This window comes from Rhizobium sp. WYJ-E13, from assembly GCF_018987265.1.
GTDB lineage: Bacteria > Pseudomonadota > Alphaproteobacteria > Rhizobiales > Rhizobiaceae > Rhizobium.
Genome location: NZ_CP076854.1, coordinates 57,672 through 114,248, shown reverse-complemented (window position 1 = coordinate 114,248; position 56,577 = coordinate 57,672). Strand labels below are relative to the sequence as shown.

Here is a 56,577-nt window from a genome sequence, read left to right as displayed (position 1 = left end):
AACAACTTTCCGGACTGCTCGAACATGTGCCATGAGGCGACAAGCGTGGGATTGCCGCAGTCGATCGGGGTCGGAAAGGGAACGGTGACGCTGGAAGACTTCGATCATGCCGATGCGATCTTCAGTTTCGGGCACAATCCCGGCACTAACCATCCCCGGATGATGACAACGCTTCACGACGCGGCGCGGCGCGGAACGCCGATCATCGTCTTCAATCCGCTGAAGGAACGGGCGCTCGAGCGTTTTGCCGCGCCGCAGAACCCGATCGAGATGGCGACCTTCTCATCGACAGACATCGCATCCGCCTACCATCAGGTCAGAGCCGGAGGGGATCTCGCCGTCCTGAAGGGCATGATGAAATCGATCTTCGAACGAGATGCCGCCGACATTGGCTCGGGGGGCACGGGGGTCCTTGATCGTGCCTTCATCGCCGAACACACCGCTGGCTTCGACGAACTCCGACGCAATATCGAAACGACCTCGTGGGAGACCATCCTGACGGTATCCGGCCTGACGAGAGAAGCCATCGAGAGTGCGGTGGATGTCTATCTGAAAGCGAAAAACGTCATTGCATGCTACGGGATGGGCCTGACACAGCATCTCAACGGGACCGGCAACGTCCAGCAACTCGCCAACCTGCTTCTGCTCAGGGGCAACATGGGCCGGCAGGGCGCAGGCATTGCTCCGATCCGCGGGCATTCGAACGTCCAGGGTGATCGGACGGTCGGCATAACGGAAATCCCGAACCAGGCGCTCCTCGACGGAATCGAGCGTGCCTTCGGATTCCGGCCGCCAGCGGCCAAGGGCCACAATGCCGTGGAGACCATGCAGGCCATCATCGCGGGACGCTCGAAGGCACTCATTTGCCTCGGAGGCAATTTCGCGGTTGCGATGGCAGATCCGGACGCCACCTATCCCGCGATCCGGAAGCTCGATCTCGCCGTCCATCTCGCGACCAAGCTCAATCGAACCCATCTCCTGACCGCGAAGACGACGATCGTGCTGCCTGTCCTCGGCAGGACCGATATCGATATCCAGGCTGGAGGGCCGCAATCGACCACGGTCGAGGACTCGATGTCCATGGTTCACGCCTCTCGCGGCTTCCTTCGGCCGCCAAGTCCCCAGCTCCGCTCGGAACCGTCGATCATTGCGGGTATTGCGAAGGCTACCCTGGGTGACCGATACGGCATCGACTGGGACGGACTGGTCGCCAATTACGACGCGATCCGCGACAAAATCGAGATTGTCTTTCCCGAGTTTCAAGATTTCAATCGACGGGTCCGTGCGAAAGGTGGCTTCCGTCTCACCGTCGCCGCCTCGGAGCGTCTTTGGAACACGGCCAATGGAAGGGCAAATTTTATCGTGTCATCCGGTCTGGATGAGGATCCGGCTTTGAACCACCCCGGCGCTCTCGTACTCATGACGATCCGGAGTCACGATCAGTATAACACGACCGTCTATAGCCTTGATGACCGATATCGTGGCGTCTTCGGGCGCCGAGATATCATCTTCATGAACCGCATCGATCTCATGGCGAGAGGTCTGAAAGAAGGCGACAGAGTCGATGTGGTTGGTGCGGGCAACGCCGGTTTCGGAAAAGGAAATGTGCGGGCCGCGCGAAGGCTTACCGCGGTAGAATACAACATTCCTGTCGGATCGATCGCGGGGTATTATCCCGAACTTAACGTCGTCGTGTCGCTTGATCACCATGACAGGAAATCTGGCACTCCATCATACAAGGGCGTGCATGTAGACGTGCGGAGAAGCGCCGATGACTAAACGTTATTGGCATGTCGAAAACCGACATAATCCCATCGCCTGAGACCGCTTTGGAGCGAACGGGAATAAATAGTACTTTTCAAAATATTACCTTATTTTGTAATCGAGAACACGCTGGGGGCCATTACGATGAAGTTTAACCCGCACGCCAAAATGAGACACGCCACCAGCGACGGCGTTCGTCGTTTGTCGTCACAGGACGAAGCGCTACCGCTGCTGAGTATCGACGATATTCTCCATCGCCGCCCTTACAAGCCTGTCATTACAACACGCGACCGAGGCTGGGGCGGCGTCACCCTGGACGTGCATAGCCCACATTTCAACATCTCCGAGAGCTATGCAGGACTCGACCATCACATGATAACCTTCTGCCCTTCCGGGTCGTCCAAGTTGACGCAAATTCGGGAAGGCAAAGTGCATCGAGGGGTCATGTCGACAGGAATGTCGCTGCTTATGCCGGCGGGATACGACTCAACCTGGGAAGGGGACACGGGCCAGTCGGCACGCCTCAGAATTCCCATTTCGTTGGTCGCCAACGCGGCGGAGGAATGCGATTGGCGGGGACCTTTACCGGTAGAACTCCGCAACGTCTTCGAAGCACGGGACGCGACGATCATGCATCTCGGGCTGACCTTGTTGTTAGAGGCGCAAAAAAGCCCTCACGCGACCCAGAGGTTGATGGTTGACACTCTATCGGCTGCATTGGCTATCCACCTTCTGCGAACGTACAATACTTTCGAGGCAGTCGAGCGCAGTGGCGAGGCTCGCCTTGGCAAACATGAGATCACGCGGCTGACGGAATATATCGAAGACAATCTCGATCGTTCCATTGGGCTCGCGGAACTCGCAGGGGTTGTCAACGTGAGCCGGTTTCATTTCATCCGCCTGTTCAAGCGTAGCACAGGGATGACGCCAATCGATTTCGTTGAGCAAAGTAGGATCGAGCGGGCGCGGTCACTCATCACCGATACGAATATACCGCTTGCAGAGATCGCTTTGATGACGGGGTTCGCCGACCAGAGCCACTTTACCAGGCGCTTCCGCGATCGTGTAGGATGTACACCCGCGGCATATTCAAGGGATCATGGCCGCAGACGTACGTTACGGAGTAGGAGTTGACGCAGGCCACTGAATGCAGAATAGGTTCCTGAGCCGTGAGCGTACCCGCTGTTGGTATTCAATCGCTTTTCACGAGACGAGCAGCGCCACTCCGAGACCCAAGCCTGCTACGTAAGTCCCCGTTACAGCGAGAGCTCTTAGCGGATCGAAAATCTCCAGGCTGCGGCATCTCAATATGGCGAAGACGAACAGCAGACGAGCCAGCAATGCCAACACCATCAACCCGGTCACAATATTGGATCTCGTCCCGCCTCCAAGCGACAGGATCAGGACGGCGAGTAAGCCGACATATTCCGCTGTGTTCCCGTGCGCCCGCACCAGCTTCGTCAAAAGGCTGGTTGGATCGGCGGGGGCGCCGAAGAAAAGCACCTTGGTGCGAAGACGCACGAAGGTGATGGCCAAGCTTAGACAGAAGAACAGCAGCGTTAGCGACGCCACGCAGATTTTCGGGACCAGATCAACGCGCGAGAGAGCAGGCAGAAATTCTGCGAACATGAATATTTCTCCGATGGCGCACTCACGTCCGCCATTAAAACTGAACGATGATTCCCCATATCTTGGGGCTCTGACTGCGCCTTAATCTTGGGGCCTCTGCTTAGATCATTAAGGCTGGATCATGTGATCCATAGGCATAAGATTGCCGTTCAGGTTGGACATAATCCACAGCGATCCGACGACGATCAGGAAGACGATCAGAATTCCAAATGCCAGCGCCAGCGCGTTGTTCGTGTTGTCCGGGCCTGTCGTGATATGGAGAAAGAAAACAAGATGGATGCCGATTTGGGCGATCGCCAGCACCGCCAGGCCCACGGGTATTCCGGACATCCAAAGAAAGTCGCTGCGTGCTATCCAGAAGGATAACGCCGTCAGCAGCAGTGCCAGAAACAATCCGACGACATTGGTCGTCAGTCCCGACAGAAAGCTGTCATGCTCGTCGCCGGGCGCCAGATCGTTCGGTGTCGTGGTTTGGTCATGCTCGGTCATGGAAGCACTCCGTAAAGATAGACAAGGGTGAATACCGCGACCCAGATGATATCCAGGGCATGCCAGAACAGGCTGAAGCACATCAGCCGGCGGCCTACCTCGGGGCGGAAACCTCGCACCCGGATCTGCATCAGCATGACCGCCAGCCAGATCAGGCCGGCCAGCACATGGAGACCGTGGCATCCGACGAGGGTGAAGAACGCCGACAGGAAAGCGGAACGATCCGGCCCGGCCCCGATCGCAAGGAGATGACTGAACTCCCTGACCTCGAGAACGAGAAAGATGAGACCGAGAATGCCGGTGACCACGAGAGACAGCTGTGCGACAGCGATCGACTTGTGCTTTGCCGCCAATGACGCGACGCCGCAAGTGAAACTCGAAAATACGAGCACCACCGTCTCGATGCCGACGTTGCGCATGTCAAGCAATTGCGAGGCTGCCGGCCCTCCTGCCGTCGCATTCTTGAGGACGGCGTATGTGGCAAACAACGCCGAGAACATGATGATGTCCGAAAGAAGGAACAGCCAGAAGCCGAAGCCAGCGACGATATGCTTGCTGGCAGGTCCGGACGCCGAGGGCGAGATCGGGGCAGCGTCGCCGTCGGCGCTCTTTCTATGTCCCAGGCGGTGCGGATCCTGGTCGCCCCTCTGGAAGGCGGCTTCCGCGATACGCTGAGGCGGCATACTGCCCAAAGCGGCCGCGAGCAATGTGCGACGCTCTCGGTCAGAGCGCGCGATATCGCCGGCCGGGATTATCGTTTCGGACTCGCGACGCCAGGCGAAGGCGACAAACGCAGCGAAAGTTCCGGCCGTGCCCATGATCGCCAGCCACCAGATATGCCAGATCAGGGCAAAGCCGACAAAACTTCCGAAGAAGGCGATGGTAAACCCGAGCGGACTATTGCGTGGCAGCTCGATGTTCTCATAGGCCGGCTCTTCCGCAAGGCGCTGTTGAGCGATGGCCCGCTGCTTCATTCCCCAGTAAGCCTCCTCGCCCTTTACGTTGGGCAGAACAGCGAAATTGAACGCGGGCGGCGGTGAGGTCGTTGCCCATTCGAGCGACCGGCCATCCCATGGGTCGCCCAGCGTATCCTTCAGGCTGTGGCGCTGGAGAATGGACACGATCAGCTGTACTGTCTGGCAGACGACGCCGATAAGAATACAAATTGCTCCGATGAACGCGACAATGTTGTAGGGCTGCCACCCGAGATCTTCGTAGTGCTGCATCCGGCGCGTCGCGCCCATTAGACCGAGAACGTAGAGCGGCATGAACGCGATATAGAAGCCGACGATCCAGAACCAGAACGCAGCTCTGCCCCATCCGTCATGAAGCCTGAACCCGAATGCCTTCGGAAACCAGTAGGTGTAGCCGGCAAAGATGCCGAAGACGACGCCGCCGATGATCACATTGTGGAAATGGGCGACGAGGAACAGTGAATTGTGAAGCTGGAAATCGACGGGTGGGATAGCAAGCAGCACGCCCGTCATCCCGCCAATCACGAAGGTGACCATGAAGCCGATGGACCACAGCATCGGCACGGTGAAGCGGACGCGTCCGCCATACATCGTGAAGAGCCAGTTGAAGATCTTGGCGCCGGTCGGAACCGCGATGATCATCGTCATGATCCCGAAGAAGCCGTTGACGTCCGCACTCGCTCCCATCGTGAAGAAATGATGGAGCCAAACCATGCAGGAGAGAACGCAGATCGCCATCGTGGCGATCACCATAGTGCGATATCCGAACAGAGGCTTGCTGGAGAATGTCGAGACGACCTCCGAGTATACGCCGAATGCAGGCAGCACCAGAATGTAGACTTCCGGATGCCCCCAGATCCAGATCAGGTTCACGAACATCATGGCGCTTCCGCCTCCGTCGTTCGTGAAGAAGTGGAAACCGAGATACCGATCGAGCGTCAGCATCGCCAGCGTCGCGGTCAGCACCGGAAATACGGCCAGCATGACCAGATTGGAGGCCAGCGCGGTCCAGCAGAAAACCGTCATTCTGCCGTAGCTCATTCCGGGTGCCCGCAGCTTCAATATCGTCGTGACGAGATTGACCGCAGAAAGCAGTGTTCCGACCCCGGATATCTGAACGGCCCACAGGTAGTAGTCCACCCCGACGTCAGGCGAGAATTGCAGCTCGCTCAACGGCGGGTAGACGAGCCACCCGGTCCGCGCGAAGTTACCGACGAACAGGCTGAGATTGATCAGCAGGGCTCCCGACGCACTCAGCCAGAAGCTCACGGAATTGAGCGTGGGGAACGCGACATCCCTCACCCCAAGCTGGAGCGGCACGACGAAATTCATCAGGCCGATGACAAGTGGCATCGCGACGAAGAAGATCATGATCGCGCCGTGGGCCGTGAAAATCTGGTTGTAGTGATCGGGGGGAAGATACCCCTGCCCCTCGCCCGCCGCGAACGCGAGATGTGAGCGCATCAATATCGCGTCGGAGAAACCGCGAAGCAGCATGACCAGGCCGAGGATGCTATACATGATGCCGATCCGCTTGTGATCGACCGACGTGATCCACTCGCGCCAAAGGTAAGGCCAGAGACCTTTAATCGATATGACGCCCAGGATTGCCGCAATGGCGATTATGACAACGAGGGAAGTAACAAGGGGAATTGGCTCATTAAAAGGAATTGCGTCCCATGTCAGTCTGCCGAGCAGCATCCTATAGCCTTTCGTTGGAAATCGAGCTGACACCGCGGCAAATGCCCAAGGCAGCGTCTTCCTGGGTCATGGTCGTCGTCGTATGAATGATGTTGTCGAACAGACCGCTGGCGACGTTTCCGAATGTCACCGGCTGGACATTAGGACTCGGTCTGGCCAGTTCGGCATAGCCGGCGGCGTCGAGAGCGCGCCCGCCCTGCCGGACGCTCGAAATCCACCCGTCGAACTCGGCAGTTTCGACGGCATCGACATTGAATCGCATTCCCGAAAAGCCGTCGCCGCTAAATTGCGCCGATAGTCCCTGGAACTGTCCCTGCCGGTTGGCGAGCATGTGGAGTCGGGTGGTCATGCCGGACATCGCATAGATCTGACCCGCAAGCTGCGGGACGAAGAAGCTATTCATCACCGTCGCCGACGTGATCTTGAGCGAGACAGGCCTGCCAACGGGTACGACTAGCCGGTTGACGCTCGCCAATCCCTGGTCGGGATAGATGAAAAGCCATTTCCAATCGAGCGCCACCACCTCGACGTTCAGCGGCGTCTTGCGGGAGTCCAGCGCACGTGCAGGGTCCAGCTCGTGACTTCCGATCCATGCGATGCCGCCGAGCAGCATGATGACCATCGCAGGAATGCCCCAGATGACGATCTCGACCTTTCCGGAATAGGTCCATTCGGGACGGTAGCAGGCCTGGCGATTTCCCTCGCGATACCACCACGCGACCAGAAGCGTGGCAGCGATAACAGGTACGATGATGCAAAGCATGATCACGACGGAATTCAGAAGGATCTGGCGTTCGGCTGCCGTTGTCGGGCCGTGCGGATCCATAATCCCTCCGGAGCACCCCGACAGAACATCAAGGAAGAGCAGCGTGAGGATAACGTTCGCAATCGGTTTCGCGGCCGTCGCTCCTAGATATTTTTCAAATGGGCGCGGTCGAAGTCGTGTCGATACGGTTGACACTTTGGCAAAGGATTGAGAGATCAGTACCCGAGACAACTTTGTCACCCCCCCGCAAACAGCGTTGGCTATGCGCCGCGCGGCTGTCCGCGGACGTGGCTGAGATCGTTATTGATCCTCGGAATACCTACGAAGTTACGGGGCGCCGAGATAGGATGCTATTGCCGCCATTGGTCAGCGGTTGCTTCGTCGAAGCTGAGCAGCGCAAGAAATTCATTCAGTTCGATATTCAGTTTCACAGGATGACGGCAAGTCTGATTGAATGCTCTTGAGGGATCTGGACCGCCGACCTCGCCATTACACGATCTTGATACGATCTTGCAGTCGAACCAATTCGAACCGCCGCTTTCGCATGCGCGTTGACCAAGTCATCGGTAAATTTGCTGATCGCCGCATGAGTTGCGCGGCAACATAAACGACACAATCTGAACTTGTGCACTCCGCGAAAACCACTGCTGTTTGGGCAGGCGAATCCCGCTCCCCTCAGAATTCCACTTCCAGCTCGACGATTTCGTCCGGTTCGGCAATCGCGCCGTCCGTCCATTCGATCATGAGCGGCCAGGACAAGACGGTCTCGGCATAAGCTGCCAGTTGCGGTTCGAGTTCCACGGCATAGGTGCGGAAACGCGTGCAGACAGGCGCGTACATGGCGTCGGCAACGGTCGGAGCACCACCGAAGAGCCAGGGGCCGCCGCTGGCATCCAGGCATTCGGTCCAGATCGTCTTGACGCGCTCGACATCCGGCCGCGCGCCCGAGAAGATCTTGAAGCTCTCGTGCTTGACTTCAAGTTCATCGGCAGTGCCGAACGCAGATTGTGGAAGCCCGAATGCATCTCGCCGGAGACGGATCGGCAGCGGGCACGTATTGCCTGCGCGGCGGGCCAGAGGCCAGCCTTGGGAGCGATCTCGTGCAGATATTCGGCAATCGCCAACGTATCCCACACAGTGACATCGTCGTGGGTCAGCCTTGGGACGAGCACCGAAGGCGAAAGCAACAGAAGCTCCTGGCGGGCATTGTCATCCAGTTCGACGAGCACTTCGGTGAAATCTAGCCCCGCCATCCGGCACAGGAGCCAGCCGCGCAGCGACCACGAGGAATAGTTCTTCGAGGAAATCGTCAATGTCGCTTGCGTCATCCTACCCACATCCTTCGAACAACATTGCTTTCGCAGACAATCTTCTCGCATCGCAAGAAATATTGCACTAGCATTTTTGCATCGCGAAATTCTGTTGCGATGCAGGAGATGCGTCATGCTCTACCAAGCCTATCAGTTCCAGGAAGACCTCTTCGCCCCGATGCGCGACTGGGCGCGACGCCTCGAGATGTTTTCCTCGAGCTTCTGGAGCGGTGACCTGAGCCGCTACTTCGAGGCGGCGATGGAGATGATCTCCCGGTTCCAGCTAACCCACGAACGTCCGGATTTCGCCATAACATCGGTAACGATCGGCAATCGCGATGTGCCGATCACCCTGGAGACAGCCCTCGATCTGCCTTTCGGCAAGCTGCTGCATTTTTCCGCGGATGTCGATACGAGACGGCCACGGGTGCTCGTCATCGCCCCGCTCTCCGGCCATTTCTCGACACTTCTAAGGGGTACGGTGCAGACGCTGCTGCGCGACCACGACGTCTATATCACCGACTGGGCCAACGCCCGCGACGTCCCGCTTTCCGCCGGACGCTTCGGCATGGACGATTACGTGGACTATATCATCCGCTTCCTGGAGGAGATCGGCCCCGGCGGACATATCCTTGCCATCTGCCAGCCCTGCGTTCAGGCGCTCGTGGCGGTTGCCTTGATGTCGGAAGCTAGGCATCCCGCCACGCCAAGAACAATGACGCTGATGGCCGGTCCGGTGGACCCGCGCGAGAGCCCCACGAAGGTCAACGAACTCGCCGTCTCGAAATCGCTCGCATGGTTCGAGAATTCGCTGATCAGCTACGTTCCGTTGCGCTTTGCCGGCGGCGGGCGGCGGGTCTATCCGGGCGTCGTCCAGCTCAGCGCCTTCATGAGCATGAACATCGAGCGCCACCAGACCGCCCATCGCAAGCTCTTCGAGCATCTGGCAAAGGGCGAGACGGCGGAAGCCGGGAAGATCAAGACCTTTTACAACGAATATTTCGCAGTGCTCGACCTTACGGAAGAATTCTATCTCGAGACGATCGACCGCGTCTTCCAGAAGGCCGAACTGGCGATGGGCGAGTATACCCATCGCGGGCGCAAGGTCGATCCTGGCCTGATCCGCAACACGGCACTCCTGACGGTCGAGGGCGGGCGCGACGACATCTGCGCTCTGGGCCAGACTTCCGCCGCCCACGACCTCTGTCGTTCGCTGCGCCCTCACCTGAAGCGCCACCACCTGCAGGCCAACGTCGGACATTACGGCGTCTTCAACGGCCGCCGCTGGGAGAAGGAGATCTACCCTGTCGTGCGCAACATGATCCTGGCGATGGAGTAGGAGACCCGTCCGACCGTCTGAAGGCCTGCGTCCCTGCAACCACTTTCAACCAGATTCCAGATACGCAAACGCCCGCTGTGCTACACTGGGCGATTTCTGCAATCCGCCGGCAATCAGCGCCGGTGAATAAAGCGGCCACAGCCTTTGGGAAATGTCGCTTGTACAGGCCGGCTATGCCCAAGAAGATGCCGATCCGCCTACCTAAGCTCTTGATGGGATGTGAACCTTCGATCCCTGCGGCCAGCCACGTCCCTCACCCCTAAACCTCTCAATAATTACGAATGCACGGAGCGCCCTCACTCTGCCGCTGCTTGCTCCCCCGCCTTACGCCCTTCCCACTCCTGAGGGGTCAGCGTCTTGATGTCGAACTGGTCGCGCGTTCGGGCATAGGTGTGACCGCCCATACGGCCGACGGCGTCCATCAGGTGCTGGTCGATATGCAGATTCGATGCGTTGACCGCATCGCTGCGAACGAAGACACCGACGACCTCGCCGAGGATGATCTCGCGGGCCGGGCCGACCTGCAGAGTCGTGTGGCGCCGGCATTCAAGTGCGGCCGGGGCCGCGAGGATGCGGGGGCTTCGCACCATCCGGCCGGGCACAGTCGCAAGACCCGCCTCGTCCATCTCGTTCACCTCGGCGGCGAACTTGATGGCGCAGACCTCCATCTGATCCACCAGCGCATCATCGCAGATGTGGACGGTGAACTCGCCGGTCTCGCGGATGTTGCGGGCGGTATCGTTGAAGCGCATGTCGGCGTAGTTCTCGACGCCGATCGCGACGATAGCCGGATCGTGGGTCAGGACGTTGAAGAAGCTGAAGGGGCCGGCATTCGGCTGGCCGGCCTTGCTGACGGTCGTCACCAGCGCGATCGGGCGCGGGATCACGGTGCCGATCAGGATCTTGTAGCGCTCGCGCTCGTTGAGCCTTGAGAAGTCGAAATGGGTATGATCGTACATATCAGGCCTCGGCAGCAATGCGATGGGTTTCAAGCGGAGTGTGACGGGACAGGTTTTCGAAGCCATCCCTGGTGACGACATACATGTCGCCGACATTGCAGCCGGCCGACAGCGGCTCGAGCCATTGCGTGTGGAGCACAAAGACCATGCCCTCTTCCATCAGGTCGTAATTGTGGGAGGAGATGTTGAAGCTGTTCTGACCGCCGGCCATGCCAACCGAGTGGCCGAGGTTGGGATTATGCGGCCCGTGGGTCGCTGGGTAGACGTGCATCAACTTGCGCCCTTGGGCCTCCCAGTCGATGTTCTTAAGGTACTGGTGCGGGATAAGGCGGGCGCTGCCGTCATCCATCGGAGCCCAGTTGTAGGGCATGGTGCGCGCCTCGGGCGAAGCCAGCATGCCACGCTCGATGATCGGCTCGAAGGCGGCGTTGTTGACGTCGCGCATCAGGGCGCCGGGCCGGATCAGCTTTTCGGCCCGCTTGACGCCCTCGGTGCAGGCGGCGAGCACCTCTTCCTGCCGCTTGGTGATCGCGCCGACCGCGATCATGCGGGCGGTCTGGGCCGTGTAGCCGCGATAGGTGATGTTGGAGACGTAGAGATTGATCAGGTCGCCCGGCCGCACGACATGGCCGTAGGGCTTGCCGCAATGGGTGCCGAACTCGTTGATGCCGATCTGGTAGCCGTCGCCGGTCTCCCCGCCATAAGTGAGCTGCGCCTGGGTGAAGGCGGCGTAGATCTCATGGTCGGTCACGCCCGGCTTCGCCACATGAAAGGCCGCCTGGGTGGCGATGCTGATAAGCTGGGCTGCGGCGCGGAACATGGTGATCTCGCGTGGCGAGCGGACCTTCTGCATCCGGTCGAGAATGGCGTTGTCGGCGACGAATTTGGTCTTCGGCATTAATTCATCGAGTGCCGCCCAGAAGGTCAGCGACGTCCGGTCGCCGATTCGGCCGATCTGGGCTTTGCCGAGCCCCATGCCGGCGATGAGTTCGGCGCATTTCTCCGCCGTCTTGACGACGCTGTCGCCCGGACGGTCGGCATATTCGCGGCCGATCGGGCCGATCTGCCAGATATCCTCGACCAGAACAGGTTCACCGCCCGGCGGCAGCAGCACCGACTGGGTGAAGAAGGACAGAAGCGTCAGCGGCTTGTCGCTGTCTGTGGGTATGATCAGAACGCCTTCGCGCATCCAGTCGCAGATATAGCGCAGATAGTGGTTGGAGGCATGGAACCAGCCGACGCTGCCGGTGTGGACGATCAACGCATCATGCCCGGCTTCCACGGCCTGACGGCGGATGCGGCGCAAGCGATCCTCGAACTCCTCGACCGGTAGCGGCAGAGGCGCATCGAAATCGAAGTCCGGCTGGAAATCGGCGAGCAGCGATCCGACGCGGTAGGAGCCTGACTTGTTTGCGCTAGGGGTCATGGGTGTTTCCTTCCAGATTATTGTCGAGTTGGTAAGGCCTGCCGCGGCGCGAGAACGCGCCTTGCGACAAGCATGACGATCAGGGTGAGGCCGATGAGGATACCCGAGATCGCGGCGACGCGAACGTCGAGCGATTCCTCGATCAACGCGAACATGCGCAGCGGCAGGACGGTGGTTTCGGCATCGGCGAGGAAGAGCGAGATCGAGACGTTGTCCAGCGACTGGATAAAGACCAGGAACGCGCCGGCGAGAATGCCCGGCATCAGCAGCGGCAGCGTCACCCGGCGAAGCGTGGTGAACCAGGACGCGCCCATGACGGTCGATGCCTCGGCGAGCGAAGGATTGAGTCCTTGCGCGACGACAGAGGCGGCGCGGTACATTAGCGGCCCGAAGACGACGACATGGCCGGCGACTGTCAGCCAGAGCGAGGGTTGTACCCCGACGAAGTTGGCGACGATCAACGCCGCCAGACCGTAGACGAGGCTTGGCAGCACCAGCGGCGACAGAAGCAGCGGTTCGATGGCGCCGACGGTGCCCTTCCGCATCCGGCTCATGCCGATGGTGGCGGGCACGGCAAAGAGCAGCGAGCCGAGAACCGCAAGGCCGGCGATCTTCAGCGAGTTGAAGGCCGCAGCATGTTCCGTTGCCGAGCGGACGGGATCGAGCAGCGCCTCGTACCAGCGGAGTGAGCAGCCCTCGGGCGGGTATTTCAGGGTCTGGCCCGAGGTGAAGGACATGGTGAGCGCAATGACGATCGGCGCCACCAGATAGATCACGGCAAAAGTGCCGAAACCGAAGACGAAGAGCTTGTAGAGCAGACCTGGGATCGGGTTTTCGCTTCTATCAGCCATGGCCGACAAGCCTCCTGTGACGGGAAATCATGGTCATTGCGACGAGCAGGCAGCCGGTGGAGAGCAGCAGGACGACGGCAATCGCCGAGGCCAGAGGCCAGTCGAACAGCGTGCCGACCTCGCGGTAGATGAGCTGCGGAACATAGACATTGCGCGCACCGCCGATGACGGCCTGCGTGACGAAGGAACTGCTGGTGCTGGCAAAGACGAGAATCCAGCCGGCCAACAACCCCGGCAGCATGAGCGGGATGAGCACGGTCACGAAGATGCGCCACGGGCCGGCACCGGAGACCTGCGCCGCTTCGGTATATTGAACCGGCGTGCGCGACAGAATGGCGACGAGCGGCAGGATGATCAACGGCAGGTCGATCTGGCACATGGCCATGACTAGACCGAGTTCTGTGAACATCAGGCTGATCGGGCTGCCGGTCAGGCCGAGCCCCATAAGCGCCTGGCTGATCGGCCCTTGCCGCCCAAGGATGATGATCCAGGCAAAGGTCCGCACCACATTGCTGGTCAGCATTGGGATGAGCGTCAGGAAGATGATCACCTGCCGTGCGGTCTTGCCACTGTGCCAGTAGAGAAGCGCGATCGGCACGCCGAGCAGCGTCGTGGCGAGAACTGTCTCCAGCCCCAGCCGTGCGGTATTGATGAGGACGCGAAAATTGAACGCGTCCCCGAAGAACCTGATATAATTGGCTAGCGTTGCCCCTTCAGGACCTGTGAAGCTGAAACCAACGAGAACGGCGAGCGGCGTCGCAAAGAACGCCACCGAGAGCAACAGCATCGGTACAACGTATGGAAAACCGCCCGCCTTCATCGTCTACTCCTCAGCCTGCCACGAGTGCGTCGAACTGGCGGATCCAGTCGGCGCGGTTCTTGTTGATGGCGACCCAGTCTGGATAGACCATGTTGCCGAGTTGCTCGCGGGTCACATAGGCCTCGATCTCAGGGGTGAGCGCGACGTCCTTGTTGGTCGGAAACATCTCGGTCGGCGGCAGCTTCAGCTTGTCCTGCGCAGCCTTGGAGATGGCGGCGTCCATATAGGCATAGGCCGCATCGAGGTTCTTTGCTCCCTTGGTGAGGTGGATGTTGACAGGCGCTGCCGGAGCGCCGGTTTCCGGAGCGACATATTCGGCCTTGAGGCCCATCGACTTCAGGCGGGCGACATTGCCGGTCGAGCACATGAAGACCGCGATTTCGCCCTGCTGGAACAGCGTCATCTGGTGGTTGGTGCTGTCGACGACGCCCTTCAGATGTTCAGGATGGTCCTTGAACAGCTTGAAGACGGCATCCATGTCGTTCGGACCCGAGCCGAAGATCTTCGCCATTTCCGTATAAGCCATGACGGCCGTGTTCGAGCCGAAACCGGTCCAGGAGACGAGGCCGCTATAGGCCTTGTTCTCGAACAGGTCGCGATAGCCCCTCGGGCGCGGCACGAGGTCGGGATTGTAGGCAATGCCGTTGACTTCGATGGTCACGGTCGGGCCGTATTCACCCTGGAACGCCGGATCGAGCATCGACCAGTTCTTCAGGCGGCTCGGATCGATCTTCTGGATGATGTCGTTCTCGATGGCGACGGCCATCTGGCCGGGCGACATCAGCAGCGTGTCGTAGGGCGGGTTGCCGGGGCTCGCCATGACCTTGGCAAGCTGGTCCTGCGCCATCGAGGGGGCGATGGTCAGGCTGTAGCCGGCTTCCTTGACGAGTGGGCTGAGAACGCTGCGATAGCCGTCTTCCCAGTTGCCCGGAAAGGTCGCGGCGATCGCGGTTTCGCCTGCTGCTGCACGGGCAGCGAAGGGCATTGCGGAGGCTGCGGCAACGCCGGCAGCGAGAAGGCCGAAATGGCGGCGGGTCATTTTGAAGTCGTTCATGCTGTCACCTCTGTTGGTTGTCGTTGTTCATTCTCTGGGCATTCAAAGGGGGTATTCACTGGATGCTTTCCGGTTCGGCCGGAAATGCGTGACACCTGCGGGTGTCGATCTCTGCGAAAAGTTGGGCACCGATATCGGGAATGGCCGTGCCGGGACCGCGAACCTCGGAGGCGCGCAGGCTAGTACCGTCATCGAGCACGAGGTCGTGGATCAGCGTCGGGCCGAGCGGCACGGAAACGGTGACACGCACGGCGGGCGCATTCACGCCCGGCTGCGTCATCAGGCGGACCTCTTCGGGCCGGAAGGTGATGGTGACATCCGAGCCCGTGGTGAAGCTCAGGCGGCGCGGCAGGACGAGGTTTCCGCCGCTCTTCAGAGCGATGACCGTGCTGCCTTCGCCGAGTTCGGCAACAGTGCCCTGGAGAACGTTGGTCTGGCCGATGAAGGTGTTGACGAACAGGGTCTTCGGCCGGTCGTAGACGGCCATCGGCGTGTCGATCTGCTCGACATTGCCCTTGTTCATCAGCACCAGACGGCTGGCGAGGCTCTGGGCCTCCTCCTGGTCGTGGGTGACGATCAGCGTGGTGATGCCGAGCGTCTTCTGCAGATGAAGGAGTTCGACCTCCAGGTCGAAGCGCAGCGCCCGGTCGAGAGCGCCGAAGGGTTCGTCGAGAAGCAGCAGCGACGGACGACCGGCGATGGCGCGGGCGACGGCGACACGCTGCTGCTGGCCTCCGGAGAGCTCGCGCGGCAGGCGGTTGCCATAACCATCGAGGCGGACGAGCGAGAGCATCTCCTCGACCCGAGCGTTTCGTTCCGCGCGCGACACCTTTTGGCAGGCGAGCGGATAGGCGATGTTTTCCGCGACGGTCAGATGCGGGAACAGGGCATAGTTCTGGAAGACCATGCCGATGCCGCGTGCACGGGCAGAGACATTGGCAAGGTCGTCGTCGCCCAGCACGATCCTGCCTGCCTTCGGCTGAATGAGGCCGGCGATCGCCCTCAGCACCGTCGACTTGCCGCAGCCGCTCGGCCCCAGAAGCGCAACGATCTCGCCGGCCTCGATATCGAAGGATATGTCGCTGACGGCATTCTGCCCGCCATAGCTATGGGTGACGCCCCGAACACTGAGCCGCTTGCGATCGTTAGTCTTTGCGATGTCCAGCATGTCGCTTCCCTGATCCTGCGTGGTGGCAATGAGCGCTCCGACGCCGGAGCATGTTCATGAAAAGGGAATTGCAAGGGCCGTGCCAGATTCGGAGTCCGTTGATCGAGACAAACTCAAGTCACTGATTAAAAGTTGCTTTTTATGATTTATAAAGTTTCGAAACTTTCTTATCATGAACTTCCGGCATTTATTGCGGAAGATTATTTGTCTAAAGTTTTGCCATTAAGGTTCGATGTCGTGCAGAATTCTGCACATTTATCGGCCGGATATCTCCAGCGTCTGGCGAGAAACAGGCAATTTCCCCGGCCACCAGCATCGTGAGAAGAATGGGGATGAGGGAAAAGGCGAGACTTGAGGCAGTTTTCGCCCAGAAAATCGACGCAAGGGCGATTTTTTAATCATTGTTATTTCGAACAAGTATGCGAAATAATATGCGAAACTTTATTCGGACAAACGATGAGGAAGATTTATTCGTTCATATTCAATCGCTTGATGCCGCGAAGGTGAAACTGGCACAGTGATTGCTTGGAAGATCCCAGAGAATTCATGCATGGCAAAATCGAAAAAGGGGATCCCATGAAGAACGTGCAGACAATCCTGAAGGCCGGCATCGCCACCGCGCTCGTCACTCTCATGGCGCTCTCCGGCCACGCCGCAGAGAGCGCGGCCGAGAAGATGGAAGCGACTGACGTTGCAAAGCTCCCCGGAGTGGTGCTGACACCGAAGCTGGTAGACGGCCTTCCCGCGTCGATCAAGGCATCCGGCACGCTGAAGGTGGCAACGGATCTGACCCCGCCGATCAGTTTCCATGACGATGACGGCAAGCTCGTGGGCATCGACGCCGATATCGCCGCGGCCCTCGGTGTTATCCTCGGCCTCGACGTCCAGATGACGGATGTCGGCGCCGGCGCCGCCATCGTTCCCGCAATCCTGTCCAAGCGGTTCGACATGACGATCTCTGGCATCAACGACGACGTCGAACTGGAAAAGCAGGTAGATGTCATCGACTATATGTATGACGCCACGACGATCATGACGATCAAGGACAACCCGCTCGGCATCAAAAGCATGGAAGACCTCTGCGGCAAGAAGGTTGCCGTTCCGGTCGGTACCTTCCAGGGCAAGATGGTCGAGGCCGCTTCGGCGAAGTGCAAGACGCCGATTGACATCATGGCGATCCCGAAGATGCCGGACGTGCTGCAGGCCGTGCGCACCGGTCGCGCCGATGCCACCGTCAACGGCTATGCGACCAGCGTCTATACGACCGAGCACCAGACCGGCAACGGCAAGGGCCTGCAGGCGCTTCCCGAAATCCGCCTCGCTGTCGGCTATCTCGGTATGCTGATATCGAAGGACAATCCGGAACTCCGCGACACCGTCGCCGCCGCCCTGCAGCAGATGGTCGACAGCGGCGCCTACGAGACGATCATGAAGAAGTGGAGCCTCGGCCCGCTCGCGGTGAAGACCGTCAAGGTCAACGACGCCGCCAGCATGCCTGCGGAGTAAACCTCATGACACTGTTCTCCGCACAGACAACGACAATGAGCCTGCCGCCACCGGCCATGCGGTCGATCAAGTGGGGACAGTTCGCAACTGGTGCCAGCGCGATCCTCGCGCTGGTGCTCCTCGGCAGCGTCGTCGCGCAAAGCCAGAGCGTGCAATGGTCCGAAATCCCTCGCTATCTCGTGCACCCCCAGATCCTGCGCGGCGTGCTGCTGACGCTGGAACTGACGGCCGGCGCCATGATCTTCGGCATCGGCCTCGGCTGCCCGCTCGCCGTCATGGCAACGTCGACGAACATCGTTCTGAAGGCGATTGCCGCAGGCTTCGTCTGGTGGTTTCGCGGCGTGCCGCTGATCGTCCAGATCTTCCTCTGGTTCAATATCGCGCTCTTCATTCCGCAGGTCGGGGTGGGCCACTACAGCATCTCGATCAACGATCTCGTCACACCGGCGCTGGCGGGCTTCCTGGCCCTCGGGCTGCACGAGGCCGCCAACATGTCTGAAATCATCCGCAGTGGCCTGCTTGCCATCGACCGTGGACAGCGGGAGGCGGCGACAGCACTCGGACTGAAGCCCCGGCAAACATTCCGCACCGTCATCCTGCCGCAGGCGGCGCGCCTTATCGTGCCCCCGACCGGCAACCAGGCGATCGGCATGCTGAAGGCCAGCGCCATCGTCTCCGTCATCGGCATGCAGGACTTGCTGACGCAGGCGCAGGTTATCTACGCCCGCAACTTCCTGGTGATCGAACTGCTGTTCGTCGCCTCCATCTGGTACCTCGCGATTACGACGATCGCGTCGATCGGCCAGCACTATCTCGAAAAGAGCCTCCAGCCGAAATACCGCAGCGGCGCCGACAGATCCCGCACGGCGAAACGCGGTTGAGGATAGATCAACAATAAAGGGCGTCGCCAGAGCAGCGGCGCCTGTCAGGAAACGACAAGGAGCACACAATGAAGCTTGGCATCGACAACATCAAACTGCCGGAATCGAAGAAGCGCGGCCCGCTCGGTAGCCTCGACCACGTCAAGGAACTGGGCCTTTCAGGCATCTTCTTCTCCACCGCGCTGGACATGAGCCCGACGCTCGACTTGGGTGAGCTGCGTGACATCAGGGCGAAGGCAGATGAGCTCGGCCTTTACCTCGAAAGCGGGGTTGGCAAGATCAACCCTTACTGCAGCGCCGAGGAACCCGCCCTGAGAGCGGCCGGTAACGGGGACATTATTGCCGGATTCACGCGGATGATCGAGGCGAGCGCCGCTATCGGCTGCTTCGAGCTCTGGGTCGCGCCCGGCAACTTCAAGTCCGAATATTGCGGCCGTCTCGCCAATGACCGCTTCCGCACCGACATCACCTGGGAAGACCAGTTGATCGGCATCGAGAAGGTGCTGCAGAAGCTTGCGCCCGTTGCCCGTGCGCATGGCGCGCATCTGAATATCGAGACCCATGACGAGATCACCTCCTTCGAAATCCTGCGGCTGATCGAGAAGGTCGGCGCCGATTGCGTCGGCGCCGTCTTCGACACGGCCAATGGCCTGCAGCGGGCCGAGCATCCGGTCTTTGCGGCGAAACGCCTCGCGCCTTTCGTTCGCCAGACGCACATAAAGGACGCCTACGTCGGCCGCGCGCCCGGCGGCCTCGATTTCCAGACCCGCCCGGTCGGCGGCGGCATCGTCGATTTCGAGACGATCTTGCCGATCCTCGCCGAGGCAAACCCCGCGCTCAACCTCTCGCTGGAGGTCGCAGCCTCCGTCGCCGACAAGCCGCGCAAGGCCAACCCACGCCAGTGCATCCAGATCGACGATCCGATCTGGCGCGCCGGCCATCCCGATCTCACGGCCGAAGAACTCGACGCCTACATGGCGCTGGTCGATGGCTACGAAAAGCGCGTCGCGTCCGGCGCGGTTCCGGACTGGGAGACCTACGAAGCCAGCCAGTACGGCTATCCGACCTACGAGCACCAGTCCTACGGCTTCGACGAGGCGATCGTCTTTATTAAGCAGTCGGCACGGCACATCGAGACCATCTGCAAGGACCAAGGCATCGCACTGAATTCGGCAGTGTCGGAGCGAAGGGCGGCCTAACGGGCCGAATAACGGCGGCTTCGGCCGCCCGATCTCGCCAGCCCACGGTGGAAACATCGAGTTGCGTACAAACTTTCTTATGGAAAAAATTACAGCGTGCAGATATCGGATATCTCGCGGCGTCCGGTCTGACGCAGAGGCTGTTGCCGAGCCTGGAGAGAAATGATGAAGAAGATGCGCCGTCAAAGCCTGAAACCGTCCACGACCGCCAATGGCACGGCGGACACCGTCGACAATGACGACGTATCCGAACGCATCCGCAACACGCTGGCAGCGGCGATCGGCGAAGGCGCGCTCAAGCCAGGCACCAAGATCCTTGAAGAGGCGATCGCCGAGCATTTCGGCGTAAGCCGCACCGTCGTCCGCGGCGCACTCGGCGTGCTTGAGAGCGACCATCTGCTGGAACGCAAGCGCAACCGCGGCACCTTCGTCGCCGAACCGAGCATCGAGCAGGCCAAGAACCTCTTCGAGGCGCGCCGGAAGCTGGAACGGATGCTGCTCGAACTCGTCATCCTCCGCGCAACGACAGACCAGCTCGACGCATTGCAGAAGCTGACGGACGAGGAAGAACACATCCATCATCACGGCGACGAGAAATCGAAGACGGTCCTGTCGGGTAAATTCCACATCGTGCTGGCCGATCTCGCTGGCAACCCGGTGCTGACCGAAATGCTCTCCAAGATCGTCGCACGCCTCTCGCTCGTTATGTCGCTCTACGAGGAGGATCGCAAGGACGACTGCGGCGCGGATCACCACCGCATGATCGTTACGGCACTGAAGGCGAAGGACCTCAGCAAGGCGCAGGACTTGATGGATCATCACCTCGCGGACATCGAAGGCCGGGTGCGGCTGACTGAGGGACAGGGCGACCGACATACGTTTATGGCGGTGCTGGAGAACTTTTCGTAGCACTCCGAACTTGGCCCTTGCGTGAAACAGCTCATACTTTCCATTACCGTTCGGCGATGATTTAAGCTCTTGAACGGATTCGAACCTACGACGCTCGAATCTTGAATTTGCTAAACCTTGAAATTCATTCATTTATCGTCATGACCGGCTGTGGGCTCGACAGCCGAATCAAACAGCTCTGAAGTAACCACAAGTCGCAGGCTTGCAGACCCCAGCATTATGGGGAGCATAAGGATTTGTGGGGTGGGCCGGAACGGAGTATGTCGTCGCCATTGAATTTCGACGGAACTGGTGAGCGTGAAGAGGGCAAGACGAACAACGAGAGCTCGCGGGGACACGGCGACCTCTGAGGATGAAGTTTTCGGCCTGCAATTCCGTATCTGGTTGAAAGACGTAAGCCCGATGGTGTGGCGCAGGGTCCAGGTTCTCTCGACAATCAGCCTGCGCGAATTTCATGGCGTCCTTCAGGTCGTAATGGGATGGGAAGGCATCCACCTTTATCAGTTCATCATTCACGCCGCGCGGTACGGCTCGTGGGAGACGGGAGCCCGGTCCCCGCCAAGACGCTTGGCGAATTGAAGCTGCGCAAAGGCAGCCGGTTCCTTTACGAGTACGACCTCAACATTCTATGGGAGCACGAGATCCGGCTGGAGGAGCGCCAGCCAGTCAAACCGGGTGCTCACTATCCGGCATGCATGGGAGGCGGCTGCGACTGTCCGAAGGAAGACTGCGGCGGACCCGAGGCTTGGATGTGGCGGCACGACAACGCCTTCGGCTATGAGACGATGCACGACCTGGAGATCACGACGGAGTTTTTGCAGGAGGCTGCCGAAACGAAATCCCTTGCTGCGCTGGACGATCCCGGCCGCTCGGAGGAACTGCGCGGGGCACTGGATAGACTGAGGGAGCGCGCAAGTTGGCTGGGAGAGCGCTTCGAACACCGGAAGACGAATGAACGCCTGCAACAGGGCGAATATCTGATACTCATGCACCAGCAGATGTAACCGGTCTGTTGTTGCGATCCGTCGAAGAAGATCAGCCGCCAGGAGAGCTGCATCATCACCGCGATCGCGCCGGATGCCCGAAAGCAGAGCGCGAGCGGCCGGATCCGGTGACCTGATCGAATTTCCGGCGCAGGGTCGCCACGGTTGTTTCGAAGATAGTCGATACCCTCCCAAATGAGAATGTTGGCGACGGCATTGGCGGCACGCTCGATCGAAGTCATGGCGGTTTACCAGATGATTTTCGGATTGCTAACCCGTATTCGATATCACTGTTTCCGGCACGAAGAGCGGAAACGGCTGTTTTGCAAGCATCCGATTTTCCACTCCGGCCATTCTGGAAAACTCGATGCGGGAAGACGACATGCGGGCGCGGTTGGTATTGCAGATGATGGATGGTGACGGCGAGACGATCGCGACCGAGACCGTTGCGGATTTGGCGAAGGTGACGAAAGGCGCCGAGGATCTCGGACTGTCATTGTCGGAGGCGAAGACCCTGCTAGCCAAGTTGCAGCAGGCGATGGTGGAGACGCAGGTGGAATTGTGGCTCAGGGAAAACCGCGATCTGGATGGTTGCCGTCTGCGCAGCAAGGGAAGTTATCCCGTCACCTTCCATACGCTGTTCGGCGACATCCGGCTGAAGAGCCCGCGCTATTGCTTGCCACGGACGGCCGGAGGGAACGGCCCAGCAACGATCTCACCTCTACGGAAACTGATCCCTGACCACATTGCACCTGAACGCCTTTATCTGGAGACCCGGTGGGCCTCACTCGTGCCCTACGCCGCCGCGGCCGAACTACTGGCCGACGTGCTGCCGATTGATTGCGGCGCCAACGCCACCACAGTCCGGCAGCATGCGCTGCGCACCGCGTGCCGGATCGAGCGGGAACTGACGGAAGAGCGGGTGTCCTTCATGCAGGATGCCTGCCCGCGCGACTGGATGAACCTGCCCATTCCGGATGGCCGCATCGTCATCGGCCTGGATGGCGGATACATCCGCGACCGCAACGACCGGAAGAAGAATTTCGAGCTGATTGTCGGCCGTTCGCTGCCCGAAGACGGCGATCCGCGATACATCGGTTTCGTCCATGGCTATGACCGCAGGCCGCAGCGGCGCATCCTCGATCACCTCAAGAAGCAGGGTGTTCAGGCCAATTAGGATATCACCTTCATCACCGACGGTGGCGAAGAAGTGCGCTCGCTCGCCGAGATGATCGCACCGGCGAGCGAGCATGTCCTCGACTGGTTCCATATCACCGTGCGCATCACGGTCCTTCGCCAGTTCGCCCAGGGGCTCGAAAACCACAACGAGCAGGCTGGACAGGCTATGCTCGAAACTCTGCGCAAGATCAAATGGTATCTGTGGCATGGCAATAGCTATCGTGCCCGGGATGAAATTGCCGACCTGCAATTCGATGCGGAAGGAACCGAGACGGACTATCCGAACATGCGCAAGTTCCTGACGGCGATCGGAGAGTTCCAGGCCTACATTGCCTCCAACAGCGCGAGCCTGATCAATTACGGCGAGCGCTATCGCTCTGGAGAGCGCATCTCCTCGGCCTTCGTTGAGGCGACCGTCAACGCCGTTATCTCCAAGCGTTTTGCCAAGAAGCAACAGATGCAATGGAGCAGGACCGGTGCGCATCTTCTGCTGCAAACCCGAACACAGACCCTCGACGGCTCACTGCACTCGACCTTCCGGCAGTGGTATCCAGGCCTGGCCAACGACAATCATGAGAACGACGAAACACCCCGCGCCGCGTGATCGCCCCACAAATCCTCATGCTCCCCTGTTCCTGGGGTCAGAACAAGATCAGTGCGAAATCGTACGCTAACAGAATTCGTGCAGATTTTCCGTAACTTACGGCCTGTGCTGAAACATGACCTTTTAGGGTGAAATCCTATTTAGCGCGCATTTTAGGAAACGAATGTCGGTCTCCAGCATCACTTTCCCGCCTAAGCGTACGATTTCGCACTGATCTTGTTCTGACCCCTGTAGGCGGACGTAATATCGTCCGGATTGCCCGAACGCCCGCACGCGCGACACCACTTGTTTGCTTTTTCTGGCCGGATGACAAATGCCTTAGGATTTTCACCAGCTGACATTGTCTGGAACAATCTCAGTTGCAATCTCCATGTGTTGGGCGGAGATCTTCATCGACTTGGCGGCTTGCAATCAGTTTTGTCTTAAACGTCGATACTGATCAGGCGTCATCCCCATCAATTCTTTGAATGCTGTCCCGAAAGAGCTTTGGCCAGAGTAGCCGACATCCTGCGCGATGCTTGTGAGTGTTGATTGGTTCCTGGCCAGGAGTTCACAAGCGCGCTCGATCCGCTTTTCCAAATGCCACCTCAGAGGAGGCCTGCCTGTAGTCAGATGGAACGCGCGACAGAGATGTTCCTTGGAGATCCCGATCAATTCCGCCAATTCCGTAAGCCGGACCGTACGATCAAGGTTCGCTTCAAGATGGTTGCACACCCGCCGTAATTGCCATGGCGCCAGATTGCTTTCGCTTTGGGACGAAGAAAGCGGTTCCATTGATTTATATCGCAGCAATCTTAAAGCGATCAGATTAGCACGACTTTCCATTTCGAGCTTCGACGGTGGATCGCTGCGCTGAAACGCTCGATGGACATACGCGTCGAGCTGGCTACTCATTTCGGCATCAAGGTACATCACCCTGTCACTGCGAACGAGAGCAGCGTCTGGTGAGCCGGAAGTCGTTGTTTTACCGTATATATCCTGAAGAAAAGCCTGGCTTACGTAAAGATGCGCAAACCGTATCGCGGACGAAGCCACAAACCTGAGTTCGCGCCCTGCTGGGTGAACCGAAAACCCTCGTGGCCGCAAGCGCTCGGACTTAAAGGCGTCGGGACGCACCCGCTCGACAAGCGCACCGGACAAACGCACGGCAATGACGTGGCAAGGCTGATGGTCGGGGCGAGTGCAGGTGTTGAAGCCTTTCGGGGCGTCCCAAATTGCCACCGGCATAGGCCAAGAGCCATCGACTCCCGCCCAGTCCAAAAGCTCCACGCCCTCTCTCTTCGGCAGCTCCTCACGCGATATCATGTTGCCCCCGCCAGAAAATCCGACGTCGGAGAGGATATCACGTCGTCCAGAGACGGCAAGATCGCTTCGCCGTCGCTGCATAACGAGGTCGAACGAGCGTCGCGTTGGTAAAGGCCCTACTTTTTTACCAATGGGCAGGCGCTTTCTGCGAGCGGTCGTACGGTATCTTGTGCCGGTATGGTGGAGAGGACCTTGTAATAGTCCCAGGGATAGCGGACCTCGTCAGGCTTCTTCACCTCGACCAGGTACATGTCGTGAACCAAGCGGCCATCTTCTCGAATGAAGCCGTCCTTCGTGAAGACGTCGTTCACTTTCGTCTTGCGCATCTGTTCTGCGACCTTGACCGGATCGTCGTCCTTCAAGGCCTCCACGGCCCGCAGGTAGTGGGTAACGGCCGAATAGACTCCCGCCTGGGCCATAGTCGGCATGGATCCGTGTTTCTCGAAAAAGCGCTTGGACCAGGCGCGCGTCTCGTCGGTTCGATCCCAATAGAAGCCTGTGGTCAGCCGCATCCCCTGGGCGCTTTCGAGACCGATACCGTGGATGTCCGAGATAAAGACCGCAAGACCCGCAAGCTTGACACCGCTGGAAGTGCCGCCGAACTCGGCGAACTGCTTGACCGTATTGATTGTATCCGCGCCCCCATTCGCAAGCGCGATCACGTCTGGACTCGCTCCTTGTGCCTGCAGAATGAAAGAGGACAAATCCGGAGAATTAAGCGGGTGCTTCACCGTGCCGACGATTTTTCCTCCACGGCCTTCGACGATCTTGGTAATGTCGGACGTCATCGTCTGCCCAAACGCATAGTCGGCGGCGATGATGTACCAGTTCTTAAGGCCCTCATCCAGCATCGCGCGACCAGTGGAAATGGCTACAGAGTAGGTGTCCCATACCCATTGGAATCCCGTCGGCATGCACGCCTTTCCGGTCAGATCCGCAGTACCGGCGCCAGCATAAATCACCAGCTTATGGCGCTCGTTGGCGATCGATTGTACGGCGAGTGCCACCGAAGAGTTTGGCACGTCCATGACAAGGTCGACGCCTTCTTCATCATACCAGCGCCTGACGAGCGCCGAACCAAGGTCCGCCTTGTTTTGATGGTCGGCGGAAATGACTTCGATCGGTGCGCCTGCGACTTTACTACCGTAATCCTCGACTGCCATCCGCGCAGCAATTTCGCCGCCCGGCCCGGACAGGCCCGCGAACATGCCGGTATAATCGGTCAGCACGCCAATCCGGACCGTGTTCTTCGATATTTCTGCGAATGCATTCGTGCAGCTCAAAGCCGTGAATGCCAACAAAGCTGTAGCAAGCTTACGCATGGGAACCCCTCTTTTTTATTTGATCCTTCGATGAAGGCAGGGGAACGGCGGCAGTGCAACGGCCTTTCCAAAATTTCAGGCCGCTTGCCGCACTTCATATCAATTCAGCAACAAGTGGATCAATCCGGCGCAAAATCTCGGCTGTCATCTCAATACCATCATGGGGATCCGGCGCGGCAGACCGGAAAAACCGAAGAGGAGAACAGAGATGATTGATGAAACAGACCTTCCCACGGGCAAACACAAACCGGAACTGATCCGGCACCTCGAACAGCTTATCAGCTTCATTGGAGAGAGTGCACTCGACCAGGAACTTGAGGCCCGCCTGAATGACGTATTCGGTCCTCATACCGAGAGTTTTCAGGAGATGAAGCGGCTTCTTCGGACCGGAATTGACGAGCAATGGGCCTGCTACAAGATCATTGACGGTCCCGACTATTGCCGCGGGCGCCTTGGTGTCGTTGCCGACGGACACCACGACTTCGTCGTCGAGAGCGCAAAGCTGAAAAATGTGAAGGGCAACTTCCACACCCATCCGCTCGGCGAGATCAACATGATCCAGCCCGTCGATCCTGAGGGGCAGTTCTGCGGGAAGGGAGAGGGCTGGAAAGTGTTTGCGCCCGGTACCAGCCACTACCCGACCGTAACCGGCGGCGCTTGCACCTTCATTTTCCTGTTGCCGAAGGGAGCGATCGAATATCATGACGAACATTGAGACGATCACCGGTAGAGCACCGGCTGATGGGGCACTCGCGCGCGTATTGGCCTTTTCTGGCAGCACCCGGGCGGGATCGTGGAATTCAGTCCTTCTCGGAATTGCAGCTGAGGCGCTCAGGTCACAAGGCGTGGACGTGCGGGAAATCAATCTGCGCGACTATCCGTTTCCGATCTATGACGGTGATCTTGAGAGCAAAGATGGCGTTCCCTCACAGGTGCTTTCGCTACGGCGCATCATCAAGGAGCATGATGGCCTCCTGTTCGCCTGCCCGGAGTACAATGGATCCGTCACTCCTTTGCTGAAGAACACATTGGATTGGTGCTCTCGGCCTGGCGACGGAATGGCACCTCTTGAACCGTTCAGGCTCAAGCCATCGCTGATCGTCGGAACGTCGATCGGTCCTTTTGGCGGAATTCGCGCGATTGGGCACTTACGGGCGATCCTGAGCAAGATGGGGGCTACGGTTTTTCCTGAGGATCTGGCGATCCCGAATGCTCAAAGAGCTTTCGCGAATGGCGAGCTAGTCGGGGGTGCCAATACTGACTTCCTTCACCGGCTTGCCGGCGTTTTTGCCCAGCAACTGGCAAACTTCCGCGAGGCTGTCAGATGACTCATGTCTCTCTTCGCGATCTCACGACGCGGCAGCGCTATTGGTTGATTACCGGAAGCGTCGGTCCGCGTCCCATCGGTCTGGTAACCAGTCTGCGCGAAGACGGTCATTGTAATGCTGCTCCGTTCAGTGCCTTTAATTATCTAAGTGAAGAACCGGCACTTCTGATGATTGGGGTCGATCTCTATGGCGACGAGAGCCACCGTCCAGGAGAGCGCAAGGACACATTAGCCAATATCGAGGCTCGCGGTGAGTTCGTGGTGAACATGGTCGACGAACCCATACTCGAGCGAGCGGTTCGCTGCGGTACGGATCATCCATCGCACGTCTGTGAGGCCGACGAGGTCGGGCTGCGACTTGCTCCTTCCGACCAGATATCGGTGCCCCGGATCGAGGAGGCACCGATCGCTTGGGAGTGCCGGCTTTTCAAGGTGCTGGAATACGCAAAATTCCGTTCGATCATCCTTGGAGAGATCGTCGGCATGTATTTCCGTGATGACCTCCTGGACGAGCAAAAGATGCGCGTGCGTGTCGAGCGTTACCAGCCGATCGGGCGCTTGGGTGGACCGAACTACTGTCGCTCGTCCGACCGGCTCGTCGTTCCGGTTCCTCCTTACGACACCAAGGGGACGCCGAGGGAGTAGATGTCATGCCGGGAACCGTTGCACGCCACTCTAATCTGTTCTCGGCGTTAAAAGTGTGCTCAGTCCGGCACAATCTGCCTGGTATGTCGTTTAACGATGCCTTCGAAGCTCGCGAGGGCAGGGGACATCGATCGTCCACTGGGGCGTATCATGATGATGTCTCGAGAGATTGGCTCGAGGAGCGGCCTGACGACGATCTTCGGATTTGCAACAGTTCGAGCGTATGTCGGAAGCACGGCGACCCCCAGGCCGGCCGTCACCAGCGCAAGCGCTGTCGTGATTTGGGTGACCTCATACGCTGGGTTGAGTTCGATTTGGGCGTTCTCGAAACCAACCTCGACGAGAAGTCGGATGGCGCTCTCTCGGGAGAGCGTGACAATCTGCTGATTTGCCAACTGGCTCCAGGTCACAGTGTCTTGTCTCGCGAACGGGCTTTCTGCCGGGCAGAACAACAGCAGCTGATCGCGCGCCAACGAGGAACGCTCAATATTGCCTTCGAGCGCCGAAAACGTGCCGATGCCGCAATCGACCTGTCCGTTGCGGACAGCTTCGATGATGATGTCGTTGCGGGCGTCCATGATACTGACCGTCAGTCCAGGATAGCTTCTTTGAAGCTCGGCGATCGCCGAAGGCAAAAGAACCGCAGCCAGCAGCGGCGGTGCTGCAACGATGATCCGCCCACGCCGACGCTCGGCCAGCTGCCCAGCGTTTTCAACCGCAAGATCCAGATCCTCCCTGATTTTGCTTGCTGCCCCCTGAAACTCCCGCCCGGCCTCGGTGAGTTCGACGCGCCGGGTCGTTCTGTCGAGGAGCCGCACTCCAAGTTCGGCTTCAAGCTCCCGAACAAGCTGAGAGAGCGCGGGTTGGGCGACCCGCAGCATTTCTGCTGCTTTCGTAAATGTCCCCTGTGCCGCAACTGCCAGAAACGCATCGATCTGTCGAAGGGTAATCGCCATAAGTGACTCTATTTATATGGAAATCATCTTAATTAATAACAATACCCTGCATTGTTGTATAGGCCGCTCCCTGTCATCATCCTTGCAACAGATCGGAGATGGAGGCTCACACCCGCTATGACAGTTGAGCCAACCGAACGGTCAGTCACCTCGCATAAGGTAAACCAACATTCCGAAACCAGTCCGACCGGCCCTGAAGGCCGCCGTGACTGCGCAGAATGTGGCCGGACATGCCCGATTGCGTTGTGCAGCAAGAGCCATGTCTTCCTCGAGGAACAAGAGGTTGGACAGCCTATAAGGGACCAGAATTCATGAAGTACGCTAAGAAGGACGCAAAGGCATACGCGCGCCAGCATATGAAGGGTATCTGGGCTGCGGCCCTCATGCCTTTTACGGAAGAGCTCGAGGTTGACGAAGACGGCTTCCGCAAAAACATTCAGCACTGGATTGACGATCTGAAGATCGATGGCTTCTTCATTGCCGGCAAGCAGGGTGAGTTCTTTTCGATGTCGCTCGATGAGCGCAAACGAAACTTCGAGCTTGCGGTCAAGGCGGCGGGCGACCGGGCTTCAACAATCATGTCATGCTCTGATCAGAACATGGACGTCGTAATCGATTTGGCGAAGCACGCACAAAAGATCGGTGCTGATTACATCGTCGTTCACGCGCCAGTGCTTCACTTCTTCAAGGAGCAGGAACAGACGGTTTATGAATATTACAAGGCGATCGCTGACAAGGTCGATATCGGTATCGCTCTCTGGAGCCATCCGGACAGTGGATACCTGCTTTCGCCGGAGCTTTGCAATCGTCTCGCCGATATCGAGAACGTGGTCGCGATCAAGTATAGCGTGCCAAGGCCCATGTATGCGGAACTGACGAGACTCGCGTCGGACCGTATCCTGATCAGCACGGCTTCCGAGGAAGAATGGTTGGACAACATTCTCGAACTTGGATGGCAGCTCTATCTTTGCTCGTCGCCGCCTTACCTTATCCAAACCGCGAACGATTTGCGAATGCGCGAATACACAGATCTCGCCTTCGCGGGCGAAGCTGAAAAGGCCCGTACGGTCCGCGACAGCCTGCAGCCGGTGCGCGACGCCCTGCGTAAGACGCGGCCTGCCGAGAAGCCGCACTCGCACCAGAAATACTGGCAGCAACTTCTTGGCCAGGTCGGAGGGCGCGTGCGGCCTCCCATGCTCGAACTCACCGAAGCAGAAAAAGCAAACACTCGCGCGGCGTTTGATGCGAGCGGGCTGAAGCTTTGAACTGGCAATCCTGAAATCCGCGTGAAGCGGAGACAACAAATGAGGTGGAACAATGTCTATACAAGGTCGTCTGAAGGCATTCAACTTTGCCAAGTGGATCGAAGAGCATCAGCATCTCCTGAAGCCGCCCGTCGGTAACCAGCAGATCTGGACAGATTCCGATCTCATGGTCACGGTTGTCGGGGGCCCGAACCAGCGCACCGATTACCATGATGACCCTGTCGAGGAGTTTTTCTACCAGCTCAAGGGCGATATGGTTCTCAAGGTCGTCGATGACGGCGTTCATTATGACGTGCCCATCCGTGAAGGCGAGATCTTTCTGTTGCCACCTCATGTCCGGCACTCCCCGCAACGTCCGCAGGAAGGTTCGATCGGTCTGGTTGTCGAACCAAAGCGGCCGGACGGCTGGCTTGACGCCTTCGAGTGGTATTGCTTCGAGTGCTCGAACCTCGTGCATCGTGTCGAAGTCGACCTCGTGAGCATCGTCGATGACCTTCCTCCGCTCTATAAGGCGTTTTACGGGAACGAGGAGGCGAAGACCTGCAAGCACTGCGGCACCCTTCATCCCGGCAAACAGCCGCCGGCTGGCTGGGTGTGCCTCTAAACCCGACGAACGTGCTCCCCGTGAGCCTTCGAATGTTCGGCAGCTTGTTCACAAGAGCTCACCCATATTGTCAGGATCAAGAGAACGATGACCCATCTTCATAGACCCCTACGGATTGGCTTCATCGGCTGGGGAGCCATCAATCAGCGAGTTGCCGAGCTAGTTCGCCAACGCCGCGGCGAGCAAATCACCTTCGCAGTGATCTGTCTGAAGGACCCTGCAGACGCTCAGAATGTGCCTGCGGGCACCGCTGTTGTCACCGATCCCGCACACCTTGAGAACCTGGCACTTGATCTTCTCGTAGAGGCTGCTGGCCGCGGTGCTGTCAGCGAATGGGGCGAAGCCGCACTAAAGCATGCCAAGGCGGTCATAATCGCATCCGCCAGTGCATTTTGTGACGACGAGTTGCTCTCGCGCCTTGTCTCGACGGCAGCTACGAATGGAAGTCAGCTCTTGGTCCCGCCTGGAGCACTGGCGGGAGTGGACGCGGTCGCGGCTGCCTCGGTTCTCGCGCTTGATGAGGTTATCCATCGTATCGTCAAGCCACCGACTGCATGGCAAGGAACAGAAGCGGAGAGGCTGATACACCTCGATGATATCAGAGTTTCCGAAACCTTCTTCTCGGGGACTGCGCGAGACGCCGCAGCCCGGTTCCCGCAGAACGCCAATGTGGCGGCAATCATTGCTCTTTCCGGCCTCGGCCTCGACAAGACCCAAGTCGAGCTGGTGGCAGATCCGGGCGCGAGGGGCAATCGTCACGAGCTTTTCGCCCGCGGAGATTTCGGCACGATGAACGTATCGATCGAGAACCGCCCGCTGGCGACAAACCCGAAATCATCCGAGCTTGCCGCGCTTTCACTGGTGCGCCTGGTCGAGAGCAGGTTCCTCCCGTTCGTCCTGTAAGGCTTTCTCGCTTCCGAGTTAGCAGCAGACCCGCATATCCGCCCGACGCTCGCGTCGGGTCCGTTTCTTGCACCCATGATCCGGTGCTCAAACAACTCTAGGAGCCGAAATGAAAGCGTATGCTTATCCCGACCTTCACCTCTACATCGATGGTGGTTGGCGCAAGACGGCCGACACTGTGCCGGTGCTCAATCCCGCCGACGAGGCGGTCCTTGGAGCGCTACCGGTCGCCGCCAAGGCTGATCTGGATGACGCCCTTCATGCCGCAGACCACGGCTTCAAGGTCTGGAGCCGAACCGCCCCCCGGCACAGGGCTCAAATCATGATGAAGGCGGCCGCCTTGATGCGGGAACGTATCGAAGAGATCGCCGCAGCCATCACCATGGAGCAAGGTAAGCCGCTTTCCGAGTCTCGCCTCGAAGTCATTCGCGGCTGCGAGTTTTTCGAATGGGACGCCGGAGAGGCCCAGCGTACCTACGGCCGGGTGATTCCGAGCGAACCCGGAATTCGCTACATCGTCGTTCATGAGCCCGTCGGTATGGTTGCGGCATTCTCGCCCTGGAATTTCCCGATGAGCCAGCCGTCACGGAAAATCGCCGGCGCTCTCGCGGCCGGGTGCTCGATCATCATCAAGGCAGCAGAGGAAACGCCGGCCGGAGCCTACCATATCGCCAGGGCATTACACGATGCCGGGCTGCCCCGAGGCGTTTTCAACCTTGTCTTCGGCGTCCCCGCCGAAGTATCACAATACCTCATTCCTCAGAAGCAGACCGGCCTTATCGCCTTTACGGGCTCGACATCTGTCGGCAAGCATCTGACCGAACTTGCCGCACGTAATCTCAAACCCGTGCTCATGGAACTTGGTGGGCACGCTCCCGTCATCGTTTGCGACGACGTCGATCCGGTGGCAGCGGCCAACCTTTCAGCAATGCGCAAGGCAAGAAACGCTGGCCAGGTTTGCACCTCACCGACGCGGTTCTTCGTTCAGGAACGCCTGTACGAGGCCTTTGCCGCTGCTTTCGCGGAGCGCGCGCGCGCAGTGACGATTGGGAATGGCTTCGATCCCAACACGCAGATGGGACCTGTCGCAAACCACCGCCGAATTGATGCGCTGACGGCGCTCGTGGAGGACGCGCGGTCAAAAGGCGCGAAGGTTCTCGCCGGTGGCGAGAAATCGTCCAATCGGGGATACTTCTTCCCCGTGACGGTTCTTGCGGACGTACCCCCCGACGCACGGGTGCTGTCAGAAGAACCCTTTGGGCCTCTGGCCGTGATCAATCCTGTCGGATCGATTGACGAAGCAATCGAGAAAGCGAATTCTCTTCCTTTCGGTCTTGCAGCATATGGGTTCACGCACTCCGCAGCCAATGTCGATCGCCTTGCGAGCGGTATCGAGGCAGGCAATGTATCGATCAATACGTTGGAGGCCTCTGTCGCGGAAACCCCGTTCGGTGGCGTAAAGGACAGTGGATACGGGCGGGAAGGCGGAGCCGAGGGGCTTTCACACTATACGCATGTCAAGACCGTCTCACATCGGATGGCGCTGTAGTTGCTGGCCGGCGGAAAAGCGAAGGGGGGGTCGACGTTTCGATCCCGCATTGCGGGAAGAGCTGTTTTGAAATCAGAGCCGACGAGGCGGGAGTGTGATCCGTGAGCGACATAATATTATCCACCTCGGGCCTCACGAAGGAGTTTGCCGGCTTCTCCGCGGTCAAAGGTGTCAATCTGGAAGTTCGGCGTGGTTCCTTACACGCCCTGATCGGTCCGAACGGCGCAGGCAAGACAACATGCTTCAACCTGCTGACAAAGTTCTACACGCCAACAAGCGGCTCGATCACTTATAATGGCAAGGACGTAACCGGCAGGAAGCCTGCGGAGGTCGCAAGGCTTGGACTCGTCCGTTCGTTTCAGATTTCCGCGGTGTTTCCCAAATTGTCGGCACGCGAGAACGTGCGCGTGGCCCTGCAACGCAAACGCGGCGACTCCTTCTACTTCTGGCGCTCCGAGAAAACACTGGAGGAGCTCGATGACGAAGCCCTGCGGCTGATCGAGGCAGTCGGTCTTACCTCCTACGCCGAAGTTCCGGCTGGAGAGCTGTCCTATGGGCGCAAACGCGCCCTTGAGATCGCCACGACGCTCGCGCTTGATCCGGAAATGCTCCTGCTGGATGAGCCTATGGCGGGGCTTGGCCGGGAGGATATTCAGAGGATCGAAGCGCTCATCAAACGTGTTGCCGCCAATCGGACAGTGTTGATGGTCGAGCACAATCTCTCCGTCGTTGCATCGCTCTCCGATCGTATCACCGTCCTTGCGCGGGGCCAGATCCTCGCAGAAGGCGATTATGCGACCGTCTCGAAAGATCCAAGAGTGATCGAGGCTTATATCGGTTCGGGAGGCGGCCATGTCCACTGACAACACCTCGGTTTTAAACGGTTCGCAAAAATCCAGTCTTGCCCCTCTGCTCAAGGTTAGCGGCCTCCAGGGCTGGTATGGCGAGAGCCACGTTCTCCACGGGATGAATTTTGAAGTCTTGCCCGGCGAAGTCGTAACCCTCCTCGGAAGAAACGGCGCCGGCAAGAGCACAACGTTGAAAGCTATCATGGGGATGTTGGGTCGACGACGCGGCTCCATCCTGTTCGAAGGACAGCAGACCATCAGCCTCCCATCCCGTCGAATTGCAAGACTGGGGATCGGCTATGTTCCTGAGGATCGGGGTATCTACGCTTCATTGTCGGTGGAAGAGAACCTTCTCCTGCCGCCGCAGGTCAAACCTGGCGGGATGAGCACGGAACGCGTCTTCGCAATGTTTCCAAACCTCAAGGAGCGGATCAACAGTCACGGGAAGAAGCTTTCAGGCGGCGAGCAGCAAATGCTTGCCATAGGACGAATTCTTCGTACTGGCGCCCGGCTCTTGCTGCTCGACGAACCGACCGAAGGGCTGGCCCCTGTGATCATCGATCAAATTGGAAGAACGATCACAGAGCTTAAGAACGAAGGCTACACCATCGTTCTCGTCGAGCAGAATTTCCATTTTGCGGCAACACTGGCGGATCGACACTACGTGGTCGAGGAGGGGCATGTGGTTGACATGATCCCGAACGCCGAGCTTGCCGTCAATGTCAACAAGCTTCACAGCTATCTCGGAGTGTAGGCGATGCAGGATCTTCTCGGTATTCCGCCTCAAGTTCTTCTCGGGCAGCTCCTCCTGGGTCTGATCAACGGTTCCTTCTATGCAACTCTCAGTCTCGGGCTCGCTATCATTTTTGGCTTGCTCAACATTATCAATTTCGCTCACGGCGCGCTCTATATGATGGGAGCATTCGTCGCCTGGATTTGTTTGAATTACCTGGGTATCAACTACTGGGCGGCTCTCGTAATCGCGCCACTCGTTGTCGGGGCCTTTGGCATTCTGATTCAGCGTCTGCTGATCGCCCGGATCGCTCATATCGATCACCTCTACGGGTTGTTGCTGACGTTCGGTGTTGCGTTGATCGTTCAGGGTCTTTTCCGGAATGAGTTCGGTTCTACGGGGCTTCCGTACCAAATTCCACGTGCGTTACAGGGAGCCTGGAACCTCGGCTTCATGATCCTGCCGATCTACCGCGGATGGGTTGTCGCAATCTCGCTTGTTGTCTGCCTGGCAACCTGGTTCATGATCGAAAAGACAAAACTCGGAGCCAATCTGCGAGCGGCCACGGAGGATCCGGCGTTGACCCAGGCATTCGGCATTAATGTGCCTCTGCTTGTAACGTTAACCTACGGGTTTGGCGTGGCTCTCGCTGCATTTGCCGGCGTACTCGCAGCGCCGATCTATTCCGTCAATCCGAACATGGGTGGAGATCTCATCATCGTCGTGTTCGCGGTCGTCGTCATTGGTGGAATGGGATCCATCATGGGCGCTATCGTGACTGGCTTTGGCCTGGGTGTGGTCGAAGGGCTTACCAAGGTCTTCTATCCCGAGGGATCTGCAACGGTGATCTTCACCATCATGGTCATCGTCTTGCTTGCGAAGCCGGCCGGTCTGTTCGGGCGCGTCGCATGAGCGGCGCCACATTACAAAAAAAGGGGAACATCATGGCAGACACCAGCGCGCCGGCAGCATTCGTGCCGATAACTTCCGCACGCGACGAGGAAAGAAAGACCGCTCGTCTTCACCGTGGCGTCATCCTTGGATTGGCGATCGTGCTGGCACTTGCGCCGTTCGTCGCGTATCCGATTTTCATCATGAAAGTCCTTTGTTTTGCGCTCTTCGCACTGGCTTTCAATCTACTCCTGGGTTTTGGCGGGTTGCTATCTTTCGGTCACGCGGCCTTTTTTGGGGTCGCCAGCTACGTGAGCGCATACTCCGCGAAAGCCTGGCACCTTCCTCCCGAACTGGCAATTCTAGCGGGGACCATGGTAGCGGCAGCTATTGGGCTTGTCTTTGGCGCGATCGCCATTCGGCGGCAGGGGATTTACTTTGCGATGATCACGCTGGCGCTTGCCCAGATGCTCTATTTCTTCGCGCTGCAGACCCCTGGTTTTACCGGAGGCGAGGACGGGATACAGTCGGTGCCTCGCGGCCGCCTGTTCAATATTTTCGATCTGGGTAACGATCGGGTTCTCTATATCGCGGTGGTTGTCATTTTTCTTGCCGGCCTGTGTGTCGTCTATCGTATCGTGCACTCGCCTTTCGGCCAGTTGTGCAAGGCTATTCGAGATAACGAGCCGCGCTGTATTTCCCTCGGTTATGACGTCGACCGGTACAAACTTTTGATGTTCGCTCTCTCTGCTACACTCGCCGGATTGGCTGGTGCGACGAAAGCCATCGTTTTTCAACTGGCGTCACTGACCGATATTCATTGGTCTACCTCGGGGGAGGTGGTGTTGATGACCCTAGTCGGAGGCCTGGGTACGATTTTCGGACCTGTAGCCGGAGCTTTGGTTGTGGTCGCAATGCAGAACTACCTGGCACCTTTGGGCGCATGGGTGACGGTCGTGCAGGGTGTCGTATTCGTTGGCTGCGTGCTTTCATTCCGCGAAGGGTTGGTGGGGTTGATTTCGAAGTTTATACGGCGCCCACTCTAGTAATGGTAGTGATCCATGTGTTGCGATGCATGGAATTTTACAGCTGCAGCTTGGAGCCGCAAAAACGCTAAGATCCAGCGGCGGCAATGAGTGATTTGTCCGGCCGGTATCATAGTCGCACGGAGAAACGCCACGTCGTCAAGAGACGTGATGGACGCGGTACGAGGTCAGCACAATGAACTCCCCCCTCCAACGCGCGACTCCATGGGGTCAGAACAAGAGCAGTGCGAAATCGTACGCTAAGGTCGAACGAAACCGGAACGATGCCTTAGATCGGATGTGCAACATCCGATCTCTGTGGATTGCCATCGACATGCGCCAGTTTTGATTTCTCTGTTCGGCCCGACTCGACAACGCTTCACGCAGATTGGTCATGAATGGAGTCGGGCGATGGCAAAGCGCAAGCTTCTCAAAGATCAAGATCGACGGAAGCTTGTCGATATCCCAGTCGACGAGGACAGCTTGATCCGCCACTATTCGTTGTCATTAGCGGATCGCCTGGAGATCGAACTGCGGAGACGTAATCACAATCGGCTCGGCTTTGCCATCCAGCTATGTCTAATGCGATACCCGGGTCGAGTGCTTGGAGCAGAAGAAACTCCGCCTGGCGCGATGCTGAGATATGTTGCTGATCAGATCGGCGCCGCCCCAGACGAATTTGCCCTCTATGCACGCCGTGAAGAAACCCGTCGGGATCATATGGCGCGGCTAATGGTGTATCTCGATACGAGAAGCGCGACGGTGCAAGATCGCCGCGCCGCGCTATTGGCGGCAATTCAAGCGGCGACCATGTCCGACGACGGTGCTGTGATAGCCAGTTCGCTTGTCGCAACGTTTCGCGAACGCGGAGCTCTTTTGCCGGCGATCGACACGATCGAACGCATCGGCCTTGCCGGCCGTGCCATAGCCCGGCGCCGGGCAGAAAAAACCCTGATTGAAGACATCCCACTCGATAGGCTTCAATCACTGGATAGGCTGTTAGAGGTTGACCCGTCGATCGGCCAGACGCGATTTCATTGGCTGCGTTCGGCGCCAGAAGCGCCGGCTGCGGCGAACCTCGTCGGGCTGACCGAGCGGATAGCTTTTCTGCGTCGGCTGGAGATCGATCCGGAACTGCAGGCGCGCGTGTCATCCGGACGGTGGGACCAGATGATCCGGGAGGGCAACGCAACGCCGGCCTGGCTTGCCAACGACTTCAACGCCAGCCGCCGCCACGCTCTGATCGTGGCTCAGGTCATCAAGCTCTGCCAGAAGCTCACGGACGATGCGGTAACGATGTTCATCAAACTGATGGGCAAGTTGTTCTCGCAAGCCAACAATCGAAAGAAGCAGCGACAGATGGACTGCAGAGCGAATATCGCCAAAGCGCTGCGCATGTTTTTAGATACGATCACCGCACTGCAATCCGCCAACGACTATGTCGGAACGCATTGGATGTTCTCGACCAAAGAGTTGGCTGGGACCGGCTGCTTCGGATGAAGCCTGAGCTTTAGTCGATGGTCGACGACAACGAGGCACCGCCGTTGTCCGTGGCAGCCGAGCAGTATGCGACCGTCGACAAATACACTGGTGCGTTCCTTCAGGCCTTCACGTTCCGCTCGGCGTATCTTCACGACCCGCTTCTGGCGGCAATTGCGCTGCTGAAACGGCTTTATGCCGAGAAGCGGCGGACACTTCCGGATCGCGTGCCGCTCACCCACCTCAGCCAAACCGATCGACGGCTTATCTTCGAACAAGGGAAACCTGATCGCCGTCTCTTCGAGATCGCCACGCTAGCGGTTTTGCGAGACCGGCTTAGATCTGCGGACATTTGGGTCGACGGCAGCCGATCTTTTCGTCCGATTGACGAGCATCTGATGCCGCGGTCGACATTCATCGCGATGAAGGAAGAAGATCGTCTCGGTTTGGGGGTCGAAGGTGACGGCGCACAGTGGCTTGCCGAAGCCTGTCAGATGCTCGAGTTCAACCTGCAGCGTCTGGCGCACAGAGCACGATCCGGAAAGCTCGAAGGAGTTCGTCTTGAGGCCGGAACGTTGATCGTCACACCGACCGTCGGCGAAGTCCCCGTGGAAGCAGAGGAACTGAATGCCGAGATCAGCGACATGTATCCGTTGGTCGAGGTTCCCGACTTGTTAAGGGAAGTGCATGAATGGACCGGCTTTGCGGATCACTTCACGCATGTTCGCACCGGTGACATCCCGAAAAATGTCTCTGCGATGTTGGCTGGCGTGCTGGCGGATGCGACCAACCTCGGCCCGAAACGAATGGCGGGCGCATCCAAGGGGATCAGCGCTCACCAGATCGGCTGGATGCGCACCTTCCATGCTCGGTCAGAGACCTATCGCGCGGCACAGGCGTGCATCACCGATGCGCACACCCGCCATCCGCATTCCCGCCTTTGGGGCAACGGCACGACATCTTCCTCAGACGGTCAATTCTTCCGAGCGAGCGACCGAGCTGCAAAACGCGGAGACATCAATTTGCATTACGGCAGCGAACCCGGATCGAAATTCTACAGCCATCTGTCAGATCAATACGGCTACTTCAGCATTTTGCCCATCAGTCCGACCGAAAGCGAGGCGGCCTATGTGCTTGACGGACTATTCGATCAGGACACGGTCCTCGAGATCCAGGAACACTTTACCGATACGGGCGGCGCGAGTGATCACATCTTCGGGCTATTCGCCCTGATCGGCAAGCGGTTCGCACCGCGACTGCGCAATCTCAAAGACCGGAAGTTCCACACGTTTGAGAAGGGCGATGCATATCCGGTCCTGTCGAACCATATCGGGGCGCCGATCAACACTACCCTGATTCTCGACCATTGGGACGATCTGCTCCATCTCGCGGCGTCGATCACGACGCGGTCCGTGGTGCCGTCTACGATCTTGAAGAAGCTGTCCGCATCTCCAAAGCAAAGCCATCTGGCGAGGGCGCTCCGCGAACTCGGTCGGATTGAGCGTTCGCTCTTCATGATCGAATGGTACTCAAGCCCGGCACTACGGCGAAGATGCCAAGCCGGTCTCAACAAGGGCGAGGCCCCCCATAAACTGAAGCGCGCTGTCTTCTTCCATGAGCGGGGCGAGATCCGCGACCGGTCGTACGAAAGCCAGGCGTTCCGCGCCTCTGGTCTCAACCTTGTCGTCAGCGCAATCGTCCACTGGAATACGGTCTATATCGAACGGGCCATCACCCACTTACGCAAAGCGCGTCGCGAGATTCCTGATCATGTGCTCAAGCACGTCTCGCCTCTGAGTTGGGAGCATATCAACCTTACCGGCATCTACACCTGGGACGCGGAACATCAGATGCCCGAAGGCTTCCGGTCGCTCAGACTTCCGGCTAGGCTAAGGGACGCTGCGTAAGTTCTCATTCCGTTCGCCCTTAGCGTACGATTTCGCACTGCTCTTGTTCTGACCCCGGTTGGTTCGTGGCCGACCGTTCGCATCGTCTTCGCGAGTGGCGACGATAGCGCCACATCGGCTTCCGGCATCTCTGATGCACTACAGCTGTCAAAGCCCTTCACGGTCGATGGCTTGGCGGATATCATCTCGAGAGCCAGGAATAGGACCTGACGCCGTTGTGAGGACTATGGAGATCGTGCCGTTGAGGCATCAGCGAATTTGATAGCAATATCATTCGTGCGCGAGCGACATGAAATCACACAACAGTCTGATCTCATTCAACCCTTGGATCGCAAGTTTCTTTCCGCGAAACTTCGCCCCTGTGGCTTCTGACCGACGCTCATTTCCGCCTGTTGACCATGGGCTCGGAGCAACGCGGCCATTTCCGACGTGGGCATCGCCTTTGCATAAAGATACCCCTGGCCAAGGACACAGCCACGCGAAAGGAGCATTTCTGCTTACGGTGCCGTCTCGACGCCCTCCGCGACCACGCGGACCCCCATGCACTTGGCGATATGAAGAATACCCTCAATAATGGCCACTCCGACATTATCGTCGCCCAGCCGGTCGGTAAACGATTTGTCGATCTTGATGACGTCGACGGGGACTGTGATCAGGTGGGTGAGTGACGCAAAGCCGGTCCCGAAATCATCCAGCGCAACCTTGAGGCCCGCCGCACGCATCGCGGCAATCTTTTTTGCGACGATCTGATCTCTACCGCCGAGATAAACAGATTCCGTCACCTCAAGAATTGCGTGATGGAGCGGAACACCCTGCTTCTCAAATGCGGCCTAGAGGCTCTCGGGAAAATCCTCACATTGAAAATCTGCAGCCGAGAGATTGATTCCGACGTGCTGGATCGGGATGCCTGATCTCAGCCAATGACCAAGGTCCATCGAGATCCGGTCAATCATTGTGCGTGTCAACGACGCCGCAACATGGGCGTCTTTCGTGGCTTCATGGAACACGGCGGCCGGTACCATTTCTCCGGTCGCAAGACGCATGCGCGCCAGCGCTTCGACGCCGACAATCTCTCCGGTATCGATGCGAACGATTGGTTGATACCAGGCTTCGATGCGTTCGTCTTTCAACGCGGCCGCGACGGTCTGCACAACTTCATAGCGCTTCGCGATTGTCGAGGTCAGTGCCGCATTATAGGTCACGAAGCCACCGCGCGCTGTGTCCTTGGCATGGTAAAGCGCGAGATCGGCAAAATGGCGGATTTCGTTTGCTGAGTACCTCCGCCCAGAATGGGCAATTCCAACGGTGATGGAAGGAAACGCAGTATGGCCAGCGCATAAGGTAGGATGATGGACTTTCCGGGCCAGCTCTGTTGCGATGTTCTCCGAGTCACTGGCCGTGGTAGGATCAAGGACGATTGCGAACTCGTCGCCACCTAGACGATAGACTTCCCGAGGACTGACGACGCTCAGCAATCCACGTGCGGTTGAGGCTATCAAGTCGTCACCGGCTGCGTGGCCGAACGTGTCGTTGATAACTTTCAGGTTGTCGACGTCGACAAGCAAAAGCGCCCAGTCACCGGGCGGCTTTTCCTCCATTGTCACGTTGAACTTCGCGCGGTTCGGTAGTCCGGTCAGGACGTCGGTGAAGGCAAGCCGGCGGTGTTCCCGCAGCCGCTCGTGACGCTCCAACGCGATCATGCATAGCGGCAGGCAGCCTTCGACAATGGTTTGCTCAAGGACGGCTGGAGCCCGTGCTTCCCGGAAGTATAACGCAAAAGTGCCTAAAATCTTGCCTTTGCTGCTGAAGATCGGGTTCGAATAGCAAGCTCTAAGACCGTGAGGCAGTGCAAGGGATTTAAACTGCGCCCATCGCGGATCATTTTCGATGTCATCGATAATCACTGCCTCGCCGTGGAATGCGGCTGCACCACACGAGCCAACCATCGGGCCAATTTGAGATTGTCGAGCGCCATCGAGTAGCTTGAAGGCAAGCCCGGCGCGGCGCATGGGTGCAGGCATCCCTCGTCGTCCAGCGTCAGCACCGATGCGACCGTGCCCGGCAAAAGGCGCTCGACTTCAACGCAAAGTCTCTCCAAGGTTGCTTGTAGCTCGTCGCCCTGCGCAACCATTCTTAGTATGAGGTTCTGCAGGCCCAGTAACATCGGTGTCTCCATGCCGCTGGAAAGCATTGAAACGAGTTAAGGTTGCAAATTGCTTATCCGTAATCAGACATTTAGAGGCTTTGCTGAACAAAACGTTGCCGAGCCTAGCGACGCAACCCGGTGGGAGCATTTCCGTTTGTATATTGAAAGGTTTATCATCTGACTTCTCCGTACGTATCTAAGCCGTTCGTAGTCGACTGGCCAGCATGCGACGAGAGAAATGGCTTCAATTACATGCGAGGTAGTTGGGGCGGCGAGGTATTTGTTTCGTCAAACCGGCCGCCGCTGAAAATCATTGGAAATCCGCGCTGCGGGTGACCTCGCTCCATGCGTCAAAGTTTTCCTTCAGTGCCTCAAGGCGCTTATACGCAAGATCGAGGGCCGAGCCGCCCAGCAGCAAGCGCAGCGGAGGTTGGGCTGATTCCACCGCGCCACGGATGGCCACAGCAGCGCGCGCCGGATCGCCTGGCTGATTGCCCGACACCGCTTTGGTCGATGACCGGCGCTTGCCCGACGTCTGGGCGTAGTCGTCGATCTCGATCGGCGATTCCACCATGGAGCGTCCGGCCCAGTCGGTCCGAAACGCGCCCGGCTCCACGATGGTTACCTTGATGCCGAGCGGGGTCACCTCCTGGCTCAATGACTCCGAAATCGCCTCGACCGCGAATTTGGTCGCATGATAGTAGCCCGTTGCTGCGAACGCCATGAGACCGCCTAGCGAAGAAATGTTGACGATATGACCGCTTCTGCGCAACCGCATGAACGGCAAAACTTCCTTCGTGACATCGATGAGGCCGAAGAGGTTCGTGTCGAACTGTTTGCGAACGCCTTCGTCGTCGCCCTCCTCGATCGCGGCGAGATAGCCATAGCCCGCATTGTTGACCAGGACGTCGATCCGATCAAAGGTTGAGATGGCTTCAGCGACTGCGCTTTTGATCGTCGCGCGATCAGTCACGTCGAGTTTTAGGACGAGAGCGCGACCGTTGAACTGCGCCGCCAGGTTCGCCAGGCCTTCTGGACGACGGACCCCAAGGACCACACGATAACCCGAATCCAGCAGGTGTTTTGCGAGCTCCAGTCCGAGGCCGCTCGACGCTCCGGTGATGAACCATACAGGTTTATCGGTCATTTTTTCTTCCTTTTCGATTGCAGAGAGACCACAAGGCTTCGACGGAGAATTTCCATCGCCGCTTGTCGAAAAAGATACGAAAGAGCGGAGTCGGCCGTTATGCCAAAATCCCCAAACATTCATACGATCCTACCAAACACAGAGTTCGCACCTACTTAGATGCTCTGTAAGGTGTTGTTGGAGGAATGGTCTTGAAGATCAAGGATGAGCTCGTCGCAATCATTGATCGCCACGCTTCGACGCCCAAACAGGAAACTCCCATCGCCGGGCTCACGATCTTCAAGGTCGTCGCCCCGACACTTCCGGCGGAAAGCATTTACACGCCGCGCCTTTGCGTCGTTCTTCAAGGGCGCAAGGAGATTTCGCTTGGCGGCCATATGTTCGACGTCGACGACGACAAGTATTTTATTGCCTCTGTAAACTTGCCCGTTTCTGCGCGGATTACCGAGGCATCGACGAACTATCCACACTTCGCAGTGTCGTTCGAACTTGATGGTAACGCGATGGCCGAATTGCTTCCCTACGTCTCGGCCGTGCCCCTCGCACCCCATCGCGAAGGTCTCTCCGTGTCTGCGCAGACAGACGATATCCTGAACGCACTTTATCGGGTACTGGCACTTGTTGACCGGCCAGAAGATCTCGGAGCGCTCCTGAGGCCCGCCACCACGGAACTCTATTATCGGCTTCTACAGGGTGAGAGTGGCGCAACCCTGAGAGATTTCGCCACCGGCAATACGAAGCTCGCTCAGATTGGGCGGGTGACCTCCTGGCTGAAGGAGCATTATCGCGAGCCGATGTCGATCGGCTTTCTCGCCGATCTCGCGGGCATGAGCCCGACATCGCTCCATCGCCACTTTAAAGCGACGACACTGATGACGCCGCTGGAATACCGGATGCATGTCAGACTTCATGAAGCCCGTAAATTGTTGCTGATCGGACGTTCGAATGCCAGAGCCGTGGGTTTCGACGTCGGGTATGAAAGTCAAACCCAGTTCACCCGCGAATACCGTCGTCTGTTCGGTCGACCACCCATCCAGGACATTCGCCTGCTCAAGGGCGATAGCCCTCGCGCACCGTCGATCGAGGATGGCCAAGCTCCCCGGCTTTAGGACGTCGCGGACTTCCGATAGCTGCCAGCTGATCGCCATTTTAGCACTTGAGTTACACCGAAACCTCTGCCTTCATCTGCAGAGGACGAGACGTCAGTCATTCTCTATCACACGCTTTACCCAGCGACCATCGATTCCGCGAAATCGGTGAACGCCCTCGCCTTTGCGCTCGCCAACCTGCCGGTTGGGAAGACGGTCCAAAGATCGATAGGCGGAAGGTCCCAGTCCTCCAGGACACGCCGCACCGTGCCGTCGGCTAATTCCGGCGCAAACATCCAGTCGGAAGCAACCGCCAGGCCCATATGCGACAAGACGGCGGTTCGGATGCCTTCCGCGGCACTGAAACGGGCCCTGCCGGTGACGGCCACGGAAGCTTCCGTTCCCTCACGGCTGAAGATCCAGTTGTTGCCAAGCTGGGTATAGACGACGGCCTGATGGGCCGCGAGATCAGCCGGCACGAGCGGCATGCCGTGACGTTCGAGATAGGCGGGCGTCGCCATCACGGAGCGGCGACCGGTGGCGAGCCTCCTCGCTACGGCAGAGGAATCGGCGAGCTCGCCCATTCTCAGCGCCACGTCTATACCCTCGGATATGAGGTCGATGACGCGATCGTCCAGGAGGACGTCGACGTCGAGATCCGGATGGCTGTCCATGAACTGTGACAGATGCGGCAGGACCATGATCCTGGCAAAGGTGGTCGCTGCGCAGATCCGGAGGCGGCCCGACAGGCCCGCGCCAGAGCCCTTTGCTTCCAGCTCCGCCTCGTCGGCTTCCTGGATTGCTGTTCTTGCCCGCTCAAAGAAACGCAAGCCTGCATCGGTCGGCGTCAGGCCGTGGGTGGAGCGGATGAGAAGGCGGACCTGCAGGCGATCCTCCAGTTGCGCGATTGTTTTCGAGATCGCCGGCTGGCCGACGCCGATCTGGCGAGCCGCCGCTGAGAACGACCCCGTCTCCACCACCCGCACAAAGGCGGTCATCGCCTGTAGTCTGTCCATTGCCTATTCTCCTTCGGAATAAGCGTTATCGCCTCAACGCGCCTGCCGCAAGGTGAGAGGAATGGTCATAACTGCCTCCAACGGAACACGATCCGATGGAGATGAACGATGATCGAAGTCCACGCCTTTGCCACTCCGAACAGCGTCAAAGTGCTGATCGCGCTCGAAGAGATGGGGCTGCCTTACACGCTGAAGCCGGTCAATGTGCGCAAGGGTGAGCAGAAGGCTGAGGCATTCCTCGCTCTCAACCCGAACGGCAAAGTGCCGGTTCTGGTCGATGACGATTTCGTCTTGACCGAGAGCGCCGCCATCCTCGTTTATCTCGCCGAGAAGACTGGCAAGCTGCTGCCGCAGGAAAGTGCCAGCCGAGCTCGCGTCTTCGAACAGCTCTTCTTCCATGCTTCGGGCTTGAGCCCAGCCTTCGGCAATGCCGGCTTCTTCAAGCGCTCGTCGCCCGAGCCGCAGCCGATTGCCGAAGCCCGCTTCGTCACCGAAGCCGAGCGGATCCTCGGCCTGCTCGACGCCAGGCTCGCCTCGCAGCCCTTTATGGCTGGAGAAGAGTTCACGATCGCCGACATCGCCCATTTCGGCTGGATGTGGCGGATACAATTCCCCGGCCTGAGACTTGAAGGCCATCCCAACCTTTCTCGCTGGTATGAAGCCGTCGCTGCACGCCCCGCCGTCCAACGGGCCACCGCCATGGCCGAAGCCCTCGTGCCAGCCGCCTGATCCTTTCATCCACCAATCCTACCGAGACATACAGGAGTACACCCATGTCCAAATTCGAATCTTACAAGAACAGTTTCCCAAATGCCCGCCTGACCCGCTCGGCAAGCGGCGTGCTTGAGGTCGCGCTGCACACAGACGGCGGCAAACTCGTCTTCAACGGCCACACGCATGAGCAGTTCGTCGATCTCTTCCACCAGATCGGTGCTGATAGTGAGAACCGCGTCGTGATCCTCACCGGCTCGGGTGACGCCTTCATGGACGCCATTAGCCCCGAAGGCTTCGATTTCTTCTCGCCGCGCGGCTACGACAAGATCTTTCGCGAAGGCCGCAAAGTTCTCATGAACATCCTCGACATCGAGGTGCCAATGATCACGGCGCTGAACGGTCCCGTCCTGTTGCATTCCGAATACGCGCTTTTGACCGACATCATTCTTGCGACGCCGGAAACGGTCTTCCAGGACAAGCCGCATTTCGAGTTCGGCATCGTGCCCGGTGATGGCGTCAATCTGCTCTGGCCGGAAGTGATCGGCAGCATCCGTGGCCGCTACTTCATTCTCACTCGCCAGGTGCTGGATGCTGCAACCGCCAAGGATTGGGGCGTCGTCAATGAGATCGTGCCGGCAGACAGGCTTCTTGCCCGTGCCCACCAGATTGCCGAGGGCATTGCGGCCCTTCCGCCGCTGACCTCGAGCTACACCCGCATCGCACTGACCCAGAAGCTGCGCCGGATCGTCGACAAGGACGGTGGCTATGGTCTGGCGCTTGAAGGCATCAGTGCCGCCGAAGTCGCCCGCTCCATGGCTGCCAACGGCTGAGCAATCCCCCCTTCATCTCCGGACTTCAGGGCAGTTCCCGAAGTCCGGCATGCTCGAAACCGAAACTCACCTCAATCCAAGGAGAATGACCGTGACCCTGCAATCCAAGCTCGACGCATTCAAGGCAGATTTTGAAGCAGGCAAGCCGCCGTACAACGTCCCCTACTCGGTGATCGAGACGATGCACCGCGCCACCGCGGAGCTGATCGCCTCTGGGGCCGCCCAGAAAGCGCTGAAGGCCGGCGACAAGCATCCAGACCTGCGGCTTGAGTTGATCATGCGCGATCATGTCGGTGATCTGGTTGCGGACGCTTTCGATATGGCTTTACGATTTGGAGAGCCACCCGTAGCGGGTTTCACCAATCGGAAAATATTGGAGACCCGGATTTTGACAGTCGCGTCCCCGGCCTACCTGGACAAACACGGCAAGCCTGAGCATCCGCGCGACCTCATCAATCACACCTGCATAGATTATCAGGATCCCGCCACCGGGCGCGCCTTCAAATGGGAGTTTCACCACGGAAGTGAGGTGTTTCCGATCCGCCAGTCGGCGCGATTGATGGTCTCGGACGTCGAGACAATGATCGGAGCGTGCTGTGAGGGGGCAGGCATCGCGCAGATCATGGAACTCGGGTCGCAGCACATCATGGCAAGTGGCAAGCTCGTCGAGCTCTTATCTGACTGGCCCGACGAGATCTTTTCTCTTTATGCCATCTTCCCTTCGCGACGTCATCGCGCTGCGAAAGTCCGTGTGTTCACCGATCTCTGTTCAAGGCTACTGGGCCGCGCCGATTAGCTGAGCCGTTCGACGGTCAATCTGCGAAAGCTAACCGGAAAGCTTTCCAGATCAATGCTGCCGCTCTACCTGCTACGCGTGCCATTCCTGACAGGCTAAGCGAGCAGCGTAGAAACGTTTTCCCTTCAATTGATGCTTTGAAGGAGATCAGAAGCATCGACCCGCGAATGCGCTAGCGACAGAGCGGCGATCTGTGGAACATCTGCCCTCTCGGGGGTTACCATAAGTGATGTCGAAGCTTGCCGCCCGAGCGTCTACCATCGTAGGAACCGTTTTCCCGCGAAATAGCCGACAGTCACCACGATGAGCGTCGCCAGAGGATACCAAGTCGCGACGAACAGAGGACTGTCGTCGAAACAGTTGGTCGCATAGAACGTCGCAGCGATCCCGGCTGATATGAGACCCGCGAGCGCGCCGGCAAGACCTGGGTTTTCGGGTGCGCCCTCCCGCATGGCGAGGAAGAGAAATGTGCCGGGGAATGCGGATAGCGCCGGTATGATCGTCAGGCAATGCAATGCGTTATGGCCAATTAATTTATCCAGCCAGACATCGGGCGGCGTGACGAACAATTCCAAGGCGGTCGCTGAAAGTAGAAGAACTGGCGCGATCAACAGCAGCCACAGTCTGCATGCGATGTCGCTGCCCGGTCGAACGACAGGCCCAGTCAGGGATAACGCGGCGGCAAAAAGGGAGAGGGTGACAACGAACTTAAAGCCGAAGCGCACTGTCTCGATCGCCTGGCCGATGTCATGTCGAAATCCCAGTGTCAAAAAGAAAACAAGGCCGGAAACCAAGGCACCGGCTACTACGGCAGCCCAAAGCACGGATGTTAGATTGACCGATCGGCGCGTGTCCTGCGCTATCAGGGTTATCAGGTCTTCTGTTTTCACGCTGCCAATCCTACTCAATATTTAAGCAGACCTGTCCACCATCAAAGCCTGCAATCGTTCATATGATGTTCTCCTGTCGAAGCATCAAGCGATGCGCCGCTCATTCGACTTTCGTCACGTAAGGATCTACCATCGCAACAGCTTTTGACCAGCTAAAGCGCCAACTCCTGTGACGGCGGAAATGGCGATCGGGTACCAGAGGAGGACGAAGAGCGGGCTGTCGTCGTCGCAATTCGCGGCATAGAACGTGGCGGCGATCCCGGCTGCCGCCAGACCCGCAGCCGCCCCGGCAAGTGCAGGACGTGTCGGTGCTCCATGTCGTAGCGCCAGAAGAAAACAGGCAAGGGGGCCGACCGCCAGAGACGGAATGATCGTCAGACAGAGCCTGGAATTGTGCCCAATCATCCGTGTCACCCACGTCTCGGGCGGCATGACCGAAAGCTCGAACACTGCCGCACCGACAGCCAATGCCAACGGCACCAGCAAAGCCCAACCCGACCAGCGCAAGGGCACGCCGGGCTTTCCTATACGATACATCACGAGGCTGCCGGTGATCGCGAGAGCGACCGTGATGACGAATTTGAACAGAAAACGACCGGTGTTCAAAGCAGCACCAATGTCATGCCGGAAACCGATTACCGAGAAAAAGGCAATTGCAACGATCAGAACGGCCGCGATGCTTGCCTGTTGGAGCATGTGAGTGAGGCTTGACCTCACCGGCGCGTCCTGGGCGAGCAATTCTATGAGAGTTTCTGTCTTCATTTCAGTGGCTCGGAGTAGAGAGCCGACAACGACTTGAGCGCACGGTGCAGCGCCACACGTACAGCCACTTCGGTCATCTTCAGACGCTCCGCCGTCTCGCGAACGCTCGAACCTTCTATCGAAATCGATTGGACGATCGTCCGCTGAGGATCCTTCAGGCGGCTCAGTATCTGTTCGATGTCCATCCGGTCCGCCACCCCTACTCCGTCATCTCCTTCCAGGGTCGCAATTACGTCCTCCAGGGGAACGGCGGCCTGCCTGCCTCTGCGTCGCAGGCTGTCGATCAACTTGTTCCGCACCAGGGCAGCCATCCACGGGCCCAGGGGCCGGGATGGATCCCATGTGCCCCGCTTGAGATGAATAGCCAGCAACACTTCCTGAACCACGTCCTCAGCCTCACTTGCCGGCGCACCAAATTGTTCGCAGCGCTTGCGAGCAATCACGCGCAGATGAGGCGTGACGGCTGTCAGCAATCTGTGGTAGGCGCGTCCATCGCCCGCGACTGCTGATCGCATCCAGGAGGCCCACTCTTCTTCGCGCGCCGAATTCTTCATCCGACATATTCCAGTTCGAAGAAAAAGCTCGGGTCGTTACATGAGCGGACGGAAATTTCCTGCCAAGCCGACGAGATAGCTTGCATGCTGCGCCCCTCGTTCATGCTCATGCAGGTTCCAGTTGCTTCGCGCCGTCGGGCTCAAGGAGTGCGAAAACAGGCTTTATCAAGCCTTCGAGCAACTCTTTTTCCGGGCGTGCGCGTGCCAGGACACGGATGCCAAGCAGGGTTCCAAGCAGCGTTCCGGCCAGATCGGCGGCGCGTTGGCGCCGGCCGATGGAGCCATCTTCCTGGCCTCTTTCCACGCAGCGTAGGAAGAAGGCCTCGACTTGCACAAGCACGCTGGCAACGACACGCTGGAACTCTTCGTCATGCGGCGCCACTTCAAGAGCCGAATTGACGAGCATGCAGCCTTTCCTCTTTGTGTCGGCCAAGGATCGCTCGATGATTTCGCCAAAGAAGGCATTGATCGCCTGCCGTGGTGGTTTCGATTCAAAACGCCCGACCCGATCCCCGAAACTTCGCTCGATGTAAAAATCCAGCGCTCGGCGATAAATCGCCCGCTTGTCGCCGAAGGCGTTGTAGATGCTGGCGGTCGTCAGCCCCATGGCCTGGGCAAGATCCCGGATCGAGGTTGTTTCACATCCCCGTTCCCAAAACTGCTCCATGGCGAGCTCCAGCACTTTTTCTTCGTCGAATTCTCTGGGCCGGGCCATCTGTTTGTCTCTCGATAACGTGATTACGGCTCCGCGACAGCCGGGAACTTTCTGCGATACATTTTATAACGAGTGATTTAAAACGCAATCGCACGTCCGCCCACACACGCTTTTTTGCATGGTTGGGACGTGCTCAACATACAGGGAGACAAACGAAATGGGTCTTGAGCAGGAGCTTGCTGATTTCAACGCGAAGTTCGAGGCAAGCGCGCCTCCCGGTGCAGCAGCGTTTTTGAACACGAAGATCGAGGTGCTCACTTCTGGCTTTCCGTTCGATCGCGTTCCCAAACCTGGTGATCTCGCTCCTGAATTCTCGTTGCCTGGTGTGACGGGCGAAACGATCTCGTTGCTGGAGACACTGGCAAGTGGTCCCGTTGTTCTCAGCTTCTATCGCGGCGCCTGGTGCCCGTACTGTAACATTCAGCTCGCTGCCTACGAGCATGCCTTACCCGCGATTACGGAAGCCGGCGGCTCTCTCATCGCCATTTCGCCGCAAAAGCCGGACGGCTCGCTGTCGATGACGGAGAAGAATAGTCTCACTTTCGACGTCCTCAGCGACACCGGCAATGTGGTCGCTCGGAAATTCGGCCTCGTCTACACATTGCCCGAGGATCTCAAGGCAGCTTATTCCTCCTTTGGCATCGATCTCGCAGCGATCAATGGAGATGACAGCTGGGAGCTACCGATACCCGCAACGTTCGTGATCGGTCGCAATGGCCGTGTGCAGCTTGCACGCGCCGAAGCGGACTACCGCAAGCGTCTCGCGCCTGAAGCAATAGTAGCAGCCCTAAGGGCAGCTGAAACTGCGTAGACAGAATGCCCTAAAGAAGAAGCGAGGTAGAACCATGAATCTCGAAGGTAAGCGCGTTCTCATCACCGGTGGCTCCAGTGGCATCGGCTTCGCCATTGCACGTGCCATGCTGGCGAAAGGAGCTCGGGTCATCGTTACCGGGCGAAACTTCGAGCGGCTGGTTCAGGCTGTCAGGGATCTCCAGGAAAGGGGATTGCCGGTCAGCGGCGTCCAGGCGGATGTGGCTACCCCGGAGGGTCGGTCCCGGTCTCTGGACCAGGCAATTGCGGCACTTGGCGGGCTCGATGTTCTCGTCAATAACGCGGGCGGGGTGCGCGCCGGTCGTATTGAAAAGACGACGGAGGCAGAAATAAGGACGATGGTCGAGGTCGACCTTGTTGCTCCTATTCTGTTGACGCAGGCTGCTCTCCCCCACCTGCGCGCGTCCGGCGACGGGCTTGTCGTCAACGTCACCTCCGGCATCGCGTTGATCGGTGCTCCATTCTACGCGACCTACGCCGCGGTTAAGGCGGGGCTCTCTCGGTTCAGCGAGGCACTGCGCCGGGAACTGAAGGGCGAAGGTGTCCGCGTCTTGACGCTCTATCCGGGCGCGACGGATACCCCGATGATGCAGTCCTCGAAGGCCGGCCCCGAACTTGGATTCACGCGCGAGCCGCCCGAAGCGGTTGCCGATGCGCTGATCGAAGGAATTGAAGCCAATTCCCTTCAGGTGATCCGCGGCGGCGAGGCTCGCGCCAAAATGATCGCAGCCAACAGGGATGATCCGGCCGCGATCGATGAACGGTTTCTGACAATGAAGCCAGCGCTCGAAGAGGCGGTCAGCGACCACTCAGCACTCTAGAACCGAGGAGATGATCATGACTAAGCTCGCATTGTTCGTACAATTGAAGGCAAAGAACGGAAAGGAAGAGGAAGTCGCAGATTTCCTCAAAAGCGCGCAAGCCCTGCTCGCCCAGGAACCGCTCACCGTCGCATGGTTTGCGGTTCGCTTCGACAAGTCCACGTTCGGCATCTTCGATGCTTTCGATGGGGAAGAAGGTCGCCAAGCCCACCTCCAGGGCCAGATCGCCGCCGCGCTGATGGCGAAATATGACGAACTCTTTGAGGGACCGCTCGACATAAAGCAGCCGGAAGTCCTCGCTGACCGCCTTCCCGGCTGACAAAAATCTATCCGGAGCCGGGCGAGGTCCGGCTCCGGATGCGTCAGTACCGCGCTTTGACCACCATTCCCGACGGAGCCCTCATGATCCGCTTTTATTTTCATCCGACACCCAATCCCGCGAAAGTCGCCCTCTTCCTGGAAGAGGCAGGGCTGCCCTATGAGACAATCCCTGTCGACACCAGCAAGGGTGAGCAGCATGTGCCGGCTTTCCGCGCCATCAATCCGAATGGCAAGGTACCGGCGATCGTCGACACTGACGGTCCTGGCGGAAGAGAGACGCGCGTCTTCGATTCCACGGCCATCCTGATCTATCTCGCGGAGAAAGCCGGCAAGTTTCTTGGCTCGCCCGAAGATCGCCCTGAGCTTCTCTCATGGCTGCTGTTTCTCGCGTCCGGCGTGGGGCCGTTCTCAGGCCAGGCTGTTCATTTTCAGCACGCGGCGCCGGAAGGCCTGGACTATGCCGTCAACCGCTATCGCCGTGAGGCCGAGCGTCATTATCAGGTCCTTAACGATCATCTCGAGGGCCGAAACTTCATCGTCGGAGATAGTTACACGATTGCCGACATGTCCGCGTGGGGATGGCTGGATCGTGCCTCGCGCGTGCTCAAGGGGCTCGAGGATCCGCTCGCCGCTTATCCGAACCTGAAGCGACTCTTCGACACGGTCGATGCGCGTCCTGCCGCTTCTCGCGCCAAGCAGGTCTGCAAAGATCATTCCTTCAAACGCGTGAACGACGAAGAAGCCAAACGGGCGCTATTCCCGTCGAACTATCCGCCCGCGGCATAAGCAGGAGCGGTCGATAATGGAGATCGAGATGTCACAGGCAGCGGAATACAATCCTCCAAAGATCTGGACCTGGAACAAGCCGAGCGGCGGCGCTTTCGCAAGCATCAATCGGCCGATCGCAGGTGCGACACATGAGAAGGAATTACCCGTCGGTCGCCATCCCCTGCAGCTCTATTCGCTGGGAACGCCGAACGGTGTGAAGGTGACCATCATGCTCGAAGAGCTGCTGGCACTCGGCCACAGCGGTGCGGAATATGACGCCTGGTTGATCAAGATCGGCGATGGCGATCAATTCGCCAGCGGTTTCGTTGACATCAATCCCAATTCGAAGATCCCGGCTCTGCTCGACCGTGGTGGCAAAAAGCCGGTCCGTGTTTTCGAATCGGCCTCGATTTTGATGTATCTCGCCGAGAAGTTCGGCGCCTTTCTGCCGACGGAGCCGGCGGCTCGCGCCGAATGCCTGTCATGGCTGTTCTGGCAGATGGCAGCGCGCCCTTTCTTGGCGGCGGCTTTGGGCATTTCTACGCTTATGCGCCGACCAAGATCGAGTACGCGATCGACCGATTTGCCATGGAGGTGAAGCGCCAACTCGATGTTCTCGATCGTCGTTTGGCCGAAAGCGAATATATTGCCGGCAGCGATTACACGATTGCCGATATTGCTATCTGGCCATGGTATGGCGGTCTCGCCAAAGGCTGGCAATACGGCGCGGCCGAATTCCTGCAGGTGCAGGATTACAAGAACGTTCAGCGCTGGGCCGAGCAAATCTACGCGCGTCCTGCCGTCAAGCGTGGCCGCATGGTCAATCGCTTGACGGGCCATCCGTCCGAACAACTGCGCGAACGCCACGATGCCAGCGATTTCGAGACGAGGACGCAAGACAAACTGACTGCCGCCGAAGTTCAGGACTAGCGCAGCTTCAGTCTCGGCCTGCTGCAACGGCTTCGCCGGTGTCTTGCCGGCCTGACGTGTTCAGGCCGGTTTGGGCTGATTGCGAAGTAATGGCTCTTCGATCAGTCGGTGATGGCGGAGAGGATTGCTCCGCCATTCGCTCGTTGTATTAATACCGCTGTCTTCAAGTCCTTATCGGCCTGGGACAAGGAAAACGAGCTTTTACTCCCATCCCAGGTGCCAAGCCAGGCCAGACGCCGGACGACATGTGTGTGCTGTAGTGTCGCGCCGCTGTTTTCCCCTCGCGCAACCGGCACGTCTTCGATCCGCGGATCGTAGCGCACCAGCCAGACGTCAGCGTTCCCGGCCGCAGGACCGGCGCCGACTTCGATACGGTCATTGCTAAAGGCCAGCGCTGGGCCATTCAGCGAAGGCGTTTGCGCCAGCAGGGATTCGACTTCGGGAAGACTGTTCCCGACGGCGGTTACGGTGCCATTGAACACCATCTGGGGGGTATAAGGGCCGGGCTGCCTCAAGGCCGGTTCATAGGCAACCTGGCGCTCGGTGAATTCCGGCTTCCCGTACGTGTCTTTCCAGCCCAGGTAATCCCAATAGGTCACGGAGAAGCTCAGCGCGAGAACATTCTTCCGGTTGCTGATCTTGATGAGATTGGCGTTGGCCGGAGGGCACGAAGAGCAGCCCTGGCTGGTGAACAGTTCCACCACGGTCAGTGGCCAGTCCGCTGCCGCCGCAGGTAGCGCCGCAGTTGCTGCCAATGAAGAATAAAACATCAACCTGCCGATCCTGCCTGAATATTTCATGTGCTGCTCCGATCAAGGCCACGCCGGTCAATCCGGGCGGTCAGGAGGAATTCGCCCGCATGATTGTTATCGTTACGGCCTCACGACCATGTGATCGTCTTTTTGTGGCTGCTGCCACCCGCCCTCTGAGCCTTGTATGTCTCAAAAAAAGTTTCTGGTCGATGTAACGAAGTGGGTCGCGCGTGCGTACCGGCAGCGACAATCAAATCTTTGCTGGGAACGCTTTTTCATGACCACAGAAAATTCGGAGCAGGTTCTGGCTCAAGCGCGCAAATCTTTGAGCGAAGCCATGAGATTTCACGCGGAAGGCAAGCTCGATGATGCCGAAGAGCATTACCTCCAGGTTCTCGATCACCGCTATCGGGTCGAGGACGTTCTCCCGCTTGTCGCGGGGGTCGCCGCTCTCCGAGGGCGTTTCGAAGTAGCAATTATCTATTGGGACCAGCTTCTGGCGATGAAGCCGGATCACCTTGTCGGGTTGTTGGAGAAGGGTACGATCCAACTGAAATCGGGGGACGCCAGAGGAGCAGTCGAGTCGCTCCAAACCGCGCTGCGCGTCTCACCGGACAACCCGACGGCGCTCAACAATCTGGCGGTCGCTCTCGTGCAGGCCGACCGGCAGCATGAAGCGCTTGAAGCGTTCCGTAAACTCGCAACCTCTCAGCCCGAAAACGTATTGGCGCAACATCAGATTCGGCGTTTGACGTCCAGGATGGTTCCTTTTTGGCACATACCGATGTTAAATGACGCCCGACGCAACGATGCCTTCGAGGCAGCGATTGCCAAAGCCGTTCAAGAACGCGGCTCGACTGCGCCGGTCCTCGATATTGGCGCAGGTAGCGGATTACTGTCGATGATGGCAGCGAGGGCAGGCGCGACAAACGTCGTCACCTGCGAAGCAGTTCCGATCATTGCGCAGACCGCCAGCCGGATTGTCGCGCAGAACGGATTCGGTAACACCATCAATGTCGTCAACAAGGTTTCGACCGAGCTTACCGTTGGGCTGGATCTGGAAACACGGGCCGATATTCTGGTGTCGGAGATCCTTTCGAGCGACCTTCTCGCAGAAGACGTTCTCAACACTTTTGAGGATGCCCATGCACGCTTGTTGAATGAGGGGGCGACGATCATCCCGCGATCCGCGACCGCAGTTGGTTGCCTGGTCGAAAGCGAGGTCT

50 protein-coding genes and 6 pseudogenes (2 of these 56 running past the window's edge) are annotated in these 56,577 nt (G+C 58.5%); 32 read left to right on the top strand and 24 right to left on the bottom strand.

The genetic code is table 11. From position 1 onward, the window contains the following. Together KQ933_RS22060 and KQ933_RS22055 are read left to right on the top strand one after the other, a co-directional pair. Window positions 1–1,779, top strand: the 3' portion of a protein-coding gene (locus KQ933_RS22060; RefSeq protein WP_216759994.1) for an FdhF/YdeP family oxidoreductase. It extends 528 nt beyond the left edge of the window; only the last 1,779 of its 2,307 coding nucleotides appear in the window; the start codon falls outside the window, past its left edge; the stop codon is at window positions 1,777–1,779. Between the two features lie 129 nt (window positions 1,780–1,908). Beyond that, window positions 1,909–2,898 (top strand): AraC family transcriptional regulator, encoded by a 990-nt coding sequence (locus tag KQ933_RS22055; protein WP_253958386.1) that lies wholly within the window; start codon window positions 1,909–1,911, stop codon window positions 2,896–2,898. Between the two features lie 69 nt (window positions 2,899–2,967). Here KQ933_RS22055 and KQ933_RS22050 read toward each other — a convergent pair whose 3' ends face one another. The 6 genes and pseudogenes from KQ933_RS22050 to KQ933_RS22030 form a co-directional block, all read right to left on the bottom strand. Continuing rightward, window positions 2,968–3,393 carry an MAPEG family protein gene (locus tag KQ933_RS22050; protein ID WP_216759993.1) on the bottom strand — a complete coding sequence of 142 codons (426 nt, stop codon included), beginning with the start codon at window positions 3,391–3,393 and terminating at the stop codon, window positions 2,968–2,970. 108 nt (window positions 3,394–3,501) lie between these two features. Then, window positions 3,502–3,882, bottom strand: coding sequence for a cytochrome o ubiquinol oxidase subunit IV (gene cyoD / locus KQ933_RS22045; protein WP_216759992.1), 381 nt, complete (start codon window positions 3,880–3,882; stop codon window positions 3,502–3,504). Beyond that, window positions 3,879–4,382 (bottom strand): cytochrome c oxidase subunit 3, encoded by a 504-nt coding sequence (locus KQ933_RS33500; protein ID WP_253958446.1) that lies wholly within the window; start codon window positions 4,380–4,382, stop codon window positions 3,879–3,881. Before KQ933_RS33500 ends, cyoD begins: the two co-directional genes overlap by 4 nt. 180 nt (window positions 4,383–4,562) lie before the next feature. Next, window positions 4,563–6,554, bottom strand: a pseudogene (gene cyoB / locus KQ933_RS22040) (cytochrome o ubiquinol oxidase subunit I); the annotation flags it as partial. A gap of 4 nt (window positions 6,555–6,558) precedes the next feature. After that, window positions 6,559–7,383, bottom strand: coding sequence for a ubiquinol oxidase subunit II (gene cyoA, locus KQ933_RS22035; RefSeq protein ID WP_216759990.1), 825 nt, complete (start codon window positions 7,381–7,383; stop codon window positions 6,559–6,561). 615 nt (window positions 7,384–7,998) lie between these two features. Beyond that, a pseudogene (locus tag KQ933_RS22030) lies at window positions 7,999–8,651 on the bottom strand (glutathione S-transferase). A gap of 115 nt (window positions 8,652–8,766) precedes the next feature. Here KQ933_RS22030 and KQ933_RS22025 point away from each other — a divergent pair. Further along, window positions 8,767–9,972 carry a polyhydroxyalkanoate depolymerase gene (locus tag KQ933_RS22025; RefSeq protein WP_216759989.1) on the top strand — a complete coding sequence of 402 codons (1,206 nt, stop codon included), beginning with the start codon at window positions 8,767–8,769 and terminating at the stop codon, window positions 9,970–9,972. Between the two features lie 296 nt (window positions 9,973–10,268). Here the strand turns inward: KQ933_RS22025 and KQ933_RS22020 are convergent, their stop codons facing one another. From KQ933_RS22020 to KQ933_RS21995, 6 genes are read right to left on the bottom strand one after another with little or no spacing between them, the layout of a single operon-like run. Continuing rightward, complete coding sequence (locus KQ933_RS22020; protein ID WP_216759988.1) at window positions 10,269–10,931, bottom strand: flavin reductase family protein; 663 nt, start codon at window positions 10,929–10,931, stop codon at window positions 10,269–10,271. A gap of 1 nt (window position 10,932) precedes the next feature. Next, on the bottom strand, window positions 10,933–12,357 hold the full coding sequence (locus KQ933_RS22015) for a Xaa-Pro peptidase family protein (protein WP_216759987.1): 1,425 nt from the start codon (window positions 12,355–12,357) through the stop codon (window positions 10,933–10,935). A gap of 17 nt (window positions 12,358–12,374) precedes the next feature. Further along, on the bottom strand, window positions 12,375–13,208 hold the full coding sequence (locus KQ933_RS22010) for an ABC transporter permease (RefSeq protein WP_216759986.1): 834 nt from the start codon (window positions 13,206–13,208) through the stop codon (window positions 12,375–12,377). Further along, the gene (locus KQ933_RS22005; RefSeq protein WP_216759985.1) at window positions 13,201–14,028 is read right to left on the bottom strand and encodes an ABC transporter permease; all 828 of its coding nucleotides are present in this window, start codon (window positions 14,026–14,028) and stop codon (window positions 13,201–13,203) included. Before KQ933_RS22005 ends, KQ933_RS22010 begins: the two co-directional genes overlap by 8 nt. Before the next feature lie 10 nt (window positions 14,029–14,038). Continuing rightward, complete coding sequence (locus tag KQ933_RS22000) at window positions 14,039–15,082, bottom strand: PotD/PotF family extracellular solute-binding protein (protein WP_216759984.1); 1,044 nt, start codon at window positions 15,080–15,082, stop codon at window positions 14,039–14,041. A gap of 55 nt (window positions 15,083–15,137) precedes the next feature. Further along, window positions 15,138–16,250 (bottom strand): ABC transporter ATP-binding protein, encoded by a 1,113-nt coding sequence (locus KQ933_RS21995; protein WP_216759983.1) that lies wholly within the window; start codon window positions 16,248–16,250, stop codon window positions 15,138–15,140. A gap of 576 nt (window positions 16,251–16,826) precedes the next feature. Here KQ933_RS21995 and KQ933_RS21990 point away from each other — a divergent pair. The 7 genes and pseudogenes from KQ933_RS21990 (at window position 16,827) to KQ933_RS21960 (ending at window position 23,511) form a co-directional block, all read left to right on the top strand. Continuing rightward, window positions 16,827–17,756: an ABC transporter substrate-binding protein gene (locus KQ933_RS21990; protein WP_216759982.1), complete on the top strand. Its 930-nt coding sequence runs from the start codon at window positions 16,827–16,829 to the stop codon at window positions 17,754–17,756. Window positions 17,757–17,761: 5 nt separating this feature from the next. Next, entirely contained in the window at window positions 17,762–18,637 is an 876-nt protein-coding gene (locus KQ933_RS21985; RefSeq protein ID WP_216759981.1) for an amino acid ABC transporter permease, read from the top strand. A 68-nt stretch (window positions 18,638–18,705) separates the two neighbouring features. Further along, window positions 18,706–19,836, top strand: a complete 1,131-nt coding sequence (locus KQ933_RS21980) for a sugar phosphate isomerase/epimerase family protein (protein ID WP_216759980.1) — start codon at window positions 18,706–18,708, stop codon at window positions 19,834–19,836. Between the two features lie 165 nt (window positions 19,837–20,001). Then, window positions 20,002–20,745 (top strand): GntR family transcriptional regulator, encoded by a 744-nt coding sequence (locus KQ933_RS21975; protein ID WP_216759979.1) that lies wholly within the window; start codon window positions 20,002–20,004, stop codon window positions 20,743–20,745. 402 nt (window positions 20,746–21,147) lie between these two features. Beyond that, window positions 21,148–21,324 (top strand): hypothetical protein, encoded by a 177-nt coding sequence (locus tag KQ933_RS33835; RefSeq protein ID WP_367882550.1) that lies wholly within the window; start codon window positions 21,148–21,150, stop codon window positions 21,322–21,324. Further along, a complete protein-coding gene (locus tag KQ933_RS21965) occupies window positions 21,279–21,749 on the top strand; it encodes a plasmid pRiA4b ORF-3 family protein (protein WP_253958385.1) in 471 nt (156 codons plus the stop codon). Before KQ933_RS33835 ends, KQ933_RS21965 begins: the two co-directional genes overlap by 46 nt. Before the next feature lie 361 nt (window positions 21,750–22,110). After that, a pseudogene (locus KQ933_RS21960) lies at window positions 22,111–23,511 on the top strand (ISKra4 family transposase). A gap of 411 nt (window positions 23,512–23,922) precedes the next feature. On the opposite strand, the gene KQ933_RS21955 reads toward KQ933_RS21960, so the two are convergent. Further along, window positions 23,923–24,816, bottom strand: a complete 894-nt coding sequence (locus tag KQ933_RS21955; RefSeq protein WP_216759976.1) for an AraC family transcriptional regulator — start codon at window positions 24,814–24,816, stop codon at window positions 23,923–23,925. Between the two features lie 116 nt (window positions 24,817–24,932). Next, window positions 24,933–26,138, bottom strand: a complete 1,206-nt coding sequence (locus KQ933_RS21950) for an ABC transporter substrate-binding protein (RefSeq protein WP_216759975.1) — start codon at window positions 26,136–26,138, stop codon at window positions 24,933–24,935. A 208-nt stretch (window positions 26,139–26,346) separates the two neighbouring features. Between KQ933_RS21950 and KQ933_RS21945 the strand changes: the two genes are divergently transcribed. From KQ933_RS21945 to KQ933_RS21935, 3 genes are read left to right on the top strand one after another with little or no spacing between them, the layout of a single operon-like run. Next, window positions 26,347–26,853 (top strand): DUF4863 family protein, encoded by a 507-nt coding sequence (locus KQ933_RS21945; protein WP_216759974.1) that lies wholly within the window; start codon window positions 26,347–26,349, stop codon window positions 26,851–26,853. After that, on the top strand, window positions 26,840–27,466 hold the full coding sequence (locus tag KQ933_RS21940) for an NADPH-dependent FMN reductase (protein WP_216759973.1): 627 nt from the start codon (window positions 26,840–26,842) through the stop codon (window positions 27,464–27,466). The genes KQ933_RS21945 and KQ933_RS21940 overlap by 14 nt, the downstream gene beginning before the upstream one ends. Next, on the top strand, window positions 27,463–28,110 hold the full coding sequence (locus KQ933_RS21935; RefSeq protein ID WP_216759972.1) for a flavin reductase family protein: 648 nt from the start codon (window positions 27,463–27,465) through the stop codon (window positions 28,108–28,110). The genes KQ933_RS21940 and KQ933_RS21935 overlap by 4 nt, the downstream gene beginning before the upstream one ends. A gap of 59 nt (window positions 28,111–28,169) precedes the next feature. On the opposite strand, the gene KQ933_RS21930 is transcribed toward KQ933_RS21935, so the two are convergent. After that, window positions 28,170–29,066: a LysR family transcriptional regulator gene (locus KQ933_RS21930; protein ID WP_216759971.1), complete on the bottom strand. Its 897-nt coding sequence runs from the start codon at window positions 29,064–29,066 to the stop codon at window positions 28,170–28,172. 311 nt (window positions 29,067–29,377) lie between these two features. Here KQ933_RS21930 and KQ933_RS21925 point away from each other — a divergent pair, with 311 nt between their 5' ends. From KQ933_RS21925 to KQ933_RS21885, 9 genes and pseudogenes are all read left to right on the top strand, one after another. Continuing rightward, window positions 29,378–30,331 (top strand): dihydrodipicolinate synthase family protein, encoded by a 954-nt coding sequence (locus tag KQ933_RS21925; protein ID WP_216760762.1) that lies wholly within the window; start codon window positions 29,378–29,380, stop codon window positions 30,329–30,331. 52 nt (window positions 30,332–30,383) lie between these two features. Then, window positions 30,384–30,935: a 3-hydroxyanthranilate 3,4-dioxygenase gene (locus KQ933_RS21920; protein WP_216759970.1), complete on the top strand. Its 552-nt coding sequence runs from the start codon at window positions 30,384–30,386 to the stop codon at window positions 30,933–30,935. Between the two features lie 87 nt (window positions 30,936–31,022). Next, the gene (locus KQ933_RS21915) at window positions 31,023–31,838 is read left to right on the top strand and encodes an aspartate dehydrogenase (protein ID WP_216759969.1); all 816 of its coding nucleotides are present in this window, start codon (window positions 31,023–31,025) and stop codon (window positions 31,836–31,838) included. A gap of 109 nt (window positions 31,839–31,947) precedes the next feature. Further along, window positions 31,948–33,387: an NAD-dependent succinate-semialdehyde dehydrogenase gene (locus KQ933_RS21910; protein WP_216759968.1), complete on the top strand. Its 1,440-nt coding sequence runs from the start codon at window positions 31,948–31,950 to the stop codon at window positions 33,385–33,387. 101 nt (window positions 33,388–33,488) lie between these two features. Next, window positions 33,489–34,250: an ABC transporter ATP-binding protein gene (locus KQ933_RS21905; protein ID WP_216759967.1), complete on the top strand. Its 762-nt coding sequence runs from the start codon at window positions 33,489–33,491 to the stop codon at window positions 34,248–34,250. Continuing rightward, on the top strand, window positions 34,240–34,989 hold the full coding sequence (locus KQ933_RS21900; protein ID WP_216759966.1) for an ABC transporter ATP-binding protein: 750 nt from the start codon (window positions 34,240–34,242) through the stop codon (window positions 34,987–34,989). Before KQ933_RS21905 ends, KQ933_RS21900 begins: the two co-directional genes overlap by 11 nt. 3 nt (window positions 34,990–34,992) lie before the next feature. Further along, complete coding sequence (locus KQ933_RS21895; RefSeq protein WP_216759965.1) at window positions 34,993–35,880, top strand: branched-chain amino acid ABC transporter permease; 888 nt, start codon at window positions 34,993–34,995, stop codon at window positions 35,878–35,880. A gap of 32 nt (window positions 35,881–35,912) precedes the next feature. Further along, window positions 35,913–36,905, top strand: a complete 993-nt coding sequence (locus tag KQ933_RS21890; RefSeq protein ID WP_216759964.1) for a branched-chain amino acid ABC transporter permease — start codon at window positions 35,913–35,915, stop codon at window positions 36,903–36,905. A gap of 390 nt (window positions 36,906–37,295) precedes the next feature. Continuing rightward, window positions 37,296–40,270, top strand: a pseudogene (locus KQ933_RS21885) (Tn3 family transposase). Between the two features lie 497 nt (window positions 40,271–40,767). On the opposite strand, the pseudogene KQ933_RS21880 reads toward KQ933_RS21885, so the two are convergent. The 3 genes and pseudogenes from KQ933_RS21880 to KQ933_RS21875 form a co-directional block, all read right to left on the bottom strand. Next, window positions 40,768–42,216 (bottom strand): annotated as a pseudogene (locus KQ933_RS21880) (EAL domain-containing protein). Then, the gene (locus tag KQ933_RS33495; RefSeq protein ID WP_253958462.1) at window positions 42,171–42,434 is read right to left on the bottom strand and encodes a hypothetical protein; all 264 of its coding nucleotides are present in this window, start codon (window positions 42,432–42,434) and stop codon (window positions 42,171–42,173) included. Before KQ933_RS33495 ends, KQ933_RS21880 begins: the two are co-directional and overlap by 46 nt. Window positions 42,435–42,726: 292 nt before the next feature. Beyond that, window positions 42,727–43,563: an oxidoreductase gene (locus KQ933_RS21875; protein ID WP_216759963.1), complete on the bottom strand. Its 837-nt coding sequence runs from the start codon at window positions 43,561–43,563 to the stop codon at window positions 42,727–42,729. A 191-nt stretch (window positions 43,564–43,754) separates the two neighbouring features. Here KQ933_RS21875 and KQ933_RS21870 point away from each other — a divergent pair, with 191 nt between their 5' ends. Then, the gene (locus KQ933_RS21870; RefSeq protein WP_216759962.1) at window positions 43,755–44,672 is read left to right on the top strand and encodes an AraC family transcriptional regulator; all 918 of its coding nucleotides are present in this window, start codon (window positions 43,755–43,757) and stop codon (window positions 44,670–44,672) included. Window positions 44,673–44,788: 116 nt separating this feature from the next. Here KQ933_RS21870 and KQ933_RS21865 read toward each other — a convergent pair whose 3' ends face one another. After that, entirely contained in the window at window positions 44,789–45,667 is an 879-nt protein-coding gene (locus KQ933_RS21865) for a LysR family transcriptional regulator (protein ID WP_216759961.1), read from the bottom strand. 108 nt (window positions 45,668–45,775) lie between these two features. On the opposite strand from KQ933_RS21865, the gene KQ933_RS21860 reads away from it, so the two are divergent. From KQ933_RS21860 to KQ933_RS21850, 3 genes are read left to right on the top strand one after another with little or no spacing between them, the layout of a single operon-like run. Next, entirely contained in the window at window positions 45,776–46,396 is a 621-nt protein-coding gene (locus KQ933_RS21860) for a glutathione S-transferase family protein (protein WP_216759960.1), read from the top strand. Window positions 46,397–46,440: 44 nt separating this feature from the next. Further along, window positions 46,441–47,211: an enoyl-CoA hydratase/isomerase family protein gene (locus tag KQ933_RS21855; RefSeq protein ID WP_216759959.1), complete on the top strand. Its 771-nt coding sequence runs from the start codon at window positions 46,441–46,443 to the stop codon at window positions 47,209–47,211. Window positions 47,212–47,260: 49 nt separating this feature from the next. After that, window positions 47,261–48,007: a substrate binding domain-containing protein gene (locus KQ933_RS21850; protein WP_216759958.1), complete on the top strand. Its 747-nt coding sequence runs from the start codon at window positions 47,261–47,263 to the stop codon at window positions 48,005–48,007. 254 nt (window positions 48,008–48,261) lie between these two features. Here KQ933_RS21850 and KQ933_RS21845 read toward each other — a convergent pair whose 3' ends face one another. The 4 genes from KQ933_RS21845 to KQ933_RS21830 all read right to left on the bottom strand — a co-directional run bounded on the left by KQ933_RS21845 (window position 48,262) and on the right by KQ933_RS21830 (window position 50,928). After that, the gene (locus KQ933_RS21845; protein WP_216759957.1) at window positions 48,262–48,897 is read right to left on the bottom strand and encodes an NrsF family protein; all 636 of its coding nucleotides are present in this window, start codon (window positions 48,895–48,897) and stop codon (window positions 48,262–48,264) included. A gap of 126 nt (window positions 48,898–49,023) precedes the next feature. Beyond that, a complete protein-coding gene (locus tag KQ933_RS21840) occupies window positions 49,024–49,659 on the bottom strand; it encodes an NrsF family protein (RefSeq protein WP_216759956.1) in 636 nt (211 codons plus the stop codon). Next, a complete protein-coding gene (locus tag KQ933_RS21835) occupies window positions 49,656–50,213 on the bottom strand; it encodes a sigma-70 family RNA polymerase sigma factor (protein WP_216759955.1) in 558 nt (185 codons plus the stop codon). Before KQ933_RS21835 ends, KQ933_RS21840 begins: the two co-directional genes overlap by 4 nt. A gap of 106 nt (window positions 50,214–50,319) precedes the next feature. Continuing rightward, window positions 50,320–50,928, bottom strand: a complete 609-nt coding sequence (locus KQ933_RS21830) for a TetR/AcrR family transcriptional regulator (RefSeq protein ID WP_216759954.1) — start codon at window positions 50,926–50,928, stop codon at window positions 50,320–50,322. 157 nt (window positions 50,929–51,085) lie between these two features. On the opposite strand from KQ933_RS21830, the gene KQ933_RS21825 reads away from it, so the two are divergent. The 5 genes and pseudogenes from KQ933_RS21825 to yghU all read left to right on the top strand — a co-directional run bounded on the left by KQ933_RS21825 (window position 51,086) and on the right by yghU (window position 54,599). Next, entirely contained in the window at window positions 51,086–51,739 is a 654-nt protein-coding gene (locus KQ933_RS21825) for a peroxiredoxin-like family protein (protein WP_216759953.1), read from the top strand. Between the two features lie 34 nt (window positions 51,740–51,773). Further along, a complete protein-coding gene (locus KQ933_RS21820; protein ID WP_216759952.1) occupies window positions 51,774–52,580 on the top strand; it encodes an SDR family oxidoreductase in 807 nt (268 codons plus the stop codon). A 16-nt stretch (window positions 52,581–52,596) separates the two neighbouring features. Beyond that, a complete protein-coding gene (locus KQ933_RS21815; RefSeq protein WP_216759951.1) occupies window positions 52,597–52,899 on the top strand; it encodes a putative quinol monooxygenase in 303 nt (100 codons plus the stop codon). An 83-nt stretch (window positions 52,900–52,982) separates the two neighbouring features. After that, window positions 52,983–53,687 (top strand): glutathione S-transferase family protein, encoded by a 705-nt coding sequence (locus KQ933_RS21810; protein WP_216759950.1) that lies wholly within the window; start codon window positions 52,983–52,985, stop codon window positions 53,685–53,687. Between the two features lie 28 nt (window positions 53,688–53,715). After that, window positions 53,716–54,599: pseudogene (yghU, locus tag KQ933_RS21805) on the top strand (glutathione-dependent disulfide-bond oxidoreductase). Between the two features lie 101 nt (window positions 54,600–54,700). On the opposite strand, the gene KQ933_RS21800 reads toward yghU, so the two are convergent. Further along, entirely contained in the window at window positions 54,701–55,399 is a 699-nt protein-coding gene (locus KQ933_RS21800; RefSeq protein ID WP_216759949.1) for a thioredoxin family protein, read from the bottom strand. 229 nt (window positions 55,400–55,628) lie between these two features. On the opposite strand from KQ933_RS21800, the gene KQ933_RS21795 reads away from it, so the two are divergent. Beyond that, window positions 55,629–56,577 carry the 5' portion of a tetratricopeptide repeat protein gene (locus tag KQ933_RS21795; RefSeq protein WP_216759948.1) on the top strand. 419 nt of this gene lie beyond the right edge of the window, so the window shows 949 of its 1,368 coding nt (coding positions 1–949); the start codon lies at window positions 55,629–55,631; its stop codon lies off the right edge, out of view.

What these genes read in the sequence shown, in the direction of transcription:
- KQ933_RS21910 (WP_216759968.1), top strand. Translation starts at nt 31,948, where the DNA reads ATGAAAGCGTATGCTTATCCCGACCTTCACCTCTACATCGATGGTGGT.
- KQ933_RS21995 (WP_216759983.1), bottom strand. Translation starts at nt 16,250, where the DNA reads ATGCTGGACATCGCAAAGACTAACGATCGCAAGCGGCTCAGTGTTCGG.
- KQ933_RS22010 (WP_216759986.1), bottom strand. Translation starts at nt 13,208, where the DNA reads ATGGCTGATAGAAGCGAAAACCCGATCCCAGGTCTGCTCTACAAGCTC.
- KQ933_RS21810 (WP_216759950.1), top strand. Translation starts at nt 52,983, where the DNA reads ATGATCCGCTTTTATTTTCATCCGACACCCAATCCCGCGAAAGTCGCC.
- KQ933_RS33495 (WP_253958462.1), bottom strand. Translation starts at nt 42,434, where the DNA reads ATGTTACTGGGCCTGCAGAACCTCATACTAAGAATGGTTGCGCAGGGC.
- KQ933_RS21825 (WP_216759953.1), top strand. Translation starts at nt 51,086, where the DNA reads ATGGGTCTTGAGCAGGAGCTTGCTGATTTCAACGCGAAGTTCGAGGCA.
- KQ933_RS21850 (WP_216759958.1), top strand. Translation starts at nt 47,261, where the DNA reads ATGCTCGAAACCGAAACTCACCTCAATCCAAGGAGAATGACCGTGACC.
- KQ933_RS21940 (WP_216759973.1), top strand. Translation starts at nt 26,840, where the DNA reads ATGACGAACATTGAGACGATCACCGGTAGAGCACCGGCTGATGGGGCA.
- KQ933_RS21935 (WP_216759972.1), top strand. Translation starts at nt 27,463, where the DNA reads ATGACTCATGTCTCTCTTCGCGATCTCACGACGCGGCAGCGCTATTGG.
- KQ933_RS22025 (WP_216759989.1), top strand. Translation starts at nt 8,767, where the DNA reads ATGCTCTACCAAGCCTATCAGTTCCAGGAAGACCTCTTCGCCCCGATG.
- KQ933_RS21985 (WP_216759981.1), top strand. Translation starts at nt 17,762, where the DNA reads ATGACACTGTTCTCCGCACAGACAACGACAATGAGCCTGCCGCCACCG.
- cyoA (WP_216759990.1), bottom strand. Translation starts at nt 7,383, where the DNA reads ATGGATCCGCACGGCCCGACAACGGCAGCCGAACGCCAGATCCTTCTG.
- KQ933_RS21950 (WP_216759975.1), bottom strand. Translation starts at nt 26,138, where the DNA reads ATGCGTAAGCTTGCTACAGCTTTGTTGGCATTCACGGCTTTGAGCTGC.
- KQ933_RS21800 (WP_216759949.1), bottom strand. Translation starts at nt 55,399, where the DNA reads ATGAAATATTCAGGCAGGATCGGCAGGTTGATGTTTTATTCTTCATTG.
- KQ933_RS21975 (WP_216759979.1), top strand. Translation starts at nt 20,002, where the DNA reads ATGAAGAAGATGCGCCGTCAAAGCCTGAAACCGTCCACGACCGCCAAT.
- KQ933_RS21980 (WP_216759980.1), top strand. Translation starts at nt 18,706, where the DNA reads ATGAAGCTTGGCATCGACAACATCAAACTGCCGGAATCGAAGAAGCGC.
- KQ933_RS33835 (WP_367882550.1), top strand. Translation starts at nt 21,148, where the DNA reads ATGGTGTGGCGCAGGGTCCAGGTTCTCTCGACAATCAGCCTGCGCGAA.
- KQ933_RS22015 (WP_216759987.1), bottom strand. Translation starts at nt 12,357, where the DNA reads ATGACCCCTAGCGCAAACAAGTCAGGCTCCTACCGCGTCGGATCGCTG.
- KQ933_RS21830 (WP_216759954.1), bottom strand. Translation starts at nt 50,928, where the DNA reads ATGGCCCGGCCCAGAGAATTCGACGAAGAAAAAGTGCTGGAGCTCGCC.
- cyoD (WP_216759992.1), bottom strand. Translation starts at nt 3,882, where the DNA reads ATGACCGAGCATGACCAAACCACGACACCGAACGATCTGGCGCCCGGC.
- KQ933_RS21920 (WP_216759970.1), top strand. Translation starts at nt 30,384, where the DNA reads ATGTCTATACAAGGTCGTCTGAAGGCATTCAACTTTGCCAAGTGGATC.
- KQ933_RS22050 (WP_216759993.1), bottom strand. Translation starts at nt 3,393, where the DNA reads ATGTTCGCAGAATTTCTGCCTGCTCTCTCGCGCGTTGATCTGGTCCCG.
- KQ933_RS21925 (WP_216760762.1), top strand. Translation starts at nt 29,378, where the DNA reads ATGAAGTACGCTAAGAAGGACGCAAAGGCATACGCGCGCCAGCATATG.
- KQ933_RS22055 (WP_253958386.1), top strand. Translation starts at nt 1,909, where the DNA reads ATGAAGTTTAACCCGCACGCCAAAATGAGACACGCCACCAGCGACGGC.
- KQ933_RS21855 (WP_216759959.1), top strand. Translation starts at nt 46,441, where the DNA reads ATGTCCAAATTCGAATCTTACAAGAACAGTTTCCCAAATGCCCGCCTG.
- KQ933_RS21890 (WP_216759964.1), top strand. Translation starts at nt 35,913, where the DNA reads ATGGCAGACACCAGCGCGCCGGCAGCATTCGTGCCGATAACTTCCGCA.
- KQ933_RS21860 (WP_216759960.1), top strand. Translation starts at nt 45,776, where the DNA reads ATGATCGAAGTCCACGCCTTTGCCACTCCGAACAGCGTCAAAGTGCTG.
- KQ933_RS21815 (WP_216759951.1), top strand. Translation starts at nt 52,597, where the DNA reads ATGACTAAGCTCGCATTGTTCGTACAATTGAAGGCAAAGAACGGAAAG.
- KQ933_RS21895 (WP_216759965.1), top strand. Translation starts at nt 34,993, where the DNA reads ATGCAGGATCTTCTCGGTATTCCGCCTCAAGTTCTTCTCGGGCAGCTC.
- KQ933_RS22005 (WP_216759985.1), bottom strand. Translation starts at nt 14,028, where the DNA reads ATGAAGGCGGGCGGTTTTCCATACGTTGTACCGATGCTGTTGCTCTCG.
- KQ933_RS21945 (WP_216759974.1), top strand. Translation starts at nt 26,347, where the DNA reads ATGATTGATGAAACAGACCTTCCCACGGGCAAACACAAACCGGAACTG.
- KQ933_RS21915 (WP_216759969.1), top strand. Translation starts at nt 31,023, where the DNA reads ATGACCCATCTTCATAGACCCCTACGGATTGGCTTCATCGGCTGGGGA.
- KQ933_RS21840 (WP_216759956.1), bottom strand. Translation starts at nt 49,659, where the DNA reads ATGAAGACAGAAACTCTCATAGAATTGCTCGCCCAGGACGCGCCGGTG.
- KQ933_RS22000 (WP_216759984.1), bottom strand. Translation starts at nt 15,082, where the DNA reads ATGAACGACTTCAAAATGACCCGCCGCCATTTCGGCCTTCTCGCTGCC.
- KQ933_RS33500 (WP_253958446.1), bottom strand. Translation starts at nt 4,382, where the DNA reads ATGTTCTCGGCGTTGTTTGCCACATACGCCGTCCTCAAGAATGCGACG.
- KQ933_RS21990 (WP_216759982.1), top strand. Translation starts at nt 16,827, where the DNA reads ATGAAGAACGTGCAGACAATCCTGAAGGCCGGCATCGCCACCGCGCTC.
- KQ933_RS21865 (WP_216759961.1), bottom strand. Translation starts at nt 45,667, where the DNA reads ATGGACAGACTACAGGCGATGACCGCCTTTGTGCGGGTGGTGGAGACG.
- KQ933_RS21900 (WP_216759966.1), top strand. Translation starts at nt 34,240, where the DNA reads ATGTCCACTGACAACACCTCGGTTTTAAACGGTTCGCAAAAATCCAGT.
- KQ933_RS21820 (WP_216759952.1), top strand. Translation starts at nt 51,774, where the DNA reads ATGAATCTCGAAGGTAAGCGCGTTCTCATCACCGGTGGCTCCAGTGGC.
- KQ933_RS21835 (WP_216759955.1), bottom strand. Translation starts at nt 50,213, where the DNA reads ATGAAGAATTCGGCGCGCGAAGAAGAGTGGGCCTCCTGGATGCGATCA.
- KQ933_RS21875 (WP_216759963.1), bottom strand. Translation starts at nt 43,563, where the DNA reads ATGACCGATAAACCTGTATGGTTCATCACCGGAGCGTCGAGCGGCCTC.
- KQ933_RS22020 (WP_216759988.1), bottom strand. Translation starts at nt 10,931, where the DNA reads ATGTACGATCATACCCATTTCGACTTCTCAAGGCTCAACGAGCGCGAG.
- KQ933_RS21930 (WP_216759971.1), bottom strand. Translation starts at nt 29,066, where the DNA reads ATGGCGATTACCCTTCGACAGATCGATGCGTTTCTGGCAGTTGCGGCA.
- KQ933_RS21955 (WP_216759976.1), bottom strand. Translation starts at nt 24,816, where the DNA reads ATGATATCGCGTGAGGAGCTGCCGAAGAGAGAGGGCGTGGAGCTTTTG.